The 48,851-nt window shown below is 59.9% G+C and carries 52 protein-coding genes and 1 tRNA gene (1 of these 53 only partly in view); 21 read left to right on the forward strand and 32 right to left on the reverse strand.

The genetic code is table 11. The features are described from left to right. The 3 genes from ACRCJM_RS02300 to ACRCJM_RS02310 form a co-directional block, all read right to left on the reverse strand. On the reverse strand, window positions 1-3,167 hold the 5' portion of the coding sequence (locus ACRCJM_RS02300; RefSeq protein WP_431463654.1) for a DEAD/DEAH box helicase. The gene continues 2,512 nt to the left of window position 1, outside the view; only the first 3,167 of its 5,679 coding nucleotides appear in the window; the start codon lies at window positions 3,165-3,167; the stop codon falls past the left edge of the window. A 103-nt stretch (window positions 3,168-3,270) separates the two neighbouring features. Continuing rightward, the gene (locus ACRCJM_RS02305; RefSeq protein WP_431463655.1) at window positions 3,271-4,050 is read right to left on the reverse strand and encodes a DUF4232 domain-containing protein; all 780 of its coding nucleotides are present in this window, start codon (window positions 4,048-4,050) and stop codon (window positions 3,271-3,273) included. Window positions 4,051-4,055: 5 nt separating this feature from the next. Beyond that, on the reverse strand, window positions 4,056-4,376 hold the full coding sequence (locus tag ACRCJM_RS02310) for a 2Fe-2S iron-sulfur cluster-binding protein (RefSeq protein ID WP_185173557.1): 321 nt from the start codon (window positions 4,374-4,376) through the stop codon (window positions 4,056-4,058). A 287-nt stretch (window positions 4,377-4,663) separates the two neighbouring features. Between ACRCJM_RS02310 and ACRCJM_RS02315 the strand changes: the two genes are divergently transcribed. Next, window positions 4,664-5,524, forward strand: coding sequence for a tyrosine-type recombinase/integrase (locus ACRCJM_RS02315; protein WP_431463656.1), 861 nt, complete (start codon window positions 4,664-4,666; stop codon window positions 5,522-5,524). Window positions 5,525-5,844: 320 nt separating this feature from the next. On the opposite strand, the gene ACRCJM_RS02320 is transcribed toward ACRCJM_RS02315, so the two are convergent. From ACRCJM_RS02320 to ACRCJM_RS02410, 19 genes are all read right to left on the reverse strand, one after another. After that, complete coding sequence (locus tag ACRCJM_RS02320; RefSeq protein WP_431463657.1) at window positions 5,845-6,063, reverse strand: hemolysin XhlA family protein; 219 nt, start codon at window positions 6,061-6,063, stop codon at window positions 5,845-5,847. Then, a complete protein-coding gene (locus ACRCJM_RS02325; RefSeq protein ID WP_431463658.1) occupies window positions 6,056-6,295 on the reverse strand; it encodes a hypothetical protein in 240 nt (79 codons plus the stop codon). Before ACRCJM_RS02325 ends, ACRCJM_RS02320 begins: the two co-directional genes overlap by 8 nt. Beyond that, on the reverse strand, window positions 6,292-6,891 hold the full coding sequence (locus ACRCJM_RS02330) for an N-acetylmuramoyl-L-alanine amidase (RefSeq protein WP_431463659.1): 600 nt from the start codon (window positions 6,889-6,891) through the stop codon (window positions 6,292-6,294). The genes ACRCJM_RS02325 and ACRCJM_RS02330 overlap by 4 nt, the downstream gene beginning before the upstream one ends. Before the next feature lie 18 nt (window positions 6,892-6,909). After that, window positions 6,910-7,638, reverse strand: coding sequence for a hypothetical protein (locus ACRCJM_RS02335; RefSeq protein WP_431463660.1), 729 nt, complete (start codon window positions 7,636-7,638; stop codon window positions 6,910-6,912). Further along, window positions 7,631-8,923 (reverse strand): hypothetical protein, encoded by a 1,293-nt coding sequence (locus ACRCJM_RS02340; protein ID WP_431463661.1) that lies wholly within the window; start codon window positions 8,921-8,923, stop codon window positions 7,631-7,633. The genes ACRCJM_RS02335 and ACRCJM_RS02340 overlap by 8 nt, the downstream gene beginning before the upstream one ends. A gap of 3 nt (window positions 8,924-8,926) precedes the next feature. Further along, the gene (locus tag ACRCJM_RS02345; protein ID WP_431463662.1) at window positions 8,927-9,586 is read right to left on the reverse strand and encodes a hypothetical protein; all 660 of its coding nucleotides are present in this window, start codon (window positions 9,584-9,586) and stop codon (window positions 8,927-8,929) included. Between the two features lie 66 nt (window positions 9,587-9,652). Then, a complete protein-coding gene (locus ACRCJM_RS02350) occupies window positions 9,653-10,060 on the reverse strand; it encodes a hypothetical protein (RefSeq protein ID WP_431463663.1) in 408 nt (135 codons plus the stop codon). Window positions 10,061-10,169: 109 nt separating this feature from the next. Continuing rightward, the gene (locus tag ACRCJM_RS02355; protein WP_431463664.1) at window positions 10,170-12,353 is read right to left on the reverse strand and encodes a phage tail protein; all 2,184 of its coding nucleotides are present in this window, start codon (window positions 12,351-12,353) and stop codon (window positions 10,170-10,172) included. A 141-nt stretch (window positions 12,354-12,494) separates the two neighbouring features. Then, entirely contained in the window at window positions 12,495-12,782 is a 288-nt protein-coding gene (locus tag ACRCJM_RS02360) for a hypothetical protein (RefSeq protein ID WP_431463665.1), read from the reverse strand. Between the two features lie 397 nt (window positions 12,783-13,179). Continuing rightward, window positions 13,180-13,614: a hypothetical protein gene (locus ACRCJM_RS02365; RefSeq protein ID WP_431463666.1), complete on the reverse strand. Its 435-nt coding sequence runs from the start codon at window positions 13,612-13,614 to the stop codon at window positions 13,180-13,182. A gap of 9 nt (window positions 13,615-13,623) precedes the next feature. Then, window positions 13,624-13,980 (reverse strand): hypothetical protein, encoded by a 357-nt coding sequence (locus tag ACRCJM_RS02370; RefSeq protein WP_431463667.1) that lies wholly within the window; start codon window positions 13,978-13,980, stop codon window positions 13,624-13,626. Continuing rightward, complete coding sequence (locus ACRCJM_RS02375) at window positions 13,977-14,306, reverse strand: hypothetical protein (protein WP_431463668.1); 330 nt, start codon at window positions 14,304-14,306, stop codon at window positions 13,977-13,979. Before ACRCJM_RS02375 ends, ACRCJM_RS02370 begins: the two co-directional genes overlap by 4 nt. A gap of 2 nt (window positions 14,307-14,308) precedes the next feature. Then, the gene (locus tag ACRCJM_RS02380) at window positions 14,309-15,853 is read right to left on the reverse strand and encodes an HK97 family phage prohead protease (protein WP_431463669.1); all 1,545 of its coding nucleotides are present in this window, start codon (window positions 15,851-15,853) and stop codon (window positions 14,309-14,311) included. Beyond that, window positions 15,831-16,994 carry a phage portal protein gene (locus ACRCJM_RS02385; protein ID WP_431463670.1) on the reverse strand — a complete coding sequence of 388 codons (1,164 nt, stop codon included), beginning with the start codon at window positions 16,992-16,994 and terminating at the stop codon, window positions 15,831-15,833. Before ACRCJM_RS02385 ends, ACRCJM_RS02380 begins: the two co-directional genes overlap by 23 nt. Before the next feature lie 84 nt (window positions 16,995-17,078). Continuing rightward, window positions 17,079-18,545 (reverse strand): hypothetical protein, encoded by a 1,467-nt coding sequence (locus tag ACRCJM_RS02390; protein WP_431463671.1) that lies wholly within the window; start codon window positions 18,543-18,545, stop codon window positions 17,079-17,081. Beyond that, a complete protein-coding gene (locus ACRCJM_RS02395) occupies window positions 18,545-18,883 on the reverse strand; it encodes a hypothetical protein (protein WP_431463672.1) in 339 nt (112 codons plus the stop codon). The genes ACRCJM_RS02390 and ACRCJM_RS02395 overlap by 1 nt, the downstream gene beginning before the upstream one ends. A gap of 103 nt (window positions 18,884-18,986) precedes the next feature. Then, the gene (locus ACRCJM_RS02400) at window positions 18,987-19,265 is read right to left on the reverse strand and encodes an HNH endonuclease (protein WP_431463673.1); all 279 of its coding nucleotides are present in this window, start codon (window positions 19,263-19,265) and stop codon (window positions 18,987-18,989) included. Then, complete coding sequence (locus ACRCJM_RS02405; RefSeq protein ID WP_431463674.1) at window positions 19,255-19,506, reverse strand: hypothetical protein; 252 nt, start codon at window positions 19,504-19,506, stop codon at window positions 19,255-19,257. The genes ACRCJM_RS02400 and ACRCJM_RS02405 overlap by 11 nt, the downstream gene beginning before the upstream one ends. A 1,414-nt stretch (window positions 19,507-20,920) precedes the next feature. Further along, on the reverse strand, window positions 20,921-21,202 hold the full coding sequence (locus ACRCJM_RS02410; protein ID WP_431463675.1) for a hypothetical protein: 282 nt from the start codon (window positions 21,200-21,202) through the stop codon (window positions 20,921-20,923). 210 nt (window positions 21,203-21,412) lie between these two features. Here ACRCJM_RS02410 and ACRCJM_RS02415 point away from each other — a divergent pair, with 210 nt between their 5' ends. After that, window positions 21,413-21,706: a hypothetical protein gene (locus ACRCJM_RS02415; RefSeq protein ID WP_431463676.1), complete on the forward strand. Its 294-nt coding sequence runs from the start codon at window positions 21,413-21,415 to the stop codon at window positions 21,704-21,706. 198 nt (window positions 21,707-21,904) lie between these two features. On the opposite strand, the gene ACRCJM_RS02420 is transcribed toward ACRCJM_RS02415, so the two are convergent. Continuing rightward, window positions 21,905-22,117: a helix-turn-helix domain-containing protein gene (locus ACRCJM_RS02420; RefSeq protein ID WP_431463677.1), complete on the reverse strand. Its 213-nt coding sequence runs from the start codon at window positions 22,115-22,117 to the stop codon at window positions 21,905-21,907. A 98-nt stretch (window positions 22,118-22,215) separates the two neighbouring features. Here ACRCJM_RS02420 and ACRCJM_RS02425 point away from each other — a divergent pair, with 98 nt between their 5' ends. Continuing rightward, entirely contained in the window at window positions 22,216-22,533 is a 318-nt protein-coding gene (locus tag ACRCJM_RS02425; RefSeq protein ID WP_431463696.1) for a helix-turn-helix domain-containing protein, read from the forward strand. Here the strand turns inward: ACRCJM_RS02425 and ACRCJM_RS02430 are convergent. Then, window positions 22,492-22,564 (reverse strand) — tRNA-Arg (locus tag ACRCJM_RS02430). The genes ACRCJM_RS02425 and ACRCJM_RS02430 overlap by 42 nt on opposite strands. A 443-nt stretch (window positions 22,565-23,007) precedes the next feature. Between ACRCJM_RS02430 and ACRCJM_RS02435 the strand changes: the two genes are divergently transcribed. Together ACRCJM_RS02435 and ACRCJM_RS02440 are read left to right on the forward strand one after the other, a co-directional pair. After that, the gene (locus ACRCJM_RS02435; RefSeq protein WP_431463678.1) at window positions 23,008-24,831 is read left to right on the forward strand and encodes a phosphoenolpyruvate carboxykinase (GTP); all 1,824 of its coding nucleotides are present in this window, start codon (window positions 23,008-23,010) and stop codon (window positions 24,829-24,831) included. A gap of 314 nt (window positions 24,832-25,145) precedes the next feature. Next, window positions 25,146-26,633: a sugar ABC transporter ATP-binding protein gene (locus ACRCJM_RS02440; RefSeq protein ID WP_237186972.1), complete on the forward strand. Its 1,488-nt coding sequence runs from the start codon at window positions 25,146-25,148 to the stop codon at window positions 26,631-26,633. Between the two features lie 109 nt (window positions 26,634-26,742). Here the strand turns inward: ACRCJM_RS02440 and ACRCJM_RS02445 are convergent, their stop codons facing one another. Next, a complete protein-coding gene (locus ACRCJM_RS02445; protein ID WP_135013333.1) occupies window positions 26,743-27,111 on the reverse strand; it encodes a hypothetical protein in 369 nt (122 codons plus the stop codon). A gap of 357 nt (window positions 27,112-27,468) precedes the next feature. Between ACRCJM_RS02445 and ACRCJM_RS02450 the strand changes: the two genes are divergently transcribed. Together ACRCJM_RS02450 and ACRCJM_RS02455 are read left to right on the forward strand one after the other, a co-directional pair. Next, complete coding sequence (locus ACRCJM_RS02450; RefSeq protein WP_431463679.1) at window positions 27,469-27,951, forward strand: RrF2 family transcriptional regulator; 483 nt, start codon at window positions 27,469-27,471, stop codon at window positions 27,949-27,951. A 120-nt stretch (window positions 27,952-28,071) separates the two neighbouring features. Beyond that, a complete protein-coding gene (locus ACRCJM_RS02455; protein WP_431463680.1) occupies window positions 28,072-29,259 on the forward strand; it encodes a globin domain-containing protein in 1,188 nt (395 codons plus the stop codon). A gap of 163 nt (window positions 29,260-29,422) precedes the next feature. Here ACRCJM_RS02455 and ACRCJM_RS02460 read toward each other — a convergent pair whose 3' ends face one another. Beyond that, on the reverse strand, window positions 29,423-30,826 hold the full coding sequence (locus ACRCJM_RS02460) for a phosphomannomutase/phosphoglucomutase (protein ID WP_431463681.1): 1,404 nt from the start codon (window positions 30,824-30,826) through the stop codon (window positions 29,423-29,425). A gap of 139 nt (window positions 30,827-30,965) precedes the next feature. On the opposite strand from ACRCJM_RS02460, the gene manA reads away from it, so the two are divergent. Then, window positions 30,966-32,165, forward strand: coding sequence for a mannose-6-phosphate isomerase, class I (gene manA, locus ACRCJM_RS02465; protein WP_431463682.1), 1,200 nt, complete (start codon window positions 30,966-30,968; stop codon window positions 32,163-32,165). On the opposite strand, the gene ACRCJM_RS02470 is transcribed toward manA, so the two are convergent. Next, window positions 32,162-32,308, reverse strand: a complete 147-nt coding sequence (locus ACRCJM_RS02470; protein WP_431463683.1) for a hypothetical protein — start codon at window positions 32,306-32,308, stop codon at window positions 32,162-32,164. The two genes, manA and ACRCJM_RS02470, sit on opposite strands and share 4 nt — an antisense overlap. Between ACRCJM_RS02470 and ACRCJM_RS02475 the strand changes: the two genes are divergently transcribed. Further along, window positions 32,307-32,576 (forward strand): ACT domain-containing protein, encoded by a 270-nt coding sequence (locus ACRCJM_RS02475; RefSeq protein WP_237206077.1) that lies wholly within the window; start codon window positions 32,307-32,309, stop codon window positions 32,574-32,576. The two genes, ACRCJM_RS02470 and ACRCJM_RS02475, sit on opposite strands and share 2 nt — an antisense overlap. 12 nt (window positions 32,577-32,588) lie before the next feature. Beyond that, window positions 32,589-33,953, forward strand: a complete 1,365-nt coding sequence (locus ACRCJM_RS02480; protein ID WP_431463684.1) for a PFL family protein — start codon at window positions 32,589-32,591, stop codon at window positions 33,951-33,953. A 129-nt stretch (window positions 33,954-34,082) separates the two neighbouring features. Here ACRCJM_RS02480 and ACRCJM_RS02485 read toward each other — a convergent pair whose 3' ends face one another. The 3 genes from ACRCJM_RS02485 to tmk are packed head-to-tail and all read right to left on the reverse strand — an operon-like array spanning window position 34,083 to window position 36,639. After that, window positions 34,083-34,748: a YczE/YyaS/YitT family protein gene (locus ACRCJM_RS02485; RefSeq protein WP_431463685.1), complete on the reverse strand. Its 666-nt coding sequence runs from the start codon at window positions 34,746-34,748 to the stop codon at window positions 34,083-34,085. A gap of 32 nt (window positions 34,749-34,780) precedes the next feature. Then, a complete protein-coding gene (locus ACRCJM_RS02490; RefSeq protein ID WP_431463686.1) occupies window positions 34,781-35,938 on the reverse strand; it encodes a DNA polymerase III subunit delta' in 1,158 nt (385 codons plus the stop codon). Then, window positions 35,935-36,639, reverse strand: a complete 705-nt coding sequence (gene tmk, locus ACRCJM_RS02495; RefSeq protein WP_431463687.1) for a dTMP kinase — start codon at window positions 36,637-36,639, stop codon at window positions 35,935-35,937. Before tmk ends, ACRCJM_RS02490 begins: the two co-directional genes overlap by 4 nt. A gap of 129 nt (window positions 36,640-36,768) precedes the next feature. Here tmk and ACRCJM_RS02500 point away from each other — a divergent pair, with 129 nt between their 5' ends. The 3 genes from ACRCJM_RS02500 to ACRCJM_RS02510 all read left to right on the forward strand — a co-directional run bounded on the left by ACRCJM_RS02500 (window position 36,769) and on the right by ACRCJM_RS02510 (window position 39,147). Beyond that, window positions 36,769-37,950, forward strand: coding sequence for a trans-sulfuration enzyme family protein (locus tag ACRCJM_RS02500; protein WP_237210607.1), 1,182 nt, complete (start codon window positions 36,769-36,771; stop codon window positions 37,948-37,950). A gap of 12 nt (window positions 37,951-37,962) precedes the next feature. After that, entirely contained in the window at window positions 37,963-38,277 is a 315-nt protein-coding gene (locus ACRCJM_RS02505; protein ID WP_237197641.1) for a DUF2516 family protein, read from the forward strand. A gap of 129 nt (window positions 38,278-38,406) precedes the next feature. Further along, window positions 38,407-39,147 carry a phosphoglyceromutase gene (locus ACRCJM_RS02510; RefSeq protein WP_135013359.1) on the forward strand — a complete coding sequence of 247 codons (741 nt, stop codon included), beginning with the start codon at window positions 38,407-38,409 and terminating at the stop codon, window positions 39,145-39,147. Window positions 39,148-39,244: 97 nt separating this feature from the next. On the opposite strand, the gene phoU is transcribed toward ACRCJM_RS02510, so the two are convergent. Then, a complete protein-coding gene (gene phoU / locus ACRCJM_RS02515; RefSeq protein WP_237186984.1) occupies window positions 39,245-39,901 on the reverse strand; it encodes a phosphate signaling complex protein PhoU in 657 nt (218 codons plus the stop codon). 184 nt (window positions 39,902-40,085) lie between these two features. On the opposite strand from phoU, the gene ACRCJM_RS02520 reads away from it, so the two are divergent. Next, entirely contained in the window at window positions 40,086-41,333 is a 1,248-nt protein-coding gene (locus tag ACRCJM_RS02520) for a sensor histidine kinase (protein ID WP_431463688.1), read from the forward strand. Beyond that, window positions 41,334-42,014: a response regulator transcription factor gene (locus ACRCJM_RS02525; RefSeq protein ID WP_135013364.1), complete on the forward strand. Its 681-nt coding sequence runs from the start codon at window positions 41,334-41,336 to the stop codon at window positions 42,012-42,014. It begins immediately after the preceding gene. Window positions 42,015-42,100: 86 nt separating this feature from the next. Here the strand turns inward: ACRCJM_RS02525 and ACRCJM_RS02530 are convergent, their stop codons facing one another. Then, window positions 42,101-42,646, reverse strand: a complete 546-nt coding sequence (locus ACRCJM_RS02530; RefSeq protein WP_431463689.1) for a hypothetical protein — start codon at window positions 42,644-42,646, stop codon at window positions 42,101-42,103. Between the two features lie 256 nt (window positions 42,647-42,902). Between ACRCJM_RS02530 and ACRCJM_RS02535 the strand changes: the two genes are divergently transcribed. The 6 genes from ACRCJM_RS02535 (at window position 42,903) to rlmB (ending at window position 48,166) form a co-directional block, all read left to right on the forward strand. Further along, window positions 42,903-43,388, forward strand: a complete 486-nt coding sequence (locus ACRCJM_RS02535) for a CarD family transcriptional regulator (protein ID WP_185173529.1) — start codon at window positions 42,903-42,905, stop codon at window positions 43,386-43,388. Window positions 43,389-43,411: 23 nt separating this feature from the next. Further along, window positions 43,412-44,188 (forward strand): 2-C-methyl-D-erythritol 4-phosphate cytidylyltransferase, encoded by a 777-nt coding sequence (gene ispD / locus ACRCJM_RS02540; protein ID WP_431463690.1) that lies wholly within the window; start codon window positions 43,412-43,414, stop codon window positions 44,186-44,188. Next, window positions 44,185-44,664 (forward strand): 2-C-methyl-D-erythritol 2,4-cyclodiphosphate synthase, encoded by a 480-nt coding sequence (ispF, locus tag ACRCJM_RS02545; protein ID WP_237197658.1) that lies wholly within the window; start codon window positions 44,185-44,187, stop codon window positions 44,662-44,664. The genes ispD and ispF overlap by 4 nt, the downstream gene beginning before the upstream one ends. A gap of 98 nt (window positions 44,665-44,762) precedes the next feature. After that, complete coding sequence (locus ACRCJM_RS02550) at window positions 44,763-45,653, forward strand: alpha/beta fold hydrolase (RefSeq protein ID WP_431463691.1); 891 nt, start codon at window positions 44,763-44,765, stop codon at window positions 45,651-45,653. A gap of 2 nt (window positions 45,654-45,655) precedes the next feature. Further along, window positions 45,656-47,080, forward strand: coding sequence for a cysteine--tRNA ligase (gene cysS / locus ACRCJM_RS02555; protein WP_431463692.1), 1,425 nt, complete (start codon window positions 45,656-45,658; stop codon window positions 47,078-47,080). Between the two features lie 105 nt (window positions 47,081-47,185). Further along, the gene (rlmB, locus tag ACRCJM_RS02560; protein WP_431463693.1) at window positions 47,186-48,166 is read left to right on the forward strand and encodes a 23S rRNA (guanosine(2251)-2'-O)-methyltransferase RlmB; all 981 of its coding nucleotides are present in this window, start codon (window positions 47,186-47,188) and stop codon (window positions 48,164-48,166) included. Window positions 48,167-48,851 lie beyond the last annotated feature (685 nt).

Below are 48,851 nucleotides of genomic sequence, written 5' to 3' on the forward strand. Positions count from 1 at the left end.
AGGCACTCGCGGGCGGTTTCCAGCAGCAGGGGGAAGGTGGGGTACTTGCGGGCCACATCCAGGAGCTGGGCGGAGCGCTGACGCTGCTGCCACAGGGGAGTGCGGCGGCCCGGGTCCTTGCGGGGCAGCAGCAGGGCGCGGGCGGCGTTCTCGCGGAAGCGGGAGGCAAAGAGGGCAGAGTTACCCACCCGCTCGGTCACGATGTCTTCGAGCTCGGCGGGGTCAAAGATGAAGAGGTCAGCCCCGGGCGGTTCGGCCTCCATGGCGGGGATGCGCAGCACGATGCCGTCGTCAGCGGCCATAGCTGAGGCATTGACCCCGTAGCGTTCCTCAGCCCGGGCGCCGACGGCCAGAGCCCAGGGGGAGTGCACGGGCATACCCAGGGGGGAATGCAGAATCAGACGCCAATCCCCCAGCTCATCGCGGAATCGCTCGACCAGCAGGTGCTTCTCGCTGGGCACCTGGCCGGTGGCAGCCGCCTGCTCCGCCACGTAGGCCAGCAGGTTATCGGCGGCCCACCGATCCAGGCCAAGGCCGCGCAGACGGGCATGGGCGGCACCGGCGTCCTTACTGTTCTCAAGGGCCAGCTCCCGGGTAAAAGCCCCCAGAGCCCGCCCCAAATCGACGGGACGGCCCGGCGAATCCCCGTGCCAGAAGGGCAGGCGCCCGGGGACGCCGGGGGCAGGGGTCACCGTCACCCGGTCGTGGGAGATATCCTCAATCCGCCAGGACGAGGCACCCAGGGCAATGACGTCCCCGGCCCGGGACTCATAGACCATCTCCTCATCCAGCTCACCCACCCGCTTAGGGGCCTTGGAATCCTCAGCCCCTGCAATGAAGACCGGGAAGAGGCCACGGTCAGGAATCGTACCGCCGGAGGTTACCGCCAGACGCTGGGCCCCGGGGCGGCCCTCAATCGTCCCGGCGTCCCGGTCCCAGACAATACGGGGGCGCAACTCGGCAAACTCGTCCGAGGGGTACTTACCGGCCAGCAGATCCAGGGTCGCCTCAAAGACCGCCCGGGGCAGGGTAGCAAAAGGGGCTGTTGCCCGCAGGGCCTCGAACCAGGCCTCCACGCTAATCGGGCCCAGGGCACAGGCGGCTACGGTCTGCTGGGCCAAAATATCCAGGGGATTAGCGGGAATAGCCAGGGGCTCAATCTGCCCGGCCAGCATACGCTGCACGGTCACTGTGGCGTTTAGCAGATCGCCCCGGTGCTTGGGGTAGAGGTAGCCGCGCGACACCTCTCCCACCTGATGGCCAGCTCGCCCCACCCGCTGCAGGCCAGAAGCCACCGAGTGCGGGGCCTCCACCTGAATCACCAGGTCCACATGACCCATATCAATACCCAGTTCCAGGGAGCTGGTTGCCACCACACACCGCAGCTGCCCCGACTTCAGGGCCTCCTCAATCAGGGTGCGCTGATCCTTGGACACCGACCCGTGGTGGGCCCGCGCCAGCACCGGTGGCGCCCCGGCAGCCGTCGCCGAGCCCCCCATCACCTGGGCAGGGGGCTGGGTGGAAAGGGGTGAGGACGCACCCGCCCCCGGCAGCCGTTCATCGTCAGCTTCCAGCCGGGCGGGGGCGTCCTTGGCTAGAGCCTCAGCCAGCACATCGGCCAGGGCCTTCGGCTCCCCGCCGGTGGAGGCGTAGGTGCGGGCACCGGTGGAGGCGCTCGCGGTCACCTCACCCAGCTCCCCGCGAGCCTCTAGACGGCCCAGATAAATCTCGTTGAGGCGGGCCGTTAACTTCTCAGCCAGCCCGCGCGAGTTGGCAAAGACAATGGTGGAGCGGTTGGCCTCCACCAGGTCCACAATGCGCTCTTCCACGTGCGGCCAAATGGAGGCCTGGTAGCCGTTAAGGTTCGGGGTTTCGCCCCCGGCGCCGGAGCCCGGGGCGGACGCCGCCACCTGCACCTCATCGATGGTGAGGGCAGGCTGAGTTTGGGTCTGTGCATGTGCATGTGCCTGCGGGGATGCTACTGCCTCTTCACCGGGGAAAACACCCACAGCGTCCCACAGGGCCTGCTCACCGCCCACCCGACTACCGGGTGTGCGCGCAGGCAGGGGCTGATCAAAGTAGTCAGAGGAAGGCTCGTCTGGCTGGGAGCCCAGGGCAGGGCCCGCCACCGGGCGGATACCCAGGGCCTCAGCCACCGTTACCCCTTGAGGCAGGGACTCCGCCAGCCGCACAGAGACTTCCGGCCGGGTGCCAGCGTCCGCCAGGGTATCGGCCTGCACGGCCCTGTCGTCGAAAGCGCGGTCCTCGAACTCGGTGGCGTCCAGGGAGCGAATCTGGGAGCGGGTACGCTCGGTGAGCTTATCCAGGTAGGCGCCCGACCCGGCGGGTGCTGGGGCTGGCCGGGGGCTACTGCCCTGCTTGAAGGAGTTATCCCCCTCGCCGTAGGCGTTGGGGCCGCCCAGGGCCGTCATATCGGGCACCGGTACCGAAAGGGTCAGCTCCCACTCCTTGGCCGAGGGCGGCCGCACAATCTGCACCGGCACACTGCCACCCAAAAAGCGGGCGACGGTCTCAACCGGCTCCACGGTCGCCGACAGGCCCACACGCTGGGCCGGGGTCTCAAGAATCTGGTCCAGGCGTTCAAGGGTCACCGCCAGGTGAGCGCCACGCTTGGTACCGGCAACCGCGTGCACTTCATCGATAATGACCGTGTGCACCTTGGTCAGGGTTGAGCGGGCCTTAGAGGTCAGCATCAAAAAGAGAGACTCGGGGGTGGTAATCAGAATATCCGGTGGATTAGAAATCAGCTGGCGGCGCTCCTTAGCCGGGGTATCACCGCTGCGCACACCCACCCGCACCTGCGGCGGCTCTACCCCCAGCTGCCGGGCGGTCTGGGCAATACCGATCAGGGGAGTGCGCAGGTTGCGCTCAACATCCACACCCAGGGCCTTGAGGGGGGAAATATAGAGGACGCGGGTGCCCCCGCCCTCGTGATTCTCAAAGTGAAGGCGGTCAAGCGCCCACAGAAAGGCCGAGAGGGTTTTACCCGACCCGGTCGGTGCCACAATCAGGGCATGGTGACCAGCCGAAATCGCCTCCCAAGCACCCGCCTGGGCAGCCGTGGGCGCAGAAAAAGCCCCCTCAAACCAGCGGCGGGTGGGGGCCGAGAAAAAACTCAGGGCACGGGAGGTAACGGGTTCTGCCATAGCCCCCATTATCCCCTTAAAAAATGAGCCGGGCGTATCGGCCAGCCTAGTGAGACTGATCGATACGCCCGGGGTTCAGCGTGAGGACGCTGGGCGCACTGTTTTAGGGGGTGGCCCCCACAGCACCCACCGACAGCTGGGCGACGGCAGGGTTAGAGCAGGCCTCTGCTGCAAAGTTCAGCACCAGAGCCTGGGAGGAACCGGGAGCTTGAATCGAGTAACCGGCCGCGGAAACGCTCTGGCAGGTGTCCCCGTAGAGCTGGGCGCGGGTTTCGCGCAGGGTAGCTGTCAGGGAGCTACCCGGGGCAATCACGCCACCCGAGGACGACCACTCGGTAGCGTTCGCAGCTGCTGCACCTACCTGCTGACCAGCAGCATTGACATAGTGCACAGCGGGGTAGCCGCTCATGGTGCAGTTGGTGCTGCCGGTGTTGTTGAATGTCAGAGTGATATAACGAGAGCCAGCTGCACCACCACCTTCAGCAACAGCTGCTTCGATGTAAAGCTGGTCGTAGTCGCAGACCGCTACACCGGCAGCCGAGCTAGCGAGCTGTCTACCTGTGACCGCCGGAGCAGGCGCGCTGGCGGTTGGCTCTACGGTAACGACAGTGCCGGTAGGCACCGGTTCAGGGGTTGCAGAGACGCTTGGGGTCGGTTCAACCTCTTGCACGGTTGGCTGAGGTGTTGTGACCGATGGAGAAGGAGAAGCGCTGGTGGGTGCTGGGCTGCCGGTGGGGGACACCGGGGCCGATGCCGCCGCTACAGATGAGCTGCTGGGGGTGCTCTCAGCAGTGGTAGTGCCGGTGGTGGCACTACCACACGCCGTGAGAACGGTTAGCAGACCTAGAGCTGCGAGGGGGAGAAGGGGGGTGCGTATCTTCATGCAGCCTACATTCCGGGCTGCAGGGTGACGTGTGCCCCGTCCATTCCCTCGGTGTATTCGGTCTGGCAGCTCAGGCGGGAGCATTCGTTGGCGATATCGTCAATCATGTCGAGCAGGTCTTCTTCTGCTTCTTCGCGGGGCAGGGTTGCCTCGATGTGCTCGGGGTCGATGAAGGCATGGCAGGTGGCGCAAGAGGCGTTGCCACCGCAGGTGGCCAGTACCGGGAAGCCCGCGGCAAGGACGGCCTCAAGCATAGTCTGGTGGGGTTCCCAGGTGACGTCCTTGGTGGTGCCGTTCTCGTCGGTGACCGTGATGTTTACGCTCATGTGTTCTCCTGTGCTGGGGGCAGCTCTGAGGCTGCTGGTCTTGGTTCTGTCCCTATTTTATGGGTGGCGGGCCATCTAACCCCGCTTTTTGTGGTTAAAACTACGATGAGCGGACGCCTGCCGCTAGCTCCGTGACAGGATGTTAGGCTGAGCGATGGGCGGGTGCAGATAACAAAAAACCGGCCTCCCAAAGGAGACCGGTTTGATATGTGGTGCGCCCGAAGGGATTCGAACCCCCAACCTTCTGTTCTGTACCCAGCCACAACGCTACGGCTAGTCGCCTAACCATGCGCCACCTACGGGCACTACCAAACCCTGTAGAATCAGTTTCTTATGAAACAAATAACATAAACTGGCAAGACTCCATCTCCTCATTCCTCACTCACCTACGCGCGGGCGGCTCACCAGAAACTACCCTCTATACGCGCCGCCAGCATCTAGAACACGCGGCCAAGCGACTATCCGTCCCACCATTCGCCGTAACTGCAAGCGAACTCACAGAATACTTTGCCGCCCAGGACTGGAAGCCAGAAACCCGACGAGGACGCCGGGCCACATTCAGAGGCTTCTACACCTGGGCCATAGCCCAGGGCTATGCCCACACCAACCCAGCCGAAGCCCTGCCCTCCATCAAGCCAGCACAACCCAAACCAAAGCCCGCCCCCGATAGCGTCCTAGCCGAAGCCCTACTAAAAGCCAGCCCCCGCGAAAGATTGATGATTCGCCTTGCAGGTGAGTTAGGGCTACGCCGGGCAGAAGTCGCCGTTTTGCACACATCTGATATAATCGAAACGCCTCACGGTCTAAACCTAGTCATCCACGGCAAGGGCGCAAAAGACCGCGTTTTGCCCCTACCAGACGGGCTAGCGGCAATTCTCAGAGCCTACCCACCGGGCTACGTCTTCCCCGGTGACGACAACGGCCACCTATCCCCCCGCTACGTGGGCAAGCTGATAGCCCGCCTCATGCCCGATGGGTGGACAATGCACACCCTGCGCCACCGTTTCGCCACCCGCGCCTATGCGCTCGATAAAGACTTGCTGACCGTTCAGGCCCTGCTGGACCATGCCAGCCCTACCACCACGCGGCTTTACGTCCAACTGCCCGATGACTCTCTGCGGTCTACAGTCCAGCGTCTAGCAGGGTAAACCTTTAATCGAACCTTAAACCTAAAGTGCCCTCAACCTTTAATTAAAAGTTGAGGGCACTTAGCCAAATGAATAGGGGGCGGGGTGAGGGAGCGACCCTCACCCCGTGTTTCCTAGTCTTCCTCTTCCCAGCTACGGACTGTATCCACAATATCTACGATATGCTTCACAATCGCTACAACGGTAGCTAGAATGAGAACTAGGGTTAGCACGTCTTGCGGTGACATGCCAACACCTCCTATTCATTTATAAGGCGTACCCGGTGGCCACCGGGTACGCCTTTTATATTAACAGGTTTCAGGCCATGTTAAAAGCCTTTCCTACCCCGTAAAAACCCGCAAAACAGGGTCAAGCACCGCCAAAACCAAGGCCCCAACCGCTGTGCGGGTCAGCCACTTTTGGGCGTCCTGTAGAGCCGCAACGTCCTTCTCTAGGGCCTGAATTTCTGCCCGATGAATGGCTTGGGCTTCCATGCGGTCTAGCTTTTTCTCGACCCTTACCAGAATCGCTGATATTTGCCGGGTATCAAGCTCACTCACCTGTGTTACCCCCTACCGGCGGTAGGGCAGTGGTGGGGGCGCGGACAGGGGCCAGGTAGCCACCAAGAACGCCACCGGCAATACCCAGCAGCCCGGATAGCGCCTGCACGCCGGTATCATCAAGCCACCGGGTGAGTACGAAAAACTGCACCAGCAGAATCGCGGCGTAGGTGCCAGCGGCTACCCCCGTGGCGCTGCCTACGGTTACTGGCCCTACGGTGCGGGCGCTCACAGCTGGCCCTCAATGGCGGTAGCTGAAGCGCGGATTTCGGCCAGCTCGGCACGGATAGCCGCTACGCGGTCTACAGTGGCCGGGGCGGGGGCGTGTGCCTGCCCGCTAGTAGCCTGTAGAGCGTTTACGCGGCGTACAATTTCGTCACGCATATTGGCGTAGCGGCCGGGGCAGGCGGTTGCGCTCCATTCACGATGAAGCCAGACCTCCTGCGGGCCGTAGACATCTTCGAGCCACTCAATCAGGGCCACCAGCTCGTTGATGTCGCCCTCGGACATTTCGGGGCGGCATTCGATACCGATAGAGGTTGCGTTACCCTCAGCAGAGCCAGAGTGCCACGCGGCGTTTTCGGGGCTGACCAGACAGGCCACGCGGCCAGCCTCAACCACAAAGTGGGCGCTGGTGTTGCCGCCTGAGCGCGAGAGGTAGTTAGACACGTTGTTGAAGCTCTGTCCATCAACGCCCCAATGGTGAATAGTCACGCGGCTAGTGGTACGGGGGCGGCCAAACACAGCAGGGACGGACGCCTTGGGCGTAAAGTTCGGGCTATTCCAGGTGGTTTCATCAATAACGGTGCCGGTCTTGAGGGTAGTCATTTTCTTTTTCCTTTTCTGTTATTTCCAGGTAATGCCGCCCACGGGGGCGGCGTTCCAAGCGGCCTGCAAAGCCTGCCGCACGGTCAAAATTTCGGTATCAGTCAAAGCGCGGTCATAAACGAGCGCGTCAAAGATCATGCACCCCGCCGCCGCGTCCTGATACCCGCTAAAAGTGCCCAGCTCAAAAACCTGGGAGGGTGTAGGTACAGCAGTAGCGGTATAAGGGGTTCCATCTGCACCGATAATCAGAGTCCCCCCAGAGGAGCGGGTGGCTAGGGTGAGCACCTGCACCTGATTAGCGGGAGTGCTGAAAGTAGCACCGGCTAATGTGCCAGAGCCGATAAGCCGCCACTGCACACCAAACTTGACCAGGGACAGCCCCCCGAAGTTCAGCATGTCAGCGTTACCGCTAGTCCCGTTGTGCTTTACCACCACAAAAAGGGTCTTAGCTGTAGCGGGTAGAAGGGTCTTGTGGGAGTAGCCAGAGTTGCGCTGGGCTTTCAGCCCGTAGCGTGCGCCCTCCCTGGCTACCACCCAGTCAGCGGCCCCGCCGTACTTTCGGGGGATAGAGGCCCCCGAAACGATTTCAGTCAGAGTAACCGGGGTGGAGCCTACGGGGGTAGCTTCAGCGCCGGGCACTACCCGCGCTGTATAGTCATTGACGCCTACGGACGGCGGGGTGATTTCGCCGGTGAGCACCTGCCCACCGGTCGCCAAGCCCTGCACCTGAATAAGCGGGTTAGACATAAATGCCTCTTTTCTTCATCTCTGCAAGCATGAAATTTGCCCATGCTTGATTACCTTGCTCGCTAAAATGCCCGGCAGAATCAGAGCGGAAAGTGGCCGGGGTGAGGCCCTGGCCCATATCCTGCGTATCCTGCGGGGTGGGAGTAAGCCCTAAATCTGTGAAAGCCTGCGGCGTTCGCATATAGGCGCACGGGTCACAGAAGTATTCAGGGAAAGCGGCGGCTATCGCTTGATTCCAAGCATCTAGCTTTTCGCGGTTAGCTGTGCCTAGTGGCTCTCTAGACCAGGGGGCAATAGACCAGACAAGGACGCTGGGCGCGGTAGCCGCGTTGGCTCCAATGGTCTTGCGGATATTCATCAAGACATTTTCTATACGCCCGCCCCTCAAAAGGTCATTGCGCCCCATTGCCACAATCATGGAGTACCCCCGCGCGTTGCCCAGGGTTTGCTTGGGGTCAGGCTCTACAGGGTCTAGGGTGACGGTCTGCCAGCCGGGTGCGGGTACAGCCTCACCCGGTGAGCTACGGGTAAAGAGAATGGGGCCAGAATCGCCGTACCGGCTGATGTAGCCATTTACCCCGGCAACCTGTACCGGGTGGCGGTAGTTATCGGTCTGGGGCAGGTAGGACGGCGCGGATGCTTCTATAGCTACGTTGCCGGTGGCGGGGATAGTACCCCCGGCTAGCTTGACACGGATAGCCCAGCCCCCGGCTCTCATAGCTATCTGAAAACTGAGATTTGAGGCGTAGCCAGCGTTGATATGCTCCCAGCCGGTCAGAGCGGCCAGGGCCTCAGTAGACCCCCAATGAGTCAGGCTATCGCCGTAGTGTACCCATTTATCAGGCAGTGAGGCAGTCATACGCGGGGCGGTGGTATCGCCACCACCGGCCCCCAGAGGTGCGCCCCTGTAGTTATCCCCTATCAGGTGCAAGCCCTCCTGACTGGAAAGCGCGGTCACATACCCCAACCGCCCTCTGAGAATGTCCATCGTGGCCGGGGTAGGGGAGCCATCTTCAGCTATTTGCACCCAGGTAGGGCGAAAGTTTGCGCTAAAGATTCCACCAATGCCCGCGCGTGAGTCATACACACCCATAGCGGCGGCCGCTGTAACAGTGACCTTATCCTCTGTAGCGGCTAGCGCCTGTTGTGCGGCCTTTTCGGTCGCCTCTATCTGACCGGCCGCTAGACGTGCATTATTACTAATGTTGTCGTCACCGTCTGAAACCATGTCGTCACCGGTAGGCAGGTGCCACCCGGCGGCCTTAAGTTCTACATCGGTAGCCAATTTCTAGCCCCACTTTCTCTTAGCGTTTTTCCATTGAACACGGGCCGCGTCCCACGTTTGAGGGGCTGGCATATGTTCAATAAGTGACCTGCCCACGATGTGGGTATCGGGGTACAGCGATAGCTCAAGCGTCCACGCGCGGCCGGTCACAGTTTCTTTGATTTGCTGGGCAAACCAGAGCCCGGCCATGCCCTGCCAGTCATGCGAGAAAAACACAGGGTCGCCCGCCTGCAAAGTCAGCAGATAGCCCGCCTGTAGGCGCTGGTGCTTGTACTTGCTGGTTAGCAGTTGGATAAGGTCTACAGTGAATGACTGAGGGCGTGACCCCGTATAGGTTGCGGCCGCTTCAAGGGCGGCGGCGTACTGATTTATCTGGGAAGTCTCTTTGCGAATTTGAGTCAGGTCTACCTCTTGCACATCGTAAAATGTGCGGTCTACCGCGTCGTTACTGGTCAGTATGGACTCTGTAGAGCCGTCTGTTTTGGTGTAACTCAGCTTGTAGAGGGTGCCTAAAAACTCGTTATCCTGGGCAAAATCAGCAGGGGCTAGGCCAGCACCGCGCGTAATATGCGGGGCAGTTTTAGCTTTTGCTATCGCGTCATCAATCCGCGCCTGTATAGTGCGGGTCTCAATAATGGCCGTGGATCCCGGTATCTCTCGCACCTGAAGCCCGGCCGGTTCTGCAAAGTCCTTAACCAGGTTGCTAAACGTGGCCAGTTTTGGCGGGGTCTACACTGAGTCAAACACCCCGGCGGTTCTGGTGGTTATAGAGTTAGAAAGGTTAGGGACGGCCGCCGTCCTTGCGATTGCTGAGCCGGTCTTGTGCCCCGTTGAAACAGGCGGGTTATATAGAGACCGTTTCAGCAGGGCCATATATCCGCTATTGATGATGGACGAACTTGTATAACGCCCGGTGTCTCGAACCTTGACAATGCCTGTTGTGCCCCGGTTACGCTGGGCTATCTGGGACGGGGTGACGTTGCCAGCGGCGGCCGCCACGATAGCGGCCCCCTCGGCAGTTAGCGCAAAGTGGGAGCGTGCCCCAACAACTGCCCGGTAGTCACCCTCTAGGGCAACCTCGAAAGAGTTGATAGAGGCCCCGGACGCGGCGCTACTATCGCCGCGGGTCGAAGACACGGAAACTATTTCATCGTCATAGACGTTTTGGTGTGCGGTCGAGGCATACACGAACATGCTACGGGAGGGCTTAAAGGCTTGATGTAGTCGGGAGGTGCTCAGCTTGATTTTAGGCAAGGGCCTCACCTCTAATCTTTAGGCGGTCACGCACTAGCTCTACTAGCTCGTCCGCGGCCTTGCGGCGGTCGAAGCCTACCCCGTCTATGTGAACGGTCAGGTTTACAGTCTGACCGGCCCCGCTTGGGCTAGTAGCGGTAGGGGCATAGGCGGCGGTCAGTTCTACCGGGCGGGAGGCTAGGGCCTTAGCTTCTACCTCTGGGATATGGAGCATTTCGCGGGTAGCCTTGAGCACATCGCCCTTGGTGCCCTCGATACCAATAGCCAAACCTGCGCCAATCTGAGCGCCAATCTCATTCCTGAAGAGCCTTGAGGGTGACTGAATACCCAGCAGTTTCTTAGCGCCATCGATAGCGTCAGTGATGGTTCCCTTGACGCTATCAACAACAGCTGAAGCTTTTTGCTTTACACCGCCTATCAAGCCCTCAATCATTTGAGAGCCAATAGTTTTCAAGGTGTCAGCCATGCCGGTTAGCTTGTCACGGATAGCGCCGGGCAAATCGCGGAACCATTGGAGCACAGCGGCGCCTTTTTCCTGCACGCTAGAGACAATGCGAACCATCGCGTCAACCACAGCGGCCTTAGCTGTGTCAAAGGCGTTAGAAGTCCAGTCCTTAACGGCCGTCCACGCATTCACTACGAAGTCACGAGCGGCCGCCGCCTTATCAGTCACCCACTGGCTAACAGTGCTCCAAGCGGCCTTAGTGAAAGCGACAATCTTATCCCAGTTGGCAACAACAACAGCCACAATGCCGATAATGGCGGCAATAGCCCAGCCGATAGGGCCAAGGGCGATAAACCAAGCGGCGGCCATACGGGCGGCCTGTAGGAGCGACTGGGCACCCATCAACACCCAACCGGCTACGATACGGGCGGCATTAGCGGCCATAGCGGACGCGCTTTTGGCGGCCTCTATCTTATACATGAGCCAAATAGCCGCGGTCTGAGCACCAGACCTGATAGCGGCAAGACCCATAGCAAACCAACCCGCTACAATCTGGGCACGCGCCATAAGATGAGCCGCTACAGCTTTAGCCGCGTCCACCTGGTACATGAGCCAAATAGCCGCGGTCTGAGCACCAGACCTGATAGCGGCAAGACCCATAGCAAACCAGTTAGCAATAATCTTAGGGGCAGTCACGGCGTAAATAACGCCGGTGGCAACAGCCTTAGCCCCGGCTAGGCCCCACCCTGCTACCTGAGCCAAAGCGGCCACAGTGGCAGTTGCGCCTAGTCGGATAAAGGCAGGGATTAGCAAAATGCCTATGATGGTAGCTACGCCCATAATGACGGGCTGGTTCTGCTGGAAAGCAGTAGTCAAGTTACCTGAGACGGTCTGAGCAAGATTCGTGACCGCCCCGGCCGCCTCTGGTATCTTGGTAGCCATTCCCCCTAGCCACGGCATCATTTCAGAGTTAGCCCAGCTCACAAGCCCAGTGAGACTAGGCAAAAGATAGGTGCCTACCTGGGCTGAGAGGTCTCCCCATTGGGCTTTTAGTATCTGCTGTTGGGTCGCTAGGGTGTCGGTCTCACGGGCAAAAGCACCATGCGCGGCGCTGGTCTGCTCCATAATCAGGGCCAGGGTAGCGGCCTGATTAGCTTCAGCAGAGAGCGCACCGCCAACTTTCTCGAAACCCATTTCAGCGGCCTTAGCGTCAATCGCGGCCTGATTCAAGCTCACGCCGTACCGCTCGATAGGGTCGCGTTCACCCTTCAGAGCACTAGAGAGAGCGCCCACAGCGTCAGCAGTTGTGCCGCCAAACATCGCCGCCAGGTCTGCGCCCATCGTGATAAGCTCACCCGTCTTAGGGGCCAGCTCTTCCATGGCGGTGCCGCCGTTTTTGAGCTGGGAGCCGATAAGCGTCCCTAGCTCGTTGAACTCATTCTTGGTCAAGCCCAAATTGGTTGCGGCGCTGTTAGCCATTTCTTCCATGGCCGCGCTCTGCTCACCAAAAACAGCGTTCACCGCGCCCGATGATTGCTCTAGGGCGGCCGCGTCATTCACAGCGCCCACAGTAAAGGCGGTAACGGCCGCACCGGTAGCCATTATCCCAACACGGGCTACGTTCATAGCGTCATCTAGCAGTTTAGCGGCGGTAGAAGTACGCTGGAAGCCGCGTACCGCGTCCTGCGCGTCTGCCAGAATACGCACGCTAAGAATTGCCGATTTGGCCATTACCTTACCTTTACTGTCTTTTTTCTTGAGCTTCAGCCCATAAATCTAGAGCTATCTCTAAGTGGTCGGGGGCGCCCTCCAACCACTCGCGCACTGGTATGCCCGTGTTCATCGCCAGGGCCACCAGGGCGCGGGTAGCCCCTAGAGAGTAGGGTTTTCCTTCTTTTCTTCCTTCTTGAGGTTGCGGGTCTCTGCAACTTCAAGGTTTGCGGTGAACTCCTCGAAGTCCATTTCAAGGTGCTTCTCGCGCGAGAGCGCGGCCCACGCGACAAAGGCGTTGAGAGTTTGCCCGTTAGCCTCAGCAGTCCAGCCATTAGCACGGGCGGCCGATTCCCACCGAACCTTATCGGCGTGGACAACGGTCGCCGGGCCGTATTCGGTGCCGTCAATCATCAAGGCGTGTGCGGTTGCGCGCTGGAAGTTAGACATGGTTTCACATTCCTTTTACTCTGCGAACTATGCCGTCAAGGCCTAGTTCGTACACGGGGAGCCATTCCCCTTTTGAATTTTGTGTACCATCAGCCAAAAAGGGCTGTGGTTTGATGTTTCGTTTTTTCCAGCCCCAATGTACGGGGCCAGCGTAGGGCACTCTTTTGGTGCCAGTTCGGATAACGCCAGTGGTTTTAGTGCCACTGGAACGCACCGTGTTTTTGAGGCGGCCAGAGCGTACCGGGGCTAGCTTTGCTGAAGCACGGGCGGCAATTTCGGCCGCTTCTGCGTTTAGGGCCTTGAGGTCTGAAAGGTCGTCCCCTGCCTCTCGTAGCGTTCTGCGTAGCTGATTCAAGCCCTGAACGTAGGCTTGTGCGCCCCGGTAAGTGCCCATTGCTTAGGCGGCCCGTAGGGGGTCGGTGGTCTCTAGCGTCCAGTCGCCAATGCCCACAAACTCGAAGTCTGATTCATTCGGTTTCTTGACGGTGCCACCAATCTTGATAGCGGCTATCATGACCTCGCCCTTACAGACCAGCTCACCCTTATTGCTAGGGCGGTAGACGAAGGGCAAAACCTGCCCATCATTCTGCTTTGCCCAAACCAGCAGTGAATCTTTAGAGTATTCCTGCGCCAGCTTGCCAGAGAGCTTGAAAGATTTTTCAGCTTCTCCCACTAGGGAAGTTCCTGAAAGGAAGTCCATAGTGTCGCCGGGCTTAGTCTCAGGTGAAAGCTCAATTTCCGTGCACTGGAAAGCGATTTCAGTTTCTGAGCCGGTCTTGCCAAACTTGCAGGAACCTGGCCCTAGCAGGTCAGCTTTAGAGGTAGTAGACATGGTTGCTCCTTATGCGGTGATTTTGATGATGTATTCAGGGATTTCACCCGCGAACATGGCGGGCCGGGCTTCCTCTAGCCCCCACGGTTCGATGTGCTCTAGCCGCTCGACAAGCTCCAAAAGCTCGTTCAGCGCCTCGTGTTCATCGTCCCGTACTGGGTGGATAAGGTGGACGGTAAAGGTTGCTTGCCTAATGTGCCAGGTCTGATAGGTAATTTCAGGCGGCTCGATATAGACCGCGATTTGCCCGGCGTCCCCTAGAATCGTGGCAATTTCGGCCTGGTCATCGGTTAGACGTTCGGCCTCAGTGATTCGCTCTGAGATTGCTTGTTCAATCTGGTTTTTCAGTTCGATATATGCACTCATGCCAAAGGTATTCCTAGATAGGGGGTGAGAAAGGCGCGGGCGGCCTGTAGAGGGTCGCGGGTAATGCGTAGCGTCTCTACGCCGTCCCCATCAAAAGAAGTTCCCCCGTCAATTCCGGTTTTACGGGCCACCAGATTCTTGCCAACCTCTTTAGCGGCTCGCTTCAGAATCTCAGGGGGAACGGCGCGTGCCCCTACGAACTGACGAACCAGCAAGCTAGCCTCTACTGCGCACTCTTGCAGAAAGTCAGGGGTGACGTTCGCGCGGCGCGGTACAGCAAAAGCTTGTAGTTCATCGGCTGTAATGAGCTGGCTGGTCTCTGCCACGGCTAGGAACCAATCTTCACGGGTACAAGCGCGTCCGGGTGCGGGGCAATATGAGAGATGTAGCCGTAGAGTGAGAACGCCTGAGTCAGGTTGATGATGTTGTCGTCCTGTAGGCGGAAAGGGCCGCTCTCAAGGGTCTTAAAGGCCAGGGGGTCATAGAATGAGGCTAGGCCGGTCTCGCCGTGGATAACGTTCACTTTGACCCCGGCCAGGTTGCCCGCGCCGGTAGGTAGATTCATCTCACCGAAGACGTTCACGCCGCTACCGAAGACGTTCATCAGAGGGCGGCCGTTGCCGTCAGTCATATTGGCTAGGGTCTCGAAGATGTCAGCTGACATAATCAGACCTTCAGGGTTATAGCCGTTATCCTCGTAGATAGCCGCCGCCGCGAGAATTGCGCTATTCCACTGGGTCGCGCTTGAGGTGTCGGCAACGGTGGTAAAGGTGCCGGGGGTTGCGGCGGTGAGCTTGTCGGTAATGGCCTTCTTAACGCGGGTCTTAACGTAGTTGTTGGTGTCGCGTGCGTAGGCAAGGGCCAACGCCTCATAAGAGGTGTTCAGGTATTCAGGGGTAGACCGGTCGATGACCTGCTGGGAAACTTCGAAGTAGCCGCCCTTGGTGATGATTGGCTCTGAGGCGCGGGTTAGCTCAATCTTGCCGTTGACCAGCTCATCGCCTTCCTTAGCCTGAGTGGCAACCTTCATAGTGTTGGCCTTGAGCTTGCCGAACTCAACGGTCATACCGTCAGCAGGTAGGGCGGCGGTTGAAAACATGTTCACGTAGCGGCGGCGTTCGGTAGCCAGCTTGATAAAGGAGCCTAGCCAGGTTGCTGAGAGATCAGCATGTGCGATTTTGCCGCCAGTAAAGTCACGGTAAAAGGCCTGTGCCTCTTCATTACCCTGAGCTAGAGCCTTGACAAAATGGCCCATAGAACGGAACTCGGGGACGGCCGGGGTGGCAGGGGCGCTGTTGATGGTAGCCATTTCGCGTTTCATGACGTCCAGTGCGTCATTGATGGGGTCAAGGTCTGCGCGGGTCAGAACATCGGTAGCGGGGGCGGTGGCGGTCACGGGGTTAGTCTCCTTAGAACGGATTGAGGTGATTTCGGCCGCGTCATAGGCCGGGAAAGTGACAAGGGAAAACTCAAGGGCGCGTACCTTTGTATGTCGCACGGTGTCGCCGTTTTCATCGGTCTTTACCTCGTATTCATCGGGGATAAAGCCAATGGAAAAATTGCGGATAGCCCCATCTTTGACTAGCTCTAGGGCTTCATCGCCACGGGCTGTTTTAGAGATTTTGGCGGTGACTTCTAGCCCTGCTTCAGTCTCGCGGTGAGAGGTGATAACGCCAATGACCTCACCGTGTTGCCACACGGCTCGCGCTCCTGTTGCGTCCACTGAGCCGGGGGCGAACTCTTCCCGACCCCACCACAGTTGAATCGGTGAGTCAAAGGGCACGCCAATGCCGGTAATTTCGCGGGCTTCAGTATCGGCGGCGCGAATTTCAAGAGCGCGGTATTGCGTCTCATTCGGCGGTGATAGCGGCATGGTTACTATTTCCTTCTAGCTCTTTTATCTGGGTGATTTGTTCGGCAGATAGGGGCGGTAGGCCCTCAATCTCGCGTACTTCGTCCACGGTCATAAAGCGGGAGCGGATAGCAATTTCATAGCCCGCGTACCGGCTTTTGGTGTCAGACCGCAAAAGCCCCTCAAGGCGTAACCTGACCTTCTGCCCGCGTACCGTGAACTCGGTCAGGGCGTTCTCAATCTTGCGAACGTAGCCCATCAGGGTAAAACGGGTGAACGCTAGCCAGTCTTGCTCTACGTTTGAGTAGGTTTGTGAGTTGCCGTCTAGGACGGCCAGCATGAGAGATGAGGGAACACCGAAGAGCCGGGCTATCTGCACTACGCTAAATTGCTGGGCTTCAATCCACTGAGCTTCTTTGGGTGAGAGTAAGAGGGCTTCAAATTTCATGCCCTTGCCAAAAACCTTGATGTCGCGCAAGTTTTCGGCCGCGTACCACTGTTTTTTAGCCTGCTGTGCGTCCTCAGGGGTAAGCACTTGGTCACTGGTGAGAAAGCCCGTGGGCAGGGCGTGAGTGTCGAAGTAGGTCGCCCCGTACTCGTTGGCCTTGAGGTGGCCGTGGACTTCTTGCATAGCGGCTTGAATCGGCCCTAGCCCGTAGTGTGAGCCGGGTAGTCTCATGCGGTGGACGTGGATAACATCGGTGGCCGCGTAGTCCTTGCCGTTGTAGCTGTAGGTCAGCTTGCCGGTTTTAGGGTGCTCGCTAATGGCTACAGAGCGCGGGGGTACGGGGGTAAAGTCGATGATTTCGCCGTTATTATTCCTAGTGGCGATAGCAAAAGCGTTACCGTTCAGCACCAGAGACAACACCAGGTACTCGATAAAGTCCTGATTGTCCATGTGGAGCGAAAGCCGCTTGATAATGCTGGGCACTTGGTTACTGGGCACAGTCTGCCCGTTGCGCTCTACATCAAGGGGGAGCTGGGCAATAGAGTCAGTCAGCAGTTGAACCGCGCGGTAAATGGCCGATAGCCCTAGCGCACGCCGTTCGTCCACGTACCAATTACTCATACTCCGGGCGGGTAGTAGAGTTTTTGGGTCGCGGGCGTGGTCTGCCATGCGGGCTAGACCAGGGAACAGCGTGCGCCAGAAACGAGAACTCATAGCCACGATTTAAGGCCGTTACCGGGGCGTGGTGCAAAGGGGCGCGAGTCTAGCCCCGTATAGGCCAGTTTGGCCGGGTCTAGCCTAGAATATCTGCAACCCTATTTCTTCCTCTCGGTGGTCTGCTAGCCACAGGGCCACAGCGGCCGCGATAAGGGAGGGGATAGGCGCTAGGGACTTATCGCGGTCAAGGCGTTCAACGCCGTTTGTGGTGCGGGTTGCGGCTGAAGCAACAGCGGCCGCCAGTACCCTAGAACCATCGTGGGCAAGCTGGCGTTCATCGCGGGCTTCAGAGATAAGGGTCATGGACGCTTGGGCGTACTCACCAAATTTTAGGCGGCGAAGATTAAGCCTTTCGGCTTCTGGTAGCTCTTCATCATCTCGGGTAAGGGCGTCTGCTATGCGGTCTACCGGCCCCGCGCCGTCTGCCCCTATCATGCCGGGGTTAAAGCGGTCTTTGAGGTCTCGAAGATAGCCGGGGAGCCAGGAAACACCGGGGGCTTGGTGCAGGATACGCACCACGGGCACGCCTTCAGGGTCGCGCCATGCGGCGGCCACAGCAGAGCAGGAATTACCGGGGGCAACCTCGAAAGCAACGGCGATTTTATCCCATTCAGGGGCGGGTACATCGCGGGCTAGCTCTTCCCATACGTCTGCGTAGATAATTGGCTCTTCTGCGTCAGTCAGAATGTTCATGTACGCGCGTAGCCGTTCGGCTTTGCTCACGCCGTCCGCGTAGATTCGTTTTGCCAGGGAGCGCTCTGTAATGGTGTTACCTAGTGCGGGGTGGAATTGCCACCAGGTCGCCGGGTCGTCCGGGTCAGCACCGGCGGGCATAGACCATTCAAAATAGGCTAGGTCGGGGTCAGTACCGGCGCGGCCTTTCTCAATCCATTTGTTCATAAAGGTGCTTGAGAGCGTGCCCATAGTGGATACCATGTAAATTTGGCCTTGGCCGTCTAGGGTAATCATGCCGGGGTCTGCGCCGCCTAGCATAGCGTCCCCTAGAAGTTCGGTGTATTTCCAAATTTCATCGAAATCTACGAGATAGGGGGTTTCGCCGTGCAGGGCAGAGGGGGAGGGGCTAAAGCGGGTGAGCATAGACCCGTTGCCGATACAGGTAAAGCCTTCAGACCCGTTGGCATAGCGGGGCTTAAAAAGCGGGGACGCGGGGGACGTGGTGAGAATGTCCAGCATATCTTTGACGCGCTTGCCCGCGTCCTGCCCAGTCTGCGCGGTGCAAAACATAGTGATACCGGGCCGGGTCAGGGCGCGGTGAACACGAACCGGCCCCATCAAGGTTGTTTTGCCAGATTGGCGGGGCACGGTCACAAGAACTTTTTCGTAGTGGTAGATACGGCGGCCGAAAGTGTCTATCTTGTACTCAGTGGCCACATCGACTACCTGCTGTTGCCAGGGCTGAAGTTTGAAACCCATTAGCCGGGCTACGCGGGCTATTTCGTGGCCCTCGGTCTCCCACTCAGGGTTTCGGGGGGTTGCGTACTTTGCCGGTGGGTGAAATTTGAACTCGCGGGCTACTAGCTTGGACATTAGGCCCCCTCTTCTTCCCGTTTGGGGGCGGTAATGGCTTCAAGGGCGGCGTTGAAAGCGTCCTGCTCAGCGGCCGGGGGAGCAACTGGCAGGGAAGCCAAAATTTCGTTCAGAGTGCGCAAAAGCTGGGCACGGCCAGACGGCGCGCCTACACCGGTGGACATATCAACGTCACGTGCGGCGGTCAGGGCTAGGGCGCGTATACCGGCGTGCTCTGCGGTGAGGTGTCCGGCTTCTTCCAGGGCGTCTAGCTGGTTTTTTACCCCAATTTCGACAGCGCCGGGCTTGATCTCGGGTTTTGGGGGTGAATATGTGAACAATCCGGGCGAATCTGACATTTTTTGTTGCCTTAATCCGCCCGGATTTTTGGGTGTTTTGCTGATTTTTTTAGGGGTGGTTGGGGGGATATTTCCCCTATGGGGCGCGGTGGACAGGGCTTCTTCAACTCAGAAAAAAGCTCAGTCCGTCATGTATCGTTGCCTCAACACCGCCTGTTTCACGAGCACCGGCCGCGCTGTTGCAACGATGGTGTGCAGGACGCGAGTTCTCTAGTGTCGTCTTGCCACCTTTAGACCTTGGCACAACATGGTCAGTTGTCACAGTCTCACTTGCTTTGATTGGTAAGCCGCAACGGTAGCAGATTCTACCATAGGTTTGTACTACCTTATCAGTCCATGCTTTACGTTGCGGCCCGCTCATTGACTTCCAGTCATCGGCCATTGTGCTCACCTGCCAGCTTGGCTAGCACCTGGTGCTTACTGGTGCTGTTAGCCTGCTCCTGCTCGTAGACCCACCTAGCTAGGCTGGTGGGGTGATACCGCACCAGGGCACCCACCTTGATGAATGGGGGGCCGCCCCCTCGCGTACGGAGTACCCCCAGCAGGTCAGTGGTAACGGCCAGGTGCCGGGCTACCTGGTCGGGGGTCAGTAGGGCGGTGGGTTTAGGCTGTTGGGTAGCCATGTCGTAGCTCCTGGTTCGTGTCTCTAATGGCCTGGTGGTATGCGCGGGTTGCCAGCACGAATGTGTCTAGCACTTCTGCAAATGCGCTATCTGACAGGTCTATATCGCGGTGGGCTTCTGCGAGCCTGTTGCTGGCCCATGCTAGCGTTTCGCGGTCTTTATCTAAGGTTGTCTGCATAGTGGCCTACGTTTCCGGGCGGTCGGGGTGGAAGTGTGCGGCTCTCGCGTTCTTTAGCGAGGTTATGACGGCGTTCTGCAAGGATTCGTTGGACAGCAGCTCTACCAGGGTTATCCTCTGTGGGTTTTTCCCGGCCGGGGCTAGGCTGGCTGGCAGTTGTGCGATGGGCCGGGCAACGATAGAGAGTTTGACCCGGTATGCTGCGTTCTCCAACGACTTCACAGCCCGGCTCAGCACATTGGAGCCACTTCCAGAGAGAGCCGGTGTGTTCTGGGCAGTAGCGAGTGTGCGTTTTCCCGGTTGGCTTAGTACAGACGAGACATTGCCGCTGGCTAATAATCGTGGCCGCAACCAGATGGGCGGGTTGTTGTGGGGCAGCTTGCTTTTTCTCAGCGCCTGCATGGTCTGGCTTTCGTCCTCTCTTCAGAACTCCCGGTAAGGCTGGCTGACCAAAGAGCGGGATGATGTTATCTTGCATGGCCGGTTTTCCTTTCGAGCTGGTAAGGCATGGCCGGTTAGCTGGTCGTCTGGTAGGTAGTGGCCCCCTACGGGGCTGTAGCGCTATCGCGCGTGCGATAACTCCACCTCCAGAATTTCCCCAAGCTATCGGCGCGTCACTTGTTAGCGATACGACACATAGACCCCCTGTCACTAGCTCGCTACAAGCTAAGGGTGTCTAGTCGTATACTTGCCAGTTCGCTAGCTAGGCGCCCTGCCATGTCCTTTTTTTGCCCCTACCCGTCATAAAGGGGACTTCTACGAATCAGTTCACGGGGAGCACGACTTCCCTGAGTCACGGCGGTTACTTAGTTCAGAGGACACTTGCAAGGCGTTCTCAAGGCTTCAAGAACCGTAAAGTAAGAATTACTGCCTGTTCAGAGTTGCTAGTCTTCTAGCTTTGTTTAGGCGCTCTGCTCGCCTGTGTGCCCTGCGCCGGAGTCGAACCGGGTCTACTTACTCTTATTACTTGTGTAGATGTGAAAGGAATTGGTGCACCAGCCGCCGGGCTGGCCCACAGGGCTTAATCTGTGTATATGAATATCTGGAACGTTCTCAGTATCGGGGTTGCCCTCACCTCTGCCCTCGTGGCCTATCTATCGCTAGTATTCAGCCAGAGAGCAAGAGTAGGGATTACCGTAAAGTGCCACGCCATGATTGATAGTGACGGGCTGGAGCTATGGGAAGTGCGTAACACCGGATCTGTCCCACTTCATCGATTCAGTGTGTATTGCGGCCCTAATACCCCAGAAAGCGGCGTAAAAACCCTTTACCCCGGGCTTGCTGTCGGCTTGCTCCTAGCCCCCGGTCGTAGGGTGCAAGAATTACGGTTTCGTCAGCCCCTGGGCTTTTGGACTGCCCGCTGGGTGATGTCTGATGTTTCTTTTCATCTTGAGCAGGTTCTTGGTCGCTCCAACCTGCAAAAATCTCGCTAATCTCTGCTGTATGTCGTTGCTTCTTGGCTTCTTGAATCGCTAGAGCGGCGGCGGCTTTTTTCTCTGGTGAGTGAGCTTCTGCCAAAATGTAAGCGGCCTTGAGGATTGCGGCGGCTAGTAACTCTGTTGAGATGTAACTGCCCTCGCGGTCCTCAAGGCTGTTTACTAGCTCTTGTACGTCACGTTGTGCCTTTTAGGTGCTCATTTTCTTTCTTCTCTCGCTAGAGCTGGTGGTTTAATAAGGGCTGTACGGGGCTACCCTGGCCGGTAGCGCGTACAGAAAGAAGGTGAAAGTATGCGAGATTATGTAACTATTATCATCAAACGCAAGGACGATACCGTTAGAATCCGGGTCAAACTTGGTGATAAAGCTCAACAGGCTGATACAGCTCAAGCTAATATCTCTGGACTGATTGAGCGTCTTGTCAAGGCTTCTGAACCTCTGGTAGTTCCCATCGAGGACGGTTCAGAAATTATCGACCTGCGTAATACGAACGGGATAACTATTACTAACTCTGTTGAAGAGTCGCGTATGGCCCCGACGTTTGATATTGAGTATGATTCTCTGATTCAGCCAAGTTATTACTAGCTGTATCGTCTGTTAGTGGCTGGCTCTGCTCTTCTAGCAGGGCCAGCCGTTTCTTTACCTCTTTTAGCTCATCTGTGGCGTCTTGTAGCTCATTGCGAGTGCGTGAGATTGATTCGCTCCTTGCTTTGTTGGCTCTGTAGGTTGGGGTTTCAAAGATTTTGTACCAGCCGTTTGATGTGGCGATGGTGATTCGTAGACTCATTTGGTTGCCTTTCCTGCGTTCTGTAGCTCACGCATGGTCTTTAGGTGCTCTACTTCTGATAGTTCGATGATGTAGCGCCCGTTGTAGCCGTTTTCTTGCTTGACGGCGGGCAGGTCGCCACGCTCTACAAGGCGGCGGACGGTCTGGGCAGTAACGCCTAGAATGTTCGCAGCCGCCTTAGACGTTACAAAAGAAACATTCAAAGTCATGGGAATACTGTAACACATGATTTCATTTGAAACATGCGCGTGAAACTAGTTTGCACAATGTGTTGCACTGGCAACGATTGCACTCGTAACATTTAGGTATGGTTGTTCAAGCGATAAACTCAGGCAATGTCCCCAGCTGGTCACTGGAAGACCGCTTACGCAAGGCGCGCGAGTGGGCGGGAATGAATCAGACCGAACTAGCAGATGCTTTAGGTGTGTCTCGCGTTCATATAGGTCGTCTTGAGACTGGGAAAGTTGTGATAAAGCGCCCTATGCTCATGGCATGGGCGCTAGCAAGCGGAGTTGATTTTCAGTGGCTTGAAACCGGGCATGAAAAAAGCCCCTCCCCCGAAGGGGAAGGGCTTTCTATGGAGTGCGCCCGAAGGGATTCGAACCCCCAACCTTCTGATCCGTAGTCAGATGCTCTATCCGTTGAGCTACAGGCGCATCATGCGTTGACCGGCTGTGTCAGCCCGTCGCGGCAACAGGTAATACATTACGCAGGTTTGCACCGGTGTGCAAATCGAAAATGGGTGACCCTGCTCTCAAAAAAGCTAAAGATGGGGTGAAAACCGCGTAAACACGCGGAAAAAGAGGGGGTGAAGAAAGTTGAAAAAACTTACTAGGGCGCCCTGGGTGTTGGTCAGGCCACATTCTTATGGGTCTGTAACGAAATATTTACATACCAATGAGGACAAACCGGGTTGAGCTATGTACTCTGGAAGCACACGATGAAGTGAAAGTGCACCGCACGACGCGTTTATTCATTGATATGGGTGGCGCGTTTTTCTGTTTCTACCCGCCTGCGGGCTAGTGGCAGGGCGGGGCACGCGCACCTGAACAACACAGTGGAGTGTTTCAGGTCAACGATTTATAAGGGGAAGCGTCAGATGACTGACATTTCAATCGACAACGTAACCGCACAGGCACCCACCACTCACGCAGAGCTGCTGCAGTGGGTTGCTGATATTGCCCAGATGACCCAGCCTGATCGTATCTACTGGGCCGACGGCTCCCAGGAAGAATACGACCGCCTGGCCGGTGAACTGGTAGAGGCCGGTACCTTCCGCAAGCTCAGCGACCATGAGTTCCCGAACTCCTACGTTGCCTTCTCAGACCCCGACGACGTGGCTCGTGTAGAAGAGCGCACCTTTATCTGCTCAGCCACCGAAGAGGGGGCTGGCCCCACCAACAACTGGCGTGACCCCGCTGAGATGAAGGCCACCCTGACCGAGCTCTTCACCGGGTCTATGCGCGGCCGCACCATGTACGTCATTCCTTTCGTCATGGGATCGCTGGACGCCACCAACCCCAAGTTCGGCGTCGAAATCACCGACTCAGCCTACGTGGTGACCTCCATGCGCATCATGGCGACCATCGGCGCCGATGTGCTGAAGAAGATGACCGAAACCGAGGCCTTCTTCGTCAAGGCTCTGCACTCGGTCGGTGCCCCCCTCGATGCTGGACAGGCGGACGTCCCCTGGCCCTGCAATCCCGAAAAGTACATTGTGCAGTTCCCCGAGGATCGCGAAATCTGGTCCTTCGGCTCCGGCTACGGTGGCAACGCTCTGCTGGGTAAGAAGTGCTACGCCCTGCGTATTGCTTCAGCTATCGGTCATGACGAGGGCTGGATGGCCGAGCACATGCTGGTGCTCAAGATGACCAACCCCGAGGGCGAGAGCAAGTACGTCTCGGCTGCCTTCCCCTCAGCCTGCGGCAAAACCAACTTTGCCATGATGGACCCCACCATTGACGGCTGGAAGGCCGAAATGGTCGGTGACGACATCGCCTGGATCGAATCCCGCGACGGCAAGCCCTTCGTGGTCAACCCCGAGGCAGGCCTCTTCGGTGTAGCCCCGGGTACCGGCTGGTCCACTAACCCCAACGCTATGCGCGCCATTGCCAAGGGCAACACCATCTTCACCAACGTGGCCCTCACCGACGATAACTCTGTCTGGTGGGAGGGTAAGACCGACGAGGTACCCGAGCACCTGATTGACTGGCAGGGCAATGACTGGACGCCCGAATCTGGCCGTCCTGCTGCCCACCCCAACTCCCGCTTCTGCACCCCCATCTCCCAGGCAGACATGCTGGCTGAAGAGTACTACGCACCGGACGGCGTGCCCCTCTCAGCCATCATTTTCGGTGGCCGCCGCAAGACCACCGTGCCCCTGGTAGCTGAGGCCTCCAGCTGGGAGCAGGGTGTCTTCCGCGGTGTGACCCTCTCATCCGAGACCACCGCCGCCGCCAAGGGCGCTGTGGGTGTGGTCCGCCGCGATCCCATGGCCATGCTGCCCTTCATTGGCTACAACGCCGGTGACTACATCCAGCACTGGATTGACATGGGCAAGAAGCACGGCGAAGAGAACATGCCCAAGATTTACTACGTCAACTGGTTCCGCCGCACCCCCGACGGTGGCTTCGCCTGGCCTGGCTTTGGCGAGAACTCCCGCGTGGTCAAGTGGATCTTCGACCGCTTGGACGGCAAGGCTGGCGGCCAAGAAACCTTCCTCGGCGTGGTGCCCGGCAAGAGCGACCTCGACCTCACCGGCCTCGATATCAGTGACACCGAACTCACCGCTGCCCTGGCCGTCGACAAGGACGAGTGGGCCCAGGAACTGCCCGGAATCGACGAATGGCTGGCCTTCCTCGGTGATAAGGTACCCGCTGAAATTCACGCTCAGCGCGACGCCCTAGCCGCTGAACTGAACTAGGGTGTGTGCCCCCGCAGGCTGCGGCGGGCGTCCTTGCAGCCGAAAGTAAAATAGCGACACGGTTATGGAGGTGACCTGTGCGAAAAACTTTTCGCACAGGTCACCTCCTTATCATGTAGGCAGATAGGCGGACGGCCCCAAAGAGTGGACGTAAAGCCGACTTAATATTCTGTAGAATGCTTAAGAATGGCTGAATTTTGTGTCGCCCTGCTGTGCTTCCCCCACAAAGCTCATCGACTAGCCACCGACCTACCACAGAGCTTTTTGCACGGCACCCCGGGCGCATCACTCGCATGTTGGAAGGAAAGAACAGAGTGGGAAATCTGCTGAGTGTCAAGAACCTCACCAAGAACCACGAGCACCTTCGTGCCCTCAAGGGCGTGAATTTAGAGGTAGCTGCCGGTGAGATCGTAGGTCTTCTCGGCGAAAATGGTGCAGGAAAGTCAACCTTCCTGTCGATTCTGGGCGGCTGGGACCGCCCCGGTGGTGGCACCATCACCCTGGGCGGCGAAAAGTACGCCCCCCACACCCCCGAAGAAGCTCTTGAAGCCGGTGTCGGTTCAATCCGCCAGAAGTTCAAGGTAGATCCCGAACTCACCGTTGCCCAGGCTATCTTCCGCTCTACCGAGCACGCCGGTGACGACGAAGAAGCCCTGGTCGCCCGCGCCCAGGAACTGATTTCAGAGATTGGCCTGGCGGTAGACCCCCGCGCCAAGATGGGCGATTTGGTACGCGCTGAGCAGGCCCTGGTTGAGGTCGTGCGCATGGAAGCCGAGAACACCCGCCTGGTGCTCATGGACGAAGTCGCCGCAACCTTCAACGACTACGAGATTTACCAGCTGCACGAGGTGACCCGTAAGCTGGCCGCCGAAGGCCGCGCGGTCATTTACATCACCCACCGCATCGACGAAATCCGCTCCCTGGCTAACCGCGCCGTCATCCTGTCTGAGGGCACCATCAACACCGAAATTAACCCCGGTACGATGACCGCAGAAGAAATCGCCTTTAAGATGTTCAACCGCGAAATCGAGATGGGCGGACGCCCCGACGAGTTCGCTGGTGAGGACGCCAAACTGGTGATTGAGAACCTGACCAGCGCCAAGGGCTCTCTCAACAACGTCACCTTCTCGGTAGACCGCGGTGAAATCTTCGGCCTGACCGGCCTGCGCCGCTCAGGCATCAACGAGGTGGCCGCGGCCCTGGTCGGTGTGGACGAGACCGCCAAGTTCGGCACCCTCAAGATTAACGGCGAGGACGCCACCATCAGCTCCCCCGAGGACTCGGTTGCCCACGGCATTGGCTACCTGTCAGATAATGACGACGAGCTGGGTCTGGCCAACGAACGCTCCATCGCTAAGACCCTGATGGAAAACGCCGGCCTTAAGGAAAGCCCCGAAGGCTTCCTGCACGAGGTTTCTGCCCTGCGCGAGGTAGCTGAGCAGATCCAGAAGCTGCGCATCAAGACCACCAACATTCAGGGCGAAGTTGGCAAGCTCTCGGGCGGTGACCAGCAGAAGGTCGCCCTGGCCCGCTGGATGACCACCGACTGCGAGATTCTGATTCTCAACCACCCCACCCGCGGCATCGACGTGAGCGCCAAGAGCGAGATTTACAAGATGCTGACCGAGCTGACTGAGAAGGGTACCTCTATCATCCTGATCGGTTCAGACATGTCTGAGCTCATTGGCCTGTGTAACCGCATCGCCGTGATGCGTTCGGGCGAGCTGGTCTCAATCCAGCAGAACAAGGCAGCGACCGAAGACACCCTCATGGGTGAGGCCCTGGGCGAAGACCTGGTCTAGCCGCCCACCGGCGTCCTGATACTAGAAAGAACCCCCGGCAGGTAATCTGCCGGGGGTTCTTTGAGCTACAGGCCTTTGAAAGAAAGGCTGCTAGGCTGCTACCTGTGACTTACAGGGAGATGCGACCTGAGATAGCGTTCAGCTTGTGACGAGCCAGAGCCAGGTTAGCGGTGTTGCGATCGAGTACCAGGTAGACGAAGAGGCCTGAGGTTTCTGAAGCGTTCAGAACGTTGATCAGGTGGTACTGAGAAGACAGGGTGATCATGATGTCTTCGATGTTGCCGTTGAGGCCCAGATCGTTCATGGTCTTGAGCTTGGCGCGTACTACGTTGGAGTTGCCAGCTGCTGCAACGGTCAGATCGAAGCCGGGTGAACCGCCGGAGGCCAGAGCCATGCCGGAGGAGATATCAACGAGAGCTGCGCCGGTTGCGCCTTCGATGGACAGGAGTTCCTGGATGGAGGTATCGAGCTGTGACAAGATAATTCCTTATGTCTAGTTCTGCACCGGCACGCTACGGGGGAGTGGCCGGTAGAGACGGTGGGTGCGGTCAGCCTGGCCCTTGTCTTCAGCTAGTGTGTGATGACTGGGTGTGTGCCCGCGAGTGTTTACAGTATCAATACTACTCTCACCAGCCCCCTAACTGCTACAAGCGATCGGTCAGGTGTGCCGTGTGAAACTTCTTGCAGATAAGGGCCCTGTGCTTGTTCTGGGTGTAGGGGGCAAGAAGAAAATATGACCTTCAGGTGAGCAAAGGTTGAACCGTGAACCTTTTTAGCTGTACCGTGAGAGGGAGAAAGCTTCACTCTGTGCTCAAACCAACCAAGGAGATGGCCTGTGCGTCTTACCGCATTTTCTGACGTGTCACTGCGCGTCCTAATGCTGCTTTCGGGCCTAGAGGGGGAGCAGATCTCTACCCAGAAAATTGCAGAGGGGGTCGGCACTCCCTACAACCATGTAGCTAAGTCGGTGGCCTTTTTGGCCAACCTGGGGCTGGTGGAATCCACCCGCGGGCGTACCGGTGGTGTTCGCCTGTCAGAAGCTGGCGCCCGAGCCACCGTGGGGCAGGTGCTCCGTGCCTCGGAAGGGGATATCCCCATGGTGGAGTGTGAAGGCGGGGCTAATGACTGCCCCATGCGTCATGCCTGTTCCCTGAAAAAAATTCTGGCTAACGCCCGCGAAGAATTCTTCAAAATACTTGACCCCGTTGTTATTTCTGAACTGCCCAACGAACAGCAGATGGGGCCGGTTTTCCTGGAACTGGGTCTTGGCCCCCTGGCCCAGACGAAAAAGTTGCCCCAGGCGTCCTTTGCCTCATAAGCCATTTCATCGCCGCTTCCGTGCTTCGAGCGCGGGGGCGGCTCTTTTTTCTCCCAAAACTAGCATTTAGTATGCTAAATTTATGGTAGTTTAACAACACCCTGTCACCAAGGAGGAACCGTGCTCTCAGCCAAGTCCCGCCCCGTCATCGAGGCAACCCTGCCCGTCATCGCCGAGCGGATTAACGACATCACCCCCGACTTCTACCAGCGCATGTTCGCCGCCCGCCCCGACCTGCTCGACGGCATGTTCTCCCGCTCATCCCAGCTCGAAGGCACCCAGCCTAAGGCCCTAGCCGGCTCCATCGCGGTCTTTGCCTCCTACATCCTGGCCAACCCCGACAAGTACCCCGACGAGGTGCTCTCCCGCGTTGCCCACAAGCACGCCTCCCTGGGCCTGCGCGAAGAGGAATACCCCACCGTCTACAAGTACCTCTTTGAGGCTATTGCCGCTAACCTGGGCGACATCCTGACCCCCGAAATCGCAGAAGCCTGGACCGAGGTCTACTGGCTCATGGCCGACGCCCTCATCAAGCTGGAAAAGGGCCTCTACGCCTCCCAGGCCAACGACGTCATGTTCGCCCCCTTCCGCCTGGTAGAGCGCAAGGAAACCGGCGAGAACGTGCTCGACCTTACCTTCGAGCCCGCCAACGCCGTCGCCATGACCGACGCCGTTGCCGGCCAGTACGTTTCTATCGTCACCAAGGCTAAGGACGGCCTGCGCCAGGCCCGCCAGTTCACCCTGCTGCCCGCCGAGAAGAACCAGCGTCGCGTCGCCATCAAGCTCGATACCGCCGGTGAAATGACCCCCATCCTGCACGAGCTGCAGGTCGGCGCTATCGTTGAGGTCTCCAACCCCTACGGCGACGTCACCCTGGGTGGGTTCGGCGACGACGACTCCCAGCCCCTCTACCTCTTCTCAGCCGGTATCGGCGTCACCCCCATGATTGCCTTCCTGTCCGAACTGGCGGCAACCGGCTCCAAGCGCGAGGTCGTCGTGGTGCACGCCGACCGCTCCTTCACCACCTGGCCCCTGCGCGATGAGATGACCACCTACGTTGAGATGCTCGAAAACGGCCGCCTGGTCTCCTTCATCGAGGCCGCTGGCGAGGGCACCTTCGAGGGCCGCGTCAACGTGGCTGAGCTGAACGTGCCCGCTAACGCCTCTGCCTACCTGTGTGGCCCTCTGGGCTTCATGCAGGGCGTCCGCTCCCAGCTGATCGAAGCTGGCGTGCCCGGCACCAACATCCAGTATGAGATCTTCGGCCCTGACCAGTGGATGCTGCACGACCAGGCCCGTGCCTCCTAAGCTGACCTAAGGGAAGATAGAAAAGGACGCCCGCCCCACCTTCCTTGCCGTGTGGCAGGAAAGGTGGGGCGGGCGTCCTTATTTTTTACCTTTTGTACCGCGCCCTGCTCACTTTAAGCCTGAAAAGTGGGCAGGAGCTGGTACAAAGTGGATGTGCTTGGGCTTAGCCCTCGCGCACAATCTTCAAGATGGTATCGCGCACGCGCTCCATGGTGGCCTGGTCGGGGGCCTCAAGGTTCAGGCGCAGGAAGGGCTCGGTGTTGGAGGGGCGCAGGTTAGCCCACCAGCCCTCGGTCTTGTGCTCGAAGGTGGTGCCGTCCATGTCGGATACCTCAACGGTATCGCCGAAGTACTCGGCAACGCGGGCGATAGCACCGGCCTTGTCTTCCAGCTCAGAGTTGATTTCACCGGAGGGGACGTAGGGGGAGTAAGCGGCGCCCAGCTCAGAAAGGGGCTGCTCGCCCTCACCCAGGGCGGCTAGCACGTGCATAGCGGCCAGCATGCCGGTGTCGGCGTTGAAGAAGTCCTTGAAGTAGTAGTGAGCGGAGTGCTCGCCACCGAAAACGCCAGACTCTTCAGCCATAACAGCCTTGATGAAGGAGTGGCCCACGCGGGTCTTGATAGCGCGGCCGCCCAGCTTCTCAACCAGCTCAGGCACGGCCTTGGAGGTAATCAGGTTGTAGATGATTACGGGCTCGTCGTTGCCCTCAGCCTTGGCGCGGGCAATCTCGCGCTCAGCAACCAGGGCGGTGATAGCGGACGGAGTAACGGGCTCGCCCTTCTCGTCGATGACGAAGCAGCGGTCGGCATCGCCGTCGAAAGCCAGGCCAATATCTGCACCGTGCTCAACAACAGCCTTCTGCAGGTCAACCAGGTTGGCAGGCTCCAGGGGGTTGGCGGGGTGGTTGGGGAAGGTGCCATCCAGCTCGAAGTAGAGGGGCACGATCTCCAGGGGCAGGCCGGGCAGGATTGCATCGCCCAGTACAGCGGGGGTGGTCATGCCGCCCATGCCGTTACCGGCGTCTACAACAACCTTGAGGGGGCGGATGCCTGAGAGATCAACCAGGTTACGCAGGTATTCTGAGTAGGCCTTGAGAACGTCCTTCTCAGTTACAGAACCCGGGGTATCAACGGCGGGAATTTCACCCTCGTTCAGGTACTTCTGGGCCAGGTCACGAATATCAAAGAGCCCGGACTCAGATGACAGGGGAACAGCGCCCGCCTTAGACATCTTCATGCCGTTGTACTCGGCAGGGTTGTGGGAGGCGGTGAAGGTGACACCGGCAGCGTTCTCAACGCCACAGGCGAAGTAGAGCTCGTCGGTAGAAATCAGGCCGATGTTGATGACGTTAGCGCCGCGGGCGGTGGCACCCTCAGCGAAAGCGGCCATAAACTCGGGGCCGGAGGGGCGCATGTCGGCGCCCACCAGAACGTCCTGGCCAGCTAGGCCGAGAATGTCTACGAAAGCTGCGCCGGTTGCGCGAACGGTCTCGGCGGTGATGGTTTCGCCCACGATGCCGCGAACATCGTAAGCCTTAAAAGATGCGGTTAAATCAATAGTATTCACGAAAGGTAAGTCTAATTGCCCTGTGACCTGTTTAGACAGTATCCAGACAGATTTCCGGTGTGATTTATGGCGATAAACACCAGGTTTCTGCGCTATAAACTGCGGGGTGGTGAACCCGGGGCATGGTTTGATGGTGCCTATGGGTGAACTTTTTTCTTTAGATAATCCGATTCAGAACTACGCCTGGGGCTCCTATGAGACACTGGCCCTCATGCGCGGCGTCCCTGCCCCCACCGAACAGCCGGAGGCTGAGCTGTGGGTGGGCGCGCACTCGTCCGCCCCCTCCGTAGCTCACGTAGACGGCAGCTCCTTCCCGCTCGATGTTCTGGTGGGCGAGCAGCCTGCCCGCTTCCTCAACCCGCAGCGCACCAGCGACACCTTCCCCTTCCTCTTCAAGATTCTTGCCATTGAATCCCCCCTGTCGATTCAGGTGCACCCCACCGACGAGCAGGCCCAGGCAGGGTTCGCGGACGAGAACGCCCGCGGCATCGCCCTTGATGACCCGGCCCGTAACTACAAGGATCGCTTCTCTAAGCCCGAAACCGTTATCGCCCTGTCGCCCATGCGCATCCTGACCGGTGTGCGCGAGTTCGCGGAGCTGCGCGCTATCGCTGAGCACTTCTCCCTGCCCTGGCTCACCGGTGCTCTGGGCGCGGCTAAGACCGCCAAGGAGCTACTCACCGTCATTATCCGCATGCCGCAGGACGCCGCCGCGGCAGCTGTCGAGCAGACCGTCGCGTCCGCACGCGCTTGGATTGCCAAGAACGGTGAAGTTCCCGGCGCTGAATCAACCGCTGCCGGTGTTGCCGAGCTAGTAATCCTGATTGACAGCAAGTACCCCGGCGACCGCGGCCTGCTGGTCGCTCTGGTCATGAACCTGGTCTACCTTGCCCCCGGCGACTCTGCCTACACTCCCGACGGCCAGGTGCACGCCTACGTCTCGGGTACCGCTATTGAGCTGATGAACCCCTCAGATAACGTCATGCGTGCCGGTCTTACCCCCAAGCACATTGACGAGGAAGAACTCATCAAGATCCTCGGTGAGGGCCAGGGCGCACCTACCATCCAGCGTCCTACCCCCACCAGTGAGAAGGCCGCCGAGTACTCCATGTGGGATGAACGCCTGTCTGTCACCCACCTGGTCGTTGAAGAGGGCGAAACCATCACCCTGCCCCTGGCCGGTGTAGCCACCGCCCTGTGTGCAGGTGGCACCGTTGTGGTCAGCGACGAGGTCAAGACCTTCACCCTGACCGGCACCCAGTCGGTCATGTACGTGGGCGAGCCCACCGAGGTGACCGTCACCGGCGCAGGCGAACTCTACATCGCAGCCCAGCGCTAAGGCGGAAGGACGCCGCCGCGCGGCGCCTTTCCGTCATCTAGAGCAGGTGCGGGGGAGAGCTGGGTAAAGTAGGTAGGGACGACGTCCGGCGCTCCACCTCCCCAGCCGGGGGAAGAGCCGATAACTCCCACAAGGAAGCCCATGAAAATCATTCTGACTGTCACCGGCCTTGACCACGAAGGCATCATTGCCGGTGTCACCACCAAGCTCGCTGAGCGCAAGGTTAATATCGAGAATCTGTCGCAGACCCTCATGCAGGGCTACTTCACCATGATTCTGCAGGGGAGCTTCGATGATTCTGCCCAGTCGATTACTGACCTGCAAGAGGCTATGAAGCCGGTTGAAGAAGAGCAGCGCGTGCAGATTCGTATTCAGTCTGACGCCATCTTCCAGGCCATGCACACCCTCTAGGAGTTACCGACTATGTTTAGTGACCGTTCCGGTAACGTTCTTGAGACCCTGCAGATGATCGAGGAAGATAAGCTCGATATCCGCACGGTGACCATGGGGATCTCTCTGCTGGATTGCGCCGATTCTGACGGTGAGGTAGCCCGCCAGAAGATTTACGACAAAATCACCTCCCGCGCAGCCCGTCTGGTTGAGGTAGCTGAGGGTATTGAGGCCGAGCTCGGCATTCCCATTATCAATAAGCGTATTTCGGTGACCCCGATTGCCCTGGTGGCGGGTGCCTCGAACGATGAGGACTACGTGGAGTTCGCCAAAACCCTGGACGCCGCTGCTAAGGCTGTGGGGGTTAACTTCATCGGTGGCTTCACCGCCCTGGTTGATAAGGGCGCTACCCCGGCTGATGAGAAGCTCATGCGCTCTATTCCGCGTGCCCTGAACGAAACCGATGTGGTCTGTGCGTCGGTGAATATCGGCTCGTCCCGGGCCGGTATCAACATGACCGCTGTGCGCACCATGGGCGAGGTCATTCGCGAGACCGCTGAGGGCTCCGCTGAAGCCCACGGCTTTGGCTGCTCCAAGCTGGTGGTTTTTGCCAACGCTGTATCTGACAACCCCTTCATGGCAGGTGCCTTCCACGGGGTGCAGGAGGCCGACACCGTTATCTCGGTGGGTGTCTCTGGCCCCGGCGTGGTCAAGCGTGCCCTCGAAAAGGTGCGCGGTGAGTCTTTTGATGCCTGCGCTGAGGCCATTAAGAAGGCGGCCTTCAAGATTACCCGCATGGGTCAGCTGGTGGGCACCCTGGCCGCTGAGCGCCTGGGCGTGGAGTTCGGTATCGTCGACCTCTCTCTGGCCCCCACCGCCGAGGTCGGCGACTCGGTAGCCCACGTGCTCGAAGAGATGGGTCTTGAGTCGGTGGGTACCCACGGCACCGTTGCTGCCCTGGCCCTGCTCAATGACGCGGTGAAGAAGGGCGGGCTCATGGCCTGTTCGCACGTGGGTGGCCTCTCGGGCTCCTTCATCCCGATTTCTGAGGATATCGGCATGATTGAAGCTGCTGCTGCCGGCAAGATTACCCTCGATAAGCTCGAAGCTATGACCGCGATTTGTTCCGTGGGCCTGGACATGGTGGCGATTCCCGGCGATACCTCGGCTGCAACCATTTCTGCCATGATTGCCGATGAGGCCGCGATTGGCGTCATGAACCACAAGACTACCGCTGTGCGCGTCATTCCGGCGATTGGGCTAGAGATTGGCGAGATGGTGGAGTTCGGCGGCCTGCTGGGCCGGGCCCCCGTCATGCCTGCCCACCCCGAGTCGGCCGAGGTTTTTGTGGCCCGTGGCGGGCGTATTCCCTCCCCGGTGCACGGCTTCCGCAACTAATCCCCTCCGCAAGGGGACCAGATTTCCAAAAAGGGACCGCAGAATATGCGGTCCCTTTTTAGTTTTGCGGTCCCCTTGCAGGCCGTGGGCAGTGGGCTGCCGGCCGTGGGCTGTGTGTGGGCCGGCGAACTACGGAACCGGGCGCGGACGCGGGGTGAGCGGCACTGTCACGTAGGGTAGGAACCAGCCGATGAGGGGCCCCACGGTAAAGGCGATGAGTAGGGTACCCACACCGAAGTGGCCGCCCATAGCAATACCGGCTGCCACCACGGTCACCTCAAGCACGGTGCGCACTAGCCAGACGGGCCGTCCGGTAACCCTCACCAGCCCGGTCATCAGCCCGTCGCGCGGACCGGAGCCGAACTGGGCTCCCAGGTAGAGGGCGTCAAAAAAGGAAAAGGCCAGAATGCCCACCGCCAGATAGACCCACTGAGCGAGAACCCCGGTGGGATTGGGAATCAAATCCATAGCCATATCGGCTGAGAGCCCCACCAAAACCGCGTTGGCCAGGGTGCCGAGGCCCGGCATTTCCTTGAGGGGCAGCCAGAAGAGCAGCACCACAAAAGAGGTAGCAATGGTCAGCACCCCGTAGCTGAGCCCGGTCATTTCCATCAGGCCCAGGGTGAGCACATCCCAGCCCAGGGCACCCAGGCCTGCCTTAATGAGCAGGGCGCAGGAGGCCCCGAAGCCCACCAGCCCCACCACGAGCAGAGGCAGGCGCAGGGCAAGCTTGCCTGCGCGTAGCTGCTGTAGGGGCCCTAGGTGGGCGAGCGGACGGGGAGCGGACTGGGCCATGGGGGTGCTTTCTGGCAGGGGAAGGGCAGGGGCTAGGCGATAAAGCTGGTCATCATGGCCTCAAAAGCCAGACGGGCTCCGGCATTGGTGCGGATGCGGCGGCGGGTGGTGGCTACCGTGTCCAGATGAGCCAGAGTGTGCTCTGGAGCGGTGCGCTCGGCATAGGCATAGATATCGTCGGCCAGGTGGGCATTGATAATCTCTGCCCCGGTGGAGAGCTGCACGGTCAGCACATCGCGGAAGACGGTTTGAATGTCGGCTAGAAACCGGTCGAGGGTGTCGGTCTGGATTCGCTTAGCGCGGCGCTTCTGGTCTTCTTCAAGTTGACGTACTTGGGCACGGTGGGTGGGGGAGAGCTTTTCGCCGTCCTCGTAGCCCAGGGCGGTGAGCAGGGCGGAGCGTTCCGCCTCATTGCGGGCCTCAGCATCCGCTTCGGCTTCTGCCTCGGCGATGGTGATGAGGTCGTCGGCTGCTTCCATGGCGGCGGCGATAGAGCGCAGGGTAATGGGCATCTGCACCACGGTGCTGCGGCGTTTGCGGGCTTCTGCGTCGGTGGCTAGCTTGTGGGCGACCTCTAGGTTGCCCTGGGCTAGGCGGGCGACGAAATCTGCCTGCTGGGGTTCTAGGTTCTCCCCGCGGGCCTGCGCGTCGGCAAGAAGCCGGGCGGCGACGTCCGCCACCGAGGGCAGGCGTAGCTTGACCGGGCGGCAGCGGGAGCGAATGGTGACCAGGACGTCGGCGGGCGAGGGGGCAGTGAGCAGCCAGATGGTGTAGGGCGGGGGCTCCTCGATGGCTTTGAGCAGCACGTTGGAGGTGCGCTCGGGCATGCGGTCGGCGTCCTCAATGAGCATGACGCGCCAGCGCCCCACCACTGGGCGGTCCTGGGCCTTGACCACGAAGTCACGGGCTTCGTCGATGGTGATGGTGGTTTTTTCGGTGGCGAAGTGCAGGAAGTCTGCGTGGGAGCCACTGAGCACCGTGGTGCAGGAGCGGCAGTGCCCGCAGCCCCGGGCGGCCGGGTCGGGCTGGTCGCAGAGCAGGGCAGCGGCGAAGGCTAGGGCAGCGCCGGAGCGCCCTGCCCCGGGCGGGCCGGTGAAGAGCCAGGCATGGGTTGGTTTCTCTTCGGCAGCGGCGCGGGTAAGCTGGGCGCGCACGTCGAGCTGGCCGGTGAGGGTATCAAAGACGCTCATGCGATACTCCTCAGGGCCGCTGCTAGCACGTCGGTGTGGACGTCCTCGATAGGGCGGGCCCCGTCGATGCGGGCGTACCGCTCGGGATTGGCCTCGGCTAGCTGCTGGAAGGTGGTGTGCAGGGTGCGATGGAAGGTGTCGTCCGCTGATTCCATGCGGTCGGCAGCTCCCCGGGCACCTGCGCGGGAGCGTCCTTCGGCCAGGGGTACATCGAGCAGAATGGTGGTGTCGGGCAGCAGGTTAGAGGTAGCCCAGCGGCTCAGATTGACCACGGTGTCGATGCCCAGACCCCGCCCGGCCCCCTGGTAGGCGGCCGATGAGTCGATGTAGCGGTCGCAGAGCACCACCTGCCCGGCTTCAAGGGCGGGGCGAATCTTCTGGTGGGCGTGGGCCGCGCGGGAGGCAGCAAAAATCAGGGCCTCGGTGTGGGGGTCAATCTCGCCGTTGCCGTGCTCAAGAACCAGCGCGCGGAGTTTCTCACCGATATCGGTTCCGCCGGGTTCACGGGTGACCAGCACCGAGTAGCCTCGCTGGGTGAGGGCCTCGGCCAGGAGTTTAATCTGGGTGGTTTTGCCCGAGCCGTCCCCGCCTTCAAAGGCGATAAAGGTGCCGGGGTAGGGGCGGGCCGCGCTGCTCGCGTCCGCCGGGAGGGTTCGGACGCCCGGGTCGGCTTCTGGGGTGTAAGAAAGTGCGTGGGTCACGGGTATAAGCCTACCAAGGCGCTGCGCCTGCCGTCCGGTCTACCCGAGACTACTCTCTAGCCCGTCCCATATGTCACCCTGTGGCGTACCCCTGGCACTGGGCCTAGTGCTGCGCGTATCGTTGAATCTATGACTGAACAGAACCTCTCACCCGAAACCCGCCTGGTGGCCGGTGGCCGCCCCGCCCACGACGATCTGGCTCCCGTGAACCCGCCGATTGCCATGTCGTCCACCTTCCGCCAGACAGGCCCCTCAGACCTCAATACCTACGCCCGTTTCTCCAACCAGTCCTGGGACGGCATCGAAGAGGTCGTCGCTGACCTTGAAGGGGCAGAGCTGCCCGGCCTGGTCTTTGCTTCCGGCATGGCAGCTGTTGCGGCTGTGCAGGATCTGGTGCCCGTAGGTTCTATCATTCTGCTGCCCGAGCACACCTACATGGCCTCTGTCTCTATGGCTAAGCGCCTTGAAGCTCGCGGTATCACCACCGTGGTGCGCCTGGACATCGAAAACACCGAGTCCGTCATTGCCGAACTCGAAAAGGCCGCCGCTACTGCCGGTACCACCCCCGAGAACATCAACTACGCTGCTCCCAAGGTGCTGCTCTGGATGGAGTCCCCCACCAACCCCATGATGGAGGTCGCCGACCTGCCCGCTATCCTCGCGGCAACTCAGCGCCTGGGTATCGTCTCTGCTGTTGACAACACCTTCGCCACCCCGCTGGGCCAGAACCCCCTGGCTCTGGGTGCCGACGTGGTCGTCCACTCCGCCACCAAGTCCATCGCCGGTCACTCCGATGTGCTGCTGGGCATCACCGTCACCTCTAACCCGACCCTGCGCGAAGCCATGCAGGCCCACCGCACCACCAACGGCGCTATCGCCGGCCCCTTCGAGGCCTGGCTGGGCCTGCGCGGCGTCCGCACCCTGGGCGTCCGCCTTGAACGCGCCGCCGCTAACGCCCTCGAACTGGCTCAGCGCCTGCAGACCCACCCCGCTGTCAAGGCCGTGCGCTACCCCGGTCTGCCCACCGACCCCGGCTTCGAACGGGCGTCCGCACAGATGCGCACCTTCGGCTCAATCCTCTCCATCACCCTGGACGCCACCGCCGAAGAAACTGACCGCGTAGTGCAGGCCCTGAACATCTGGACGCCCGCCACCAGTCTCGGTGGCGTAGAATCACTGATTGAACGCCGCCGCCGCCACGGTTCGGAGCCCCACTCAATCCCCGAGTCGCTACTGCGCCTGTCGGTAGGTATCGAGAACGTCGATGACCTCTACAACGACCTGGCCGCGGCCCTCGACAACCTCAAGTAACGAACGGACGCCATGACCCCCATCGCCCTGATTATGCTGGTCACCTACTACGTGGGCCTTGCCCTGGCCCTGGTAGTTGCCGCCCTGTCGATCTTCGCCCTGGTTGAGGCCGCCCGCGCCTCAAGCTACGCCTACCAGAGCGCCTTCAAGCGCACCAAGGGCTTCTGGGTAGGAGTCACCGCTGCTGCGACTGTCTTCTCCGTGCTCATGGTGTGGCAGTCACTGACTATTGGCGGCGGCTCTATTTTCTTGCAGCTGATTGCGGCCACCGCCGTGGGGGTCTTCCTCGCGGACGTCCGCCCCGCCGTCGCGGTGCGCCGCCGCTAGCCGCAGCTTGCGTTAAGGTCTGAAAAACCCACACATATTCACGAAGAAACCCCCGGAAAAGACCGGGTTTTCCGTGAATATGTGTGGGTTTATCTTTGCTTTGGAGGGCGTGAGTGGGATAATGGGGGTATGACTTACAAATTGGTACTGCTCCGTCACGGGCAATCAGAATGGAACGAAAAGAACCTCTTCACCGGCTGGGTAGACGTTGCCCTGACCGAGAAGGGTCGCGCCGAAGCTACCCGCGGTGGCGAACTGCTCAAGGAACGCGGCATCCTTCCCGATGTCGTCCACACCTCCCTGCAGCGCCGCGCCATCAACACCGCTAACCTGGCTCTCGATGCCGCCGACCGCCACTGGATTCCCGTCAAGCGCAACTGGCGCCTGAACGAGCGCCACTACGGTGCCCTCCAGGGTAAGGACAAGACTCAGACCCTCGAAACCTACGGCGAAGAGCAGTTCATGACCTGGCGTCGCTCCTACGACGTTCCGCCTCCGGCCCTCGACGACAACGACGAGTTCTCACAGGCTAACGACCCCCGCTACGCAGACATCGAGAACGCTCCCCGCACCGAGTGCCTCAAGGACGTCCTCGAGCGCATGCTGCCCTACTGGGAATCAGACATCAAGGAAGACCTGAAGGCTGGCAAGACCGTTCTGGTTGCTGCCCACGGTAACTCCCTGCGCGCCCTGGTCAAGAACCTCGAAGGTATCTCAGATGAGGACATCGCCGGTCTGAACATCCCCACCGGCATCCCCCTCTACTACGAGCTGGACGAAAACTTCAAGCCCGTCGGCCCCGGTGAGTACCTGGACCCCGAGGCAGCTAAGGACGCCATCAAGGCTGTTGCTAACCAGGGTAAGAAGTAAATCCCCGGTAGGTACCACTTAAATCAGAAAAACCCACCAACTAGGTGGGTTTTTCTGATTTAAGTGGTACCTTCTGACGGAGATGGTACCTACCAGCCTAGATGCTGGGGACGGCGTTCCAGTCGCCGGTGACCAGGTAGGTGACCTTGCGGGCTACCGACACACCGTGGTCGCCAAAGCGCTCCAGGTAACGGGAGGCCAGGGTGACGTCAACGGTGACCTGGGCGTTCTGGCCCCAGTCGGGGGCTGCCATGCGGTTGAAGACCTCAACGTGGAGTTCGTTGATGCGCATCTTGTTCTTGATGATGTCCTGGGTATGGGAGAGCTCGCGGGTCTCAAGCAGGCTGATGACGCTGGCGATAATCTTCTGGTCAAGCTCGATGATTTCGCGGAAGACCGGCACGATGGACTCGGGCAGGACGTGCTCGGGGTAGCGCATGCGGGCAACCTGGGCGACGTGGCGGGCAAGGTCGCCCATGCGCTCCAAGGAGGAGCTCATGCGCAGGGCGCCAACAATCATGCGTAGGTCGGAGGCTACCGGGCCCTGCAGGGCCAGAATGTCGATAGCGCGCTCATCGAGTTCGTTTTGCATGAAGTCGATGCGGGCATCGTTGGTGATAACCTCTTCGGCTTCTTGAATATCGGCCTGCAAGAAGGCGTCCGAAGCGCGGCCGAGAGCCTCCTGGACCAGGGTAGCGATATGAATCAGCTCTTCGCCGACGTGCTGTAGTTCGGCTTGGAAGACTTTGCGCACGTGCGCGTCCTTTCCATCTGGGGAAGTGTGGGGTGCCGGGCAGACTCCTGCCCATGGCTACCCCTTTAGAGTGCCAAGGTCACATGAACACAAGCACATGGTTGGGTAAACGTTAGTTGAACCCCGGGATATTTGGGGGTCTGCGGGGCACGGGGTAGGGCCGGTAGGCTCTAAGCTGGTAGATGTGAACCCTACTGTGATTGCTTTGTCTGCCGCTGTGCTGGGGCTCCTCATCGGCGTGGTGAGCATGCTCGCCGTACAACGGAGTGAGCGTCAGCGCGCTCGCTGGGCCGACGTTGAAGAGCCGACCATTAGCGACGGCGCCGCCGAGGTGCTGGCGGTCATTGGTCGCGCCTACATGGTGGTGGACGCCGTGGACGGGGTGGTGCAGGCTTCTCCGGGCGCCTACGCCTTAGGGCTGGTGCGCGGGCATACAGTGGTCTCTGACGAGCTGCTAGAGATGATCGACGCGGTGCGCTCCAAGGGCATTATCGTCGAAAAAGAAATTATCTTAACCCGTGGCTTTTACGACCAGAGCCGCCTGGTAATTGACCTGCGCGTGGCCCCGGTGGGCGACGAGTACATCTTGGTGCTGGCTGACGACCGTACCGAGATCGCCCGCGCGCAGACCGTCCGTACCGACTTCGTTGCCAACGTATCGCACGAGCTCAAGACGCCGGTGGGGGCGGTTGGACTTATGGCTGAGGCCATCGAGTCATCGGCGGACGATCCCGAGTCGGTGCTCTACTTTTCGGGCAAGCTCAAGAAAGAGTCCCGGCGGTTAGCGGCACTGGTGCAGGACGTCATTGAACTCTCCCGCCTGCAATCAACCGATATGGTGCTCAACTCTACCCTGGTCGATGTTGAGCAGGTGGTCGCTGAATCGGTTGACCGTAACCGCCTCACAGCCGAGGGTAAAAACATTGAACTTCTGGTAGGCGGAAAGGCCCCCCGCCCGGTCCACGGTGACCCCGAGCTGCTGGGTACCGCCCTGCGCAACCTGATTGAGAACGCCATTCGTTACTCGCCCGAGAACACCAAGGTGGGCATCGGTATGGCTGTGAAGGGTGACACTGTTAGAATTTCTGTGAAAGACCAGGGCCCGGGCATTCCCGAGGACGAACAGGACCGCATCTTTGAGCGGTTCTACCGGGTTGACCCGGCGCGTTCCCGCCAAACCGGGGGCACCGGCCTGGGCTTGAGCATTGTGAAGCACATTGTGGGCCAGCACGGCGGCGAGGTGACCCTCTGGTCCCAGCCCGGCTCCGGCTCGACCTTCACGATTGCCCTGCCCATTGTTGATGAAGAAACCGAACAAGACCTGCTGGGGGAGCACCCGCCGACGGGATCCCTTACCCAGATAACAGACCACAACACCAACGCTGCTCCGCGCCCCGCGGGGGCGGCTCAAACTGCGAAGGAAGCAAAGTAAGTGACCCGTATTTTAGTGGTTGAGGACGAAGAGGCGCTGAGCGAGCCCCTGGCCTTTTTGCTGGGCCGCGAGGGCTTTGAGGTACAGGTGGTCGATAACGGTCTGGACGCCGTGGTCGAGTTCGAGCGGAACGGCGCAGACCTGGTGCTCCTCGACATCATGCTCCCCGGCCAGTCCGGTACCGAGGTCTGTAAGCAGATTCGCGCCACCAGCGCGGTTCCCATCATCATGCTGACCGCTAAAGACTCAGAAATCGATAAGGTTCTCGGCCTTGAACTGGGTGCTGACGACTACGTCACCAAGCCCTATTCCTCCCGTGAGCTCATCGCCCGCATCCGCGCCGTCCTGCGCCGCCAGGGCGAACCCGAAGAGCACGATGCCGGGGCGATCGAGGGCGGCCCGGTCCGCATGGACGTTGAGCGCCACGTGGTAACCGTATCCGGCGAAACCGTAGCTATGCCCCTCAAGGAGTTTGAGCTGCTTGAGATGCTTCTGCGTAACGCCGGGCGTGTGATGACGCGCTCCCAGCTGATTGACCGGGTCTGGGGTGCTGACTATGTGGGCGATACCAAGACCCTGGACGTGCACATTAAACGCCTGCGCTCCAAGGTTGAGCCTGACCCTTCCTCCCCGCGCTATGTGGTGACCGTGCGCGGTCTGGGCTACAAGTTTGAACCCTAAACCGGCGCCCTAAGCCGGGTAAAGCAGTGGGGCGGGCCCTTCAGTTACCTGAAGGGCCCGCCCCACATCTTTAAAGCGAAAGGGTTTTAGCCGTTGCTGCTAGCGGTTTCGCTAGCGCTGGGAGTAGCCGCTGCGGTGGGCAGGTAGGGGGCGTACTCTTCCAGGGCGGCGTCAAGAACCGGAACGTTGAAGGTGGTGGTGCTGGAGGTGACGTTGGAGGAGACCTCGACGTCCTTCAACAGCAGACCGGGGTTAGCGCCGGCCTCAGCCAGAAGAAGTTCGTTCTCGTCGTTTTCCAGGCGGACTTCCTGGCCAGCGGGAACCTCAACGGTGAGAGTTTCGGTGGGGAAGGCCAGGGTGACGGTGGCGTCTTCCTCGGTCTGGTTCAGAATGGTGCCCAGCACGCGGCCCTGTGAGGCTTCATCGGCTGCGATGACCATGATGTTGCGGAGCTGGATATCCTGCTGGTTGTTCTCGCCTAGCAGGTTAGCCATCTGGCCGTCGGAGGCGGAGTAGACGATGGTGGTGGCGGGCTGGTTGGTGTAGGTGCAACCGGTGGTGGCCAGCAGGGCACCAGCGATGGCGACGAGGGCGCTGGCGCGCTTGACGGTCACAGAAGCGGTGTTCTTCACAGCTCTAGCTCCTTGTTGGGGTAGTAGTCTGCCGCTGGGGCAGAGAAAGTGTGTGTGCTCCGCGCCGAGGTACGGATTTTTAGTCTGTTCAGGTCACATTCTATCTGGTTTAACGACAATACGTCTGTATCAACGAGACAAAAGGGCATAAATGAAGCGCTCCGGTTCGCTGAGAGCGCCGGGCCTATTTTGAGACTTTAAGGGTGCTGTCTTTCGTTGCATGGTAGAATAGGTAGGCTGAAAGGGGTTTATCCATATGGTTTTTGAGGTTGGCGAAACAGTCGTTTACCCTCACCACGGTGCCGCAACGATCGAAGAGATCAAGATGCGCAAGATTCGTGGCGAAGAGAAGATGTACCTGAAACTCAAGGTCGCTAACGGTGACCTGGTCATTGAGGTGCCCGCTGAGAACGTCGATATGGTGGGCGTGCGCGACGTCGTTGACGAGCGCGGTCTGCAGGAAGTCATCGACGTGCTCCAGGCTACCGATACCGAAGAAGCAGCAAACTGGTCCCGCCGCTACAAGGCTAACGTTGAGAAGCTGGCATCTGGCGATGTGCTGAAGGTTGCCGAGGTCGTGCGTGACTTGTGGCGCCGTGAGAACGACCGCGGTCTGTCGGCTGGCGAGAAGCGCATGCTGGCTAAGGCCCGTCAGATTCTGTCATCTGAGGTTGCCCTGGCTAAGGACATCGACGAAGAAGCTGCCGAGGTCGAACTCGATAAGATTCTCGAGGGCGTCTAAACTTTCGGGTATGCTCACTAGCTGTGAGCACTCTAGATTTTTCTGATACAGCGGGCACCGCAACCACTTCTGGTGGTTCGGTGCTCGCTGTCGTTATTGTGGCGGCCGGTTCGGGGTCGCGTCTGGGCGCAGGTATGCCGAAGGCAGCGGTGCAGGTTGCCGGGCGAACCCTGCTGGAATGGGCCTTGGCCGGTGCCCGGGAGTCGGGCGTGGCGGCACGGCTGGTGGTGACGGTCCCCCCACAGGACGTTGAGCTACGGCAAGTCTGTGCCCGGTACGGTGCCCTGGCGGTGCCCGGCGGCGCAACGCGCGCCGAATCGGTGACGGCCGCCCTGGCCGCGATTGCGGACGCAGCCCCCCTGCCGGGTGCTCCCGAGCAGCTGCCCACCGGCGTCCTTGTGCACGATGCCGCCCGCTGTTTCACCCCCGCTAGTGTCTATCACCGGGTGGCGGCCGCCCTTGAGGCGGGGGAGGAGGCTGTAATTCCGGCGCTGCCCGTGGTTGACACCATTAAGACGGTGGATGCTGCCGGGTACGTGAGCGGCACCCCGGCTCGCGCGCAGCTGCGGGCTGTGCAGACCCCCCAGGGGTTTGACCTGGCCACCCTGCTCCAGGCTCACCGGGATGTTGCCTCCCTGGCCCCCGAGGTCGCTAAAAGCATCACCGATGATGCCATGCTGGCTGAGACCCTGGGCCTGCCGGTGGCAACGGTCGAGGGAGCTGCCGAGGCCTTCAAGATTACAACCCCCCTTGACCTGACCCTAGCCAGAGCCCTCTACGACGAAAAGAGAGAATCATGATTCCCCGTATCGGTACCGGTACTGATGTTCACGCTTTTGGTGAGGAGGGCACCGAGCTGTGGGTGGCCGGTCTGCACTGGCCGGGCCAGCGTGGCCTATCGGGCCATTCGGACGGAGACGTGGTCGCCCACGCTGCTGCCGATGCCCTGTTTTCTGCTAGTGGCACCGGTGATCTAGGCTCCAATTTCGGGGTGGATCGGCCCGATATGGCAGGTGCTTCCGGTGTGCGGATCCTCTCTGAAGCTGCTGCCATTGTGCGGGCCGCCGGGTTTGAGATTGGCAACATTGCGGTGCAGCTGATTGGCAACAAGCCCAAGTTCTCCCCGCGCCGGGAGGAGGCCAACCGCGTCTTATCCGAGGCCGCCGGTGCCCCGGTGACCGTCACCGCCACCACCACCGACGGGCTGGGCTTGACCGGCCGCGGCGAGGGCGTGGCAGCTAGCGCTGTTGCCCTGGTATACCGTAAGGACGCTTGAGCCAAGGCCCAGCGTCGGGTGCGCTCAGAGGCGGGGGCAGTCAGCGCTACAATAAGCCTGTCCCTGTTAACACCACCCCAAGCTGTAAAGAAGTACCCGTGAACGCCGACCCTCTTGAACCCCGCCCTCATGTGCTGAGCCAGAACGGGGGTCGCGTCATCGCCTGGCACGAATTCGGGCAGACGGAATCGCCCAGGGCTACCGCCGTGTACTGCCACGGAACCCCTGGCACCGGCTACGAGGCACTTTTCCTTGACGAGGCAGCCCGTGAACTGGGTATCCGCATTATCGCCCCGGACCGCCCGGGGTTGGGAGCATCGGATGCCGTGCCCCACAGGCTGGTGGGCACCTGGGCAGAGCGGGACGTCGCCGCCATCATCGACCATCTAGAGCTTGACCGTTTCAGCGTGATGGGCTTTTCCGGCGGCGGGCCCCACGCTATGAGCCTGGCAGCCCTGCACCCCGAGAAGATAGACCAGCTCATCTTACTGGCCCCCTTCACCCACCACCCCCTCTGGGAAACCCGGTTGGGCCTTAACCTCACTCCGCTGCGCGTCCACATGTCGCACCTGACCCTCTCCTGGTTCCCCAAACCCCTGATAGACCTGACCGCCCGCGCCGTCAGCCGCCCGCTGGCGTCCGCCTCGACCCTAGCTTCAGCCCTGGGGCGAGACGTGCAGGGGCACACCGCCGCCTACCGCATGGCGGTCTCCCACGATTACGCCCTGCAGTTCTCCATCAAAGGCGGGGTACAAGACGAGTACGCAATTCAGGACGACTGGGGGTTCGCAGAGTCCACCGTTAAAGCCCCGGCTCATCTCTGGGTAGCCGGGCGAGATTTGGCCATCAAACCCGCCCGCGCTCGCAACCTGGGGCTCCGCCTGGGAGCCCAGATTCACGAGCTACCGAGTGATGGACATTTCTCCCTGCTCATTAACCACGCAGCTAGCGTCCTCGCACCGGTTCTACAGCGCACGGTAAACTGTTAGGCGTGACTCTACGTTTTTATGATTCAGCAACAGCAAGCGTCCGTGATTTCACCCCGGTTCACCCCGGCGAGGCCCGCATCTACTACTGTGGTGCCACCGTTCAGGGAGCCCCGCACATTGGGCACGTACGTTCGGGCCTGGTCTTTGACCAGCTCTCCCGCTGGCTGACCTACCGCGGTTACAAGGTCACCACGGTTCGTAACGTCACCGATATCGACGACAAGATTCTGGTGAATTCGGCCGCCTCTTTTGAGCCCGGCTATGCCGGTGAGCACCCGGCTGAAGAGTGGTGGGCCCTGGCCTACCGCTTCGAGCGGGTCTTCGGCCAGGCCTACGCCTCCCTCAACATCGCACCTCCCACCTACGAGCCGCGCGCTACCGGGCATATCCCCGAGATGTTTGCCCTTATTCAGCGCCTTATTGACCGCGGCCATGCCTACCCGGCGACCGACGGCTGCGGCGACGTCTACTTCGATGTGCGCTCCTGGGAGAACTACGGTGCCCTGACCCGCCAGAAGATTGACGACATGCAGGACGCCCCGGACGCCGACCCCCGCGGCAAGCGCGACCCCCGCGACTTCGCCCTGTGGAAGGCCTACAAGGAGGGCGAGCCGACCACCGCCTCCTGGGATTCCCCCTGGGGTAAGGGCCGCCCCGGCTGGCACCTGGAATGCTCAGCCATGGCCGGCAAGTACCTGGGCGAGACCTTCGATATTCACGGTGGCGGCCTCGATCTGCGCTTCCCCCACCACGAAAACGAGATGGCCCAGTCCCAGGCAGCAGGCTACGGCTTCGCCAACTTCTGGATGCACAACGGCCTGGTCAACTACGAGGGCGAGAAGATGTCCAAATCCATTGGCAACATCATCACCCCCGCCCAGATGCTCGAAGCCGCCCGCCCCCTGGTCGTCCGCTATTACCTGGGTCAGGCCCACTACCGCTCCGTGCTCGACTACCACCCCACCTCACTCGAGGAGGCCCGTGTAGCTGTCGAACGCGTCGAAGCCTTCCTGGCCGCAACCCGCGACTATCACCGTGAAGACGCTGCGGTACCCGACGCTTTCGCCGAGGCCATGGACGACGACCTCAACATCCCCAAGGCCCTCGCCGCCCTGCACGCGGGCGTCCGCGCCGGTAACGCGGCGCTCGCTGCCGGTGAATCTGCCCAAGACGCCGCCGAGCAGGTCTACGCCATGGCCAAGGTACTGGGGCTGGTAGAGCTCATGTCCTTCAGCCAGGCAGGGGCTGCCGCCAACGAAGCCGGCGAACACGTAGCGCTCGACTCCCTGATTCAGACCATGCTCACCCAGCGCGCCGAAGCCCGCGTGGCCAAGGACTGGGCCCGCGCTGACCAGATTCGTGACGCCCTGGCAGCGGCCGGTATCACCGTCAAGGACGGCGCATCCGGCTCCACCTGGTCCCTCTAGGCCTCATAGCCCTCCCGCTACCGTGCTCCATCTCTCGCCCCACAGGGGGCAGGGGGTCGGTAAGCTAGAAAACAATTCATAGACATCAAACAAAGGACACACCCCATGGCGAAGGCAGGCTCACGCCCCGGCGCAACCAATAAGAAGAAGGGCCCCACCAAGGGTACCGGTGGTCACGGCCGTAAGGCCCTCGAAGGCCGCGGCAACACCCCCAAGGCAGAAGACCGCGTCTACCACAAGGCCTACAAGATGAAGAAGGCCGCCGAAAACCGCAAGGCAACAAACACCCTGCGCTCCCGCCAGCCCCGCCTGGGCGGCAAGCGTGCCTCCGACGAACTTGTCACCGGCCGCAACTCCGTGCTTGAGGCCCTGCAGACCGAGATTCCCGCCAAGACCCTCTTCGTCATGTCCCGCATCGAGGTCGATGACCGCGTCCGCGACATCATGACCGAAGCCAACAAGCAGGGCCTGCCCATGCTCGAAATTGGCCGTAACGAGCTGGACCGCCTGACCGACCACGCCGTCCACCAGGGCGTCGCTCTGCAGATTCCCCCCTACAAGTACCCGGACGCCGGCAACCTGGTCCTCGACACCATGGATCTCTGGTACGACAAGAAGATGAGCACCCCGCCGCTCTTCGTTGCCCTGGACGGCATCACCGACCCCCGCAACCTGGGCGCCATCATCCGCTCCGTCTCAGCCTTCTCGGGTAACGGCGTCATCATCCCCGAGCGTCGCTCGGCAGCCATGACCGCCTCAGCCTGGAAAACCTCATCCGGTGCTGCTGCCCGCATCCCCGTTGCCAAGGCAACCAACCTCACCCGCGTGATCCAGCAGGCCAAGGACGCCGGCATCTTCGTCGTCGGTCTGGACGGCGGCGGCGACATAGACCTGCCCAACCTCGAACTGGCCTCTGAACCGCTCATGATCGTTGTCGGCTCAGAAGGTAAGGGGCTCTCACGACTGGTCACCGAGAACTGCGACCAGATCGTTTCGATTCCCATTAGCTCAGCAATGGAATCACTCAACGCCTCTATGGCAGTCGGCATCTCCCTCTACGAGGTATCCCGCCGCCGAGCTTCCTAAACTTTCATAAGAACGAAGTGCTCTCCCGCGATAGTGGGGGAGCACTTTTTGTTTATCTGGGCTTAGGGGAGAGACGTAAGTCTGCCCCTCACGTCCCGCCTGACGGCGGATTCCGCTCGCTCTTGTGTGCTCGCGCGCTCGCACCCGTTCACTTCATCGAGCCAGCAGCTTCGCTGTGAGCCTGCTGCCCCCTCACAAAGATAAGGAACTTATGTGAGCCGGAATAAGGGTATGGCTCACAAATAATCCCTAAAATCAAGTCTTCGGAAGACCTTCAAAAAAACTTTAAAAATATTTTTATGGTGTTTAGTTTAGCTTTGACTAGGCGTTTTATCTGTTTCGGGTGGAGATTCTGAGGCAAAAAAGCTCCGTTGGGGGCACTTTTGGGTTGCACGCTCTGGAAAACCTGCGTAGAGTATTACGAGTCGCCACGGCACAGGGGAAACCCGCCAAGCGACAAAACACCTAGTCACATAGCGAATTCAGGCCCAAGCAGGCAACTGACCATCAGGACTCATACGAGTCAGGTTGTGAAGTAACAGACCAGCCAAAAGCCACTGTGAAACACAACACGGAACACCGAGTTGACACACAGAAAAGAAACGCGATAGACTAGACGAGTTGCCCAAACGGGTAACACAAAAACTTGAGAATGACCGATACGAAACACCGGCTGGTTTTACTG

The organism is Rothia sp. L_38, assembly GCF_050689125.1.
Taxonomy (GTDB): domain Bacteria; phylum Actinomycetota; class Actinomycetes; order Actinomycetales; family Micrococcaceae; genus Rothia.

Bases quoted from the DNA above. Each gene is read 5' to 3' on its own strand.
- ACRCJM_RS02305 (WP_431463655.1), bottom strand. From the start codon at position 4,050: ATGAAGATACGCACCCCCCTTCTCCCCCTCGCAGCTCTAGGTCTGCTA.
- ACRCJM_RS02310 (WP_185173557.1), bottom strand. From the start codon at position 4,376: ATGAGCGTAAACATCACGGTCACCGACGAGAACGGCACCACCAAGGAC.
- ACRCJM_RS02315 (WP_431463656.1), top strand. From the start codon at position 4,664: ATGCGCCACCTACGGGCACTACCAAACCCTGTAGAATCAGTTTCTTAT.
- ACRCJM_RS02330 (WP_431463659.1), bottom strand. From the start codon at position 6,891: ATGACTACCCTCAAGACCGGCACCGTTATTGATGAAACCACCTGGAAT.
- ACRCJM_RS02335 (WP_431463660.1), bottom strand. From the start codon at position 7,638: ATGTCTAACCCGCTTATTCAGGTGCAGGGCTTGGCGACCGGTGGGCAG.
- ACRCJM_RS02355 (WP_431463664.1), bottom strand. From the start codon at position 12,353: ATGGCCAAATCGGCAATTCTTAGCGTGCGTATTCTGGCAGACGCGCAG.
- ACRCJM_RS02360 (WP_431463665.1), bottom strand. From the start codon at position 12,782: ATGTCTAACTTCCAGCGCGCAACCGCACACGCCTTGATGATTGACGGC.
- ACRCJM_RS02365 (WP_431463666.1), bottom strand. From the start codon at position 13,614: ATGTCTACTACCTCTAAAGCTGACCTGCTAGGGCCAGGTTCCTGCAAG.
- ACRCJM_RS02370 (WP_431463667.1), bottom strand. From the start codon at position 13,980: ATGAGTGCATATATCGAACTGAAAAACCAGATTGAACAAGCAATCTCA.
- ACRCJM_RS02380 (WP_431463669.1), bottom strand. From the start codon at position 15,853: ATGCCGCTATCACCGCCGAATGAGACGCAATACCGCGCTCTTGAAATT.
- ACRCJM_RS02385 (WP_431463670.1), bottom strand. From the start codon at position 16,994: ATGAGTTCTCGTTTCTGGCGCACGCTGTTCCCTGGTCTAGCCCGCATG.
- ACRCJM_RS02390 (WP_431463671.1), bottom strand. From the start codon at position 18,545: ATGTCCAAGCTAGTAGCCCGCGAGTTCAAATTTCACCCACCGGCAAAG.
- ACRCJM_RS02395 (WP_431463672.1), bottom strand. From the start codon at position 18,883: ATGTCAGATTCGCCCGGATTGTTCACATATTCACCCCCAAAACCCGAG.
- ACRCJM_RS02400 (WP_431463673.1), bottom strand. From the start codon at position 19,265: ATGGCCGATGACTGGAAGTCAATGAGCGGGCCGCAACGTAAAGCATGG.
- ACRCJM_RS02405 (WP_431463674.1), bottom strand. From the start codon at position 19,506: ATGGCTACCCAACAGCCTAAACCCACCGCCCTACTGACCCCCGACCAG.
- ACRCJM_RS02415 (WP_431463676.1), top strand. From the start codon at position 21,413: ATGCGAGATTATGTAACTATTATCATCAAACGCAAGGACGATACCGTT.
- ACRCJM_RS02420 (WP_431463677.1), bottom strand. From the start codon at position 22,117: ATGACTTTGAATGTTTCTTTTGTAACGTCTAAGGCGGCTGCGAACATT.
- ACRCJM_RS02425 (WP_431463696.1), top strand. From the start codon at position 22,216: ATGGTTGTTCAAGCGATAAACTCAGGCAATGTCCCCAGCTGGTCACTG.
- ACRCJM_RS02435 (WP_431463678.1), top strand. From the start codon at position 23,008: ATGACTGACATTTCAATCGACAACGTAACCGCACAGGCACCCACCACT.
- manA (WP_431463682.1), top strand. From the start codon at position 30,966: ATGGGTGAACTTTTTTCTTTAGATAATCCGATTCAGAACTACGCCTGG.
- ACRCJM_RS02475 (WP_237206077.1), top strand. From the start codon at position 32,307: ATGAAAATCATTCTGACTGTCACCGGCCTTGACCACGAAGGCATCATT.
- ACRCJM_RS02470 (WP_431463683.1), bottom strand. From the start codon at position 32,308: ATGGGCTTCCTTGTGGGAGTTATCGGCTCTTCCCCCGGCTGGGGAGGT.
- ACRCJM_RS02480 (WP_431463684.1), top strand. From the start codon at position 32,589: ATGTTTAGTGACCGTTCCGGTAACGTTCTTGAGACCCTGCAGATGATC.
- ACRCJM_RS02485 (WP_431463685.1), bottom strand. From the start codon at position 34,748: ATGGCCCAGTCCGCTCCCCGTCCGCTCGCCCACCTAGGGCCCCTACAG.
- ACRCJM_RS02490 (WP_431463686.1), bottom strand. From the start codon at position 35,938: ATGAGCGTCTTTGATACCCTCACCGGCCAGCTCGACGTGCGCGCCCAG.
- ACRCJM_RS02500 (WP_237210607.1), top strand. From the start codon at position 36,769: ATGACTGAACAGAACCTCTCACCCGAAACCCGCCTGGTGGCCGGTGGC.
- ACRCJM_RS02505 (WP_237197641.1), top strand. From the start codon at position 37,963: ATGACCCCCATCGCCCTGATTATGCTGGTCACCTACTACGTGGGCCTT.
- ACRCJM_RS02510 (WP_135013359.1), top strand. From the start codon at position 38,407: ATGACTTACAAATTGGTACTGCTCCGTCACGGGCAATCAGAATGGAAC.
- ACRCJM_RS02535 (WP_185173529.1), top strand. From the start codon at position 42,903: ATGGTTTTTGAGGTTGGCGAAACAGTCGTTTACCCTCACCACGGTGCC.
- ispF (WP_237197658.1), top strand. From the start codon at position 44,185: ATGATTCCCCGTATCGGTACCGGTACTGATGTTCACGCTTTTGGTGAG.
- rlmB (WP_431463693.1), top strand. From the start codon at position 47,186: ATGGCGAAGGCAGGCTCACGCCCCGGCGCAACCAATAAGAAGAAGGGC.